The 50334-nt window shown below is 63.3% G+C and carries 47 protein-coding genes and 3 pseudogenes; 21 read left to right on the top strand and 29 right to left on the bottom strand.

The window, feature by feature from the left end; translation table 11 throughout:
* The 5 genes and pseudogenes from ABZW16_RS09285 to ABZW16_RS09265 all read left to right on the top strand — a co-directional run.
* Positions 1 to 84, top strand: a pseudogene (locus tag ABZW16_RS09285) (FAD-dependent oxidoreductase); the annotation flags it as partial.
* Positions 85 to 459: 375 nt separating this feature from the next.
* Positions 460 to 1593 carry a ThiF family adenylyltransferase gene (locus ABZW16_RS09280; RefSeq protein WP_354953911.1) on the top strand — a complete coding sequence of 378 codons (1134 nt, stop codon included), beginning with the start codon at positions 460 to 462 and terminating at the stop codon, positions 1591 to 1593.
* Positions 1590 to 2864, top strand: coding sequence for a hypothetical protein (locus ABZW16_RS09275; protein WP_354953910.1), 1275 nt, complete (start codon positions 1590 to 1592; stop codon positions 2862 to 2864). The genes ABZW16_RS09280 and ABZW16_RS09275 overlap by 4 nt, the downstream gene beginning before the upstream one ends.
* A 226-nt stretch (positions 2865 to 3090) precedes the next feature.
* The gene (locus ABZW16_RS09270; RefSeq protein WP_354953908.1) at positions 3091 to 3219 is read left to right on the top strand and encodes a hypothetical protein; all 129 of its coding nucleotides are present in this window, start codon (positions 3091 to 3093) and stop codon (positions 3217 to 3219) included.
* Positions 3220 to 3709: 490 nt separating this feature from the next.
* Positions 3710 to 4150 (top strand): hypothetical protein, encoded by a 441-nt coding sequence (locus ABZW16_RS09265; RefSeq protein WP_354953907.1) that lies wholly within the window; start codon positions 3710 to 3712, stop codon positions 4148 to 4150.
* Positions 4151 to 4239: 89 nt separating this feature from the next.
* Here the strand turns inward: ABZW16_RS09265 and ABZW16_RS09260 are convergent.
* The 16 genes and pseudogenes from ABZW16_RS09260 to ABZW16_RS09185 all read right to left on the bottom strand — a co-directional run.
* A pseudogene (locus tag ABZW16_RS09260) lies at positions 4240 to 4437 on the bottom strand (hypothetical protein); the annotation flags it as partial.
* Positions 4438 to 4602: 165 nt separating this feature from the next.
* Complete coding sequence (locus ABZW16_RS09255) at positions 4603 to 5121, bottom strand: SUKH-4 family immunity protein (protein WP_354953905.1); 519 nt, start codon at positions 5119 to 5121, stop codon at positions 4603 to 4605.
* Between the two features lie 366 nt (positions 5122 to 5487).
* On the bottom strand, positions 5488 to 5802 hold the full coding sequence (locus tag ABZW16_RS09250; protein ID WP_354953903.1) for a WXG100 family type VII secretion target: 315 nt from the start codon (positions 5800 to 5802) through the stop codon (positions 5488 to 5490).
* A gap of 37 nt (positions 5803 to 5839) precedes the next feature.
* Positions 5840 to 6175, bottom strand: coding sequence for a WXG100 family type VII secretion target (locus ABZW16_RS09245; RefSeq protein ID WP_354953901.1), 336 nt, complete (start codon positions 6173 to 6175; stop codon positions 5840 to 5842).
* Positions 6176 to 6239: 64 nt separating this feature from the next.
* Positions 6240 to 7022: an ESX secretion-associated protein EspG gene (locus ABZW16_RS09240; protein WP_354953899.1), complete on the bottom strand. Its 783-nt coding sequence runs from the start codon at positions 7020 to 7022 to the stop codon at positions 6240 to 6242.
* The gene (locus ABZW16_RS09235) at positions 7019 to 8014 is read right to left on the bottom strand and encodes a PPE domain-containing protein (protein ID WP_354953897.1); all 996 of its coding nucleotides are present in this window, start codon (positions 8012 to 8014) and stop codon (positions 7019 to 7021) included. Before ABZW16_RS09235 ends, ABZW16_RS09240 begins: the two co-directional genes overlap by 4 nt.
* A gap of 18 nt (positions 8015 to 8032) precedes the next feature.
* Positions 8033 to 8341 (bottom strand): PE family protein, encoded by a 309-nt coding sequence (locus ABZW16_RS09230; protein ID WP_354953895.1) that lies wholly within the window; start codon positions 8339 to 8341, stop codon positions 8033 to 8035.
* A gap of 29 nt (positions 8342 to 8370) precedes the next feature.
* Positions 8371 to 9648 (bottom strand): hypothetical protein, encoded by a 1278-nt coding sequence (locus ABZW16_RS09225; RefSeq protein WP_354953893.1) that lies wholly within the window; start codon positions 9646 to 9648, stop codon positions 8371 to 8373.
* On the bottom strand, positions 9645 to 10211 hold the full coding sequence (locus ABZW16_RS09220) for a hypothetical protein (RefSeq protein WP_354953891.1): 567 nt from the start codon (positions 10209 to 10211) through the stop codon (positions 9645 to 9647). Before ABZW16_RS09220 ends, ABZW16_RS09225 begins: the two co-directional genes overlap by 4 nt.
* 40 nt (positions 10212 to 10251) lie before the next feature.
* The gene (locus tag ABZW16_RS09215) at positions 10252 to 10587 is read right to left on the bottom strand and encodes a YbaB/EbfC family nucleoid-associated protein (RefSeq protein WP_354953889.1); all 336 of its coding nucleotides are present in this window, start codon (positions 10585 to 10587) and stop codon (positions 10252 to 10254) included.
* Entirely contained in the window at positions 10580 to 10927 is a 348-nt protein-coding gene (locus ABZW16_RS09210; RefSeq protein WP_354953887.1) for a hypothetical protein, read from the bottom strand. The genes ABZW16_RS09215 and ABZW16_RS09210 overlap by 8 nt, the downstream gene beginning before the upstream one ends.
* 112 nt (positions 10928 to 11039) lie before the next feature.
* A complete protein-coding gene (locus tag ABZW16_RS09205) occupies positions 11040 to 11885 on the bottom strand; it encodes an ESX secretion-associated protein EspG (protein WP_354953885.1) in 846 nt (281 codons plus the stop codon).
* Entirely contained in the window at positions 11882 to 14035 is a 2154-nt protein-coding gene (locus ABZW16_RS09200) for a hypothetical protein (RefSeq protein WP_354953883.1), read from the bottom strand. The genes ABZW16_RS09205 and ABZW16_RS09200 overlap by 4 nt, the downstream gene beginning before the upstream one ends.
* Entirely contained in the window at positions 14028 to 14834 is an 807-nt protein-coding gene (locus tag ABZW16_RS09195; RefSeq protein ID WP_354953881.1) for an ESX secretion-associated protein EspG, read from the bottom strand. The genes ABZW16_RS09200 and ABZW16_RS09195 overlap by 8 nt, the downstream gene beginning before the upstream one ends.
* A complete protein-coding gene (locus tag ABZW16_RS09190) occupies positions 14831 to 16702 on the bottom strand; it encodes a hypothetical protein (RefSeq protein ID WP_354953879.1) in 1872 nt (623 codons plus the stop codon). The genes ABZW16_RS09195 and ABZW16_RS09190 overlap by 4 nt, the downstream gene beginning before the upstream one ends.
* Positions 16703 to 16717: 15 nt before the next feature.
* On the bottom strand, positions 16718 to 16849 hold the full coding sequence (locus ABZW16_RS09185) for a hypothetical protein (protein WP_354953877.1): 132 nt from the start codon (positions 16847 to 16849) through the stop codon (positions 16718 to 16720).
* Positions 16850 to 18201: 1352 nt separating this feature from the next.
* Here ABZW16_RS09185 and ABZW16_RS09180 point away from each other — a divergent pair.
* Together ABZW16_RS09180 and ABZW16_RS09175 are read left to right on the top strand one after the other, a co-directional pair.
* Entirely contained in the window at positions 18202 to 19788 is a 1587-nt protein-coding gene (locus ABZW16_RS09180; protein ID WP_354953875.1) for an SMI1/KNR4 family protein, read from the top strand.
* Between the two features lie 69 nt (positions 19789 to 19857).
* A complete protein-coding gene (locus ABZW16_RS09175; RefSeq protein ID WP_354953873.1) occupies positions 19858 to 21243 on the top strand; it encodes an MFS transporter in 1386 nt (461 codons plus the stop codon).
* Positions 21244 to 21414: 171 nt separating this feature from the next.
* Here the strand turns inward: ABZW16_RS09175 and ABZW16_RS09170 are convergent, their stop codons facing one another.
* Entirely contained in the window at positions 21415 to 24279 is a 2865-nt protein-coding gene (locus tag ABZW16_RS09170; protein ID WP_354953871.1) for an AAA family ATPase, read from the bottom strand.
* A gap of 490 nt (positions 24280 to 24769) precedes the next feature.
* Here ABZW16_RS09170 and ABZW16_RS09165 point away from each other — a divergent pair, with 490 nt between their 5' ends.
* The gene (locus tag ABZW16_RS09165) at positions 24770 to 25384 is read left to right on the top strand and encodes a TetR/AcrR family transcriptional regulator (RefSeq protein WP_354953869.1); all 615 of its coding nucleotides are present in this window, start codon (positions 24770 to 24772) and stop codon (positions 25382 to 25384) included.
* Between the two features lie 83 nt (positions 25385 to 25467).
* On the opposite strand, the gene ABZW16_RS09160 is transcribed toward ABZW16_RS09165, so the two are convergent.
* Both ABZW16_RS09160 and ABZW16_RS09155 read right to left on the bottom strand, forming a co-directional pair.
* The gene (locus ABZW16_RS09160) at positions 25468 to 25620 is read right to left on the bottom strand and encodes a hypothetical protein (RefSeq protein ID WP_354953867.1); all 153 of its coding nucleotides are present in this window, start codon (positions 25618 to 25620) and stop codon (positions 25468 to 25470) included.
* A gap of 500 nt (positions 25621 to 26120) precedes the next feature.
* Positions 26121 to 27113, bottom strand: a complete 993-nt coding sequence (locus ABZW16_RS09155) for a helix-turn-helix domain-containing protein (protein ID WP_354953865.1) — start codon at positions 27111 to 27113, stop codon at positions 26121 to 26123.
* A 142-nt stretch (positions 27114 to 27255) separates the two neighbouring features.
* Between ABZW16_RS09155 and ABZW16_RS09150 the strand changes: the two genes are divergently transcribed.
* Positions 27256 to 27849 (top strand): threonyl-tRNA synthetase editing domain-containing protein, encoded by a 594-nt coding sequence (locus tag ABZW16_RS09150; protein WP_354953863.1) that lies wholly within the window; start codon positions 27256 to 27258, stop codon positions 27847 to 27849.
* Positions 27850 to 28115: 266 nt separating this feature from the next.
* Here ABZW16_RS09150 and kynA read toward each other — a convergent pair whose 3' ends face one another.
* On the bottom strand, positions 28116 to 28958 hold the full coding sequence (kynA, locus tag ABZW16_RS09145) for a tryptophan 2,3-dioxygenase (RefSeq protein WP_354953861.1): 843 nt from the start codon (positions 28956 to 28958) through the stop codon (positions 28116 to 28118).
* Positions 28959 to 29633: 675 nt separating this feature from the next.
* Here kynA and ABZW16_RS09140 point away from each other — a divergent pair.
* A pseudogene (locus tag ABZW16_RS09140) lies at positions 29634 to 29828 on the top strand (hypothetical protein); the annotation flags it as partial.
* A 104-nt stretch (positions 29829 to 29932) separates the two neighbouring features.
* Complete coding sequence (locus tag ABZW16_RS09135) at positions 29933 to 30547, top strand: hypothetical protein (protein WP_354953859.1); 615 nt, start codon at positions 29933 to 29935, stop codon at positions 30545 to 30547.
* Between the two features lie 34 nt (positions 30548 to 30581).
* Here ABZW16_RS09135 and ABZW16_RS09130 read toward each other — a convergent pair whose 3' ends face one another.
* The 4 genes from ABZW16_RS09130 to ABZW16_RS09115 form a co-directional block, all read right to left on the bottom strand.
* Positions 30582 to 31232, bottom strand: a complete 651-nt coding sequence (locus ABZW16_RS09130) for an integrase core domain-containing protein (protein ID WP_354953917.1) — start codon at positions 31230 to 31232, stop codon at positions 30582 to 30584.
* A 105-nt stretch (positions 31233 to 31337) separates the two neighbouring features.
* Positions 31338 to 31538 (bottom strand): hypothetical protein, encoded by a 201-nt coding sequence (locus ABZW16_RS09125; RefSeq protein ID WP_354953857.1) that lies wholly within the window; start codon positions 31536 to 31538, stop codon positions 31338 to 31340.
* A 99-nt stretch (positions 31539 to 31637) separates the two neighbouring features.
* The gene (locus tag ABZW16_RS09120; protein ID WP_354953855.1) at positions 31638 to 32285 is read right to left on the bottom strand and encodes a response regulator transcription factor; all 648 of its coding nucleotides are present in this window, start codon (positions 32283 to 32285) and stop codon (positions 31638 to 31640) included.
* Positions 32285 to 34204 (bottom strand): histidine kinase, encoded by a 1920-nt coding sequence (locus ABZW16_RS09115; RefSeq protein ID WP_354953853.1) that lies wholly within the window; start codon positions 34202 to 34204, stop codon positions 32285 to 32287. Before ABZW16_RS09115 ends, ABZW16_RS09120 begins: the two co-directional genes overlap by 1 nt.
* A 252-nt stretch (positions 34205 to 34456) precedes the next feature.
* Here ABZW16_RS09115 and ABZW16_RS09110 point away from each other — a divergent pair, with 252 nt between their 5' ends.
* The 3 genes from ABZW16_RS09110 to ABZW16_RS09100 all read left to right on the top strand — a co-directional run bounded on the left by ABZW16_RS09110 (position 34457) and on the right by ABZW16_RS09100 (position 36231).
* On the top strand, positions 34457 to 35134 hold the full coding sequence (locus ABZW16_RS09110) for a VC0807 family protein (RefSeq protein ID WP_354953851.1): 678 nt from the start codon (positions 34457 to 34459) through the stop codon (positions 35132 to 35134).
* A 438-nt stretch (positions 35135 to 35572) separates the two neighbouring features.
* Positions 35573 to 36085 (top strand): hypothetical protein, encoded by a 513-nt coding sequence (locus ABZW16_RS09105; RefSeq protein ID WP_354953849.1) that lies wholly within the window; start codon positions 35573 to 35575, stop codon positions 36083 to 36085.
* Positions 36040 to 36231, top strand: coding sequence for a helix-turn-helix transcriptional regulator (locus ABZW16_RS09100; protein WP_354953847.1), 192 nt, complete (start codon positions 36040 to 36042; stop codon positions 36229 to 36231). Before ABZW16_RS09105 ends, ABZW16_RS09100 begins: the two co-directional genes overlap by 46 nt.
* Before the next feature lie 145 nt (positions 36232 to 36376).
* Here the strand turns inward: ABZW16_RS09100 and ABZW16_RS09095 are convergent, their stop codons facing one another.
* From ABZW16_RS09095 to ABZW16_RS09080, 4 genes are all read right to left on the bottom strand, one after another.
* On the bottom strand, positions 36377 to 37408 hold the full coding sequence (locus tag ABZW16_RS09095) for a hypothetical protein (protein WP_354953845.1): 1032 nt from the start codon (positions 37406 to 37408) through the stop codon (positions 36377 to 36379).
* 2 nt (positions 37409 to 37410) lie between these two features.
* Complete coding sequence (locus ABZW16_RS09090; RefSeq protein WP_354953843.1) at positions 37411 to 38070, bottom strand: hypothetical protein; 660 nt, start codon at positions 38068 to 38070, stop codon at positions 37411 to 37413.
* A gap of 636 nt (positions 38071 to 38706) precedes the next feature.
* Positions 38707 to 39132, bottom strand: coding sequence for a threonyl-tRNA synthetase editing domain-containing protein (locus ABZW16_RS09085; RefSeq protein ID WP_354953841.1), 426 nt, complete (start codon positions 39130 to 39132; stop codon positions 38707 to 38709).
* A 1487-nt stretch (positions 39133 to 40619) separates the two neighbouring features.
* A complete protein-coding gene (locus tag ABZW16_RS09080; RefSeq protein ID WP_354953839.1) occupies positions 40620 to 41924 on the bottom strand; it encodes an IS256 family transposase in 1305 nt (434 codons plus the stop codon).
* A gap of 125 nt (positions 41925 to 42049) precedes the next feature.
* Here ABZW16_RS09080 and ABZW16_RS09075 point away from each other — a divergent pair, with 125 nt between their 5' ends.
* The gene (locus ABZW16_RS09075; protein WP_354953915.1) at positions 42050 to 42841 is read left to right on the top strand and encodes an alpha/beta fold hydrolase; all 792 of its coding nucleotides are present in this window, start codon (positions 42050 to 42052) and stop codon (positions 42839 to 42841) included.
* Positions 42842 to 42982: 141 nt separating this feature from the next.
* Here the strand turns inward: ABZW16_RS09075 and ABZW16_RS09070 are convergent, their stop codons facing one another.
* The gene (locus tag ABZW16_RS09070) at positions 42983 to 43216 is read right to left on the bottom strand and encodes a hypothetical protein (RefSeq protein WP_354953837.1); all 234 of its coding nucleotides are present in this window, start codon (positions 43214 to 43216) and stop codon (positions 42983 to 42985) included.
* Positions 43217 to 44274: 1058 nt separating this feature from the next.
* Here ABZW16_RS09070 and ABZW16_RS09065 point away from each other — a divergent pair.
* From ABZW16_RS09065 to ABZW16_RS09040, 6 genes are all read left to right on the top strand, one after another.
* Positions 44275 to 44604 (top strand): hypothetical protein, encoded by a 330-nt coding sequence (locus ABZW16_RS09065; protein WP_354953835.1) that lies wholly within the window; start codon positions 44275 to 44277, stop codon positions 44602 to 44604.
* Between the two features lie 403 nt (positions 44605 to 45007).
* Positions 45008 to 45652 (top strand): hypothetical protein, encoded by a 645-nt coding sequence (locus ABZW16_RS09060; protein ID WP_354953833.1) that lies wholly within the window; start codon positions 45008 to 45010, stop codon positions 45650 to 45652.
* A 23-nt stretch (positions 45653 to 45675) separates the two neighbouring features.
* A complete protein-coding gene (locus ABZW16_RS09055; protein WP_354953831.1) occupies positions 45676 to 47262 on the top strand; it encodes an amino acid adenylation domain-containing protein in 1587 nt (528 codons plus the stop codon).
* A complete protein-coding gene (locus tag ABZW16_RS09050; protein ID WP_354953829.1) occupies positions 47255 to 48064 on the top strand; it encodes a hypothetical protein in 810 nt (269 codons plus the stop codon). The genes ABZW16_RS09055 and ABZW16_RS09050 overlap by 8 nt, the downstream gene beginning before the upstream one ends.
* Before the next feature lie 25 nt (positions 48065 to 48089).
* Entirely contained in the window at positions 48090 to 49361 is a 1272-nt protein-coding gene (locus tag ABZW16_RS09045; RefSeq protein WP_354953827.1) for a pyridoxal phosphate-dependent aminotransferase family protein, read from the top strand.
* A 50-nt stretch (positions 49362 to 49411) separates the two neighbouring features.
* Positions 49412 to 50334 (top strand): MFS transporter (locus tag ABZW16_RS09040; RefSeq protein WP_354953825.1); only part of this gene is annotated, 923 nt, incomplete at its 3' end.

Here is a 50334-nt window from a genome sequence, read left to right as displayed (position 1 = left end):
TTTAACGACAAACCACGTCATCAACTTTTCTTAGAACCAGAAGGACGTAATACGAATGAAGTTTATGTGCAGGCAACGAGCACGGAGGAAGCCGAAGGCCGCCAACCCCGAGATAATAGGCACTATGGCGGATATTTGGGCCGTTACGACTCGGTAGTGTCGGCCGAGCGACCCGCTCGCCCGCCGAATTTGGTTGGTGGTTGCGAGTGCTCAGTTAAGGAGTGCAGTCATGAAGAAGATCGAAACCACAGTTCGCCCCTCCGATGAGCGCCCGAGTCCGATTTCAATCCGTCCACTGGACAAGAAAGAAACCGCTGGCATGCCCAGTAACGGGAACGGCGCCTAACGGATAGTAGTTTATAGCGTGTGGTTCGTCTCCGCCGAGAATGTTTTCGGTGGAGGCGAATCATTCGCCAGTAATGCCGCGCTTTGATCGCTTGGCTGATTTCTGGAGGCTTGATGAACGGCCGAATCCAGGTTGTGGACATGGCGAGGCCGCGGGTCAAGCCGGAACTGAGTCCCTACGTGACGGTCGATCGCGCCGTAAGAATCGGCGCCACGGTGTATGGGCTGGGGATTGAGATCGACGATCCAGACGGCAGAATCAAGGCCCTGGTCGGCGCGCTCGACGGAACAAGATCGCCCGCCGAGGTAATCTCGGCGGTTTCGGCTGATCATGCGGACGCATCACCGCGAGAAATAGCCGATGCGATGCAGCAGTTGCTCGATGCAGGTTTGCTGGAAGACTATGGCGCGCCGGTGCCGGTGGAATTGACCGACCGGGAGCGTGATCGCTACTCTCGTGGCGTCCCGTTTTTTCGCTGGATGGATAGGGTGCCGCGTGCCAATTCGTGGGATATCCAGATCGGGTTGCGGCGGTCCCGGGTTCTGTTGATCGGTCTCGGTGGTGTGGGAGGAGCTGTTGCGCAGGGGCTCGTCGCATCGGGTGTGGGTTTCCTGCACTGTGTCGACGCGGATTTCGTCGAGGTCTCGAATCTGAATAGGCAGATTCTGTATCGGGAGGCCGACATCGGCAGGTCGAAAATCGATGCCGCAATGGAGCATTTGCGTGATCTCAATTCCGATGTGGAGATCAGCGGCGAGCAACTACGTATTACGAGTGAGGCCGATCTCGGTGCTCTGCTCGAGCCAGGTTACGACGTCGTGGCGCTGTGCGCCGACAAGCCGCGCGTGATCCGCCGCTGGGCCAACCGGGCGTTCCACCAGGCCGGCGTGACGTGGGCGGTCGGCGGCTATCACGGCCCGATTGCTTCCGTCGGTGTGCATGGACCCGAAACCGGCGCGTGCTGGGAGTGCCTGCATGATCAGGCAGCCGACATACCGGACATGCGTATGCCGCCGGGAATGTCCATCGAGGACCTGGACCCGCGATTGCCCTGGAATCCCGTCAACATCGTGTCGGCCGCGATCACGGGCAGTTTCGTCACACATTTTGTGCTCGCAGTCCTCACTGGCGCACCACCGATCGAGGTGGGTTTCTGCTACGAGGTCAATCTCGCAGTTCCCGGCGAATCGAATCTGGTTCGGCTCGGGCGCCGGGCGGAATGCCCGATCTGCGGGGACCGATCGTGACCGAACCCGTGCCCGTCGTCGTGCTTCCGGAGAGCCGGGTGCGTCTGCACGACATGGCGATTCGGCAGGACGGCGATGAATGGATCACCGGCAGACTCGACACCCGCCGGTTCGTGGCGCTGCCCCGTGCGGGCGCGGTCGCGATCGAACTGTTCCGGGCCGGCCACAGCATCGACGAGGCCACGACGCGGATGGCTCACACGGAAGGTTGCGTGTTCGATGTGCTCTCTTTCGCCCAGGATTTGGCGGCGCTCGGTTTCGTCGCCGACATCGATGGCCGTCCGGTCAGCTCTGCGCCACCGCTTCCCGCGTCGTTTCCCCGCATTCGGCCCGAACACGCCCGATTCGCACTGAGTCCGGTCTTTCCTGTCCTGTTCATTGGTTTGATGCTGGTGGCAACCGTGGCACTCGCGCTCCGGCCCGACCTGCTGCCCAGTTTCCATGAGCTGCTGTGGAGTTCGCGGGGAAGTGCAGTATTGGCGCTGAGTGCGGGGGCCGGATGGTCGCTGGTGTATGTCCACGAGCTGGCTCACTTCATCACCGCCCGGGCGGCAGGCGTGCACGCTCGGATTCAGCTGAGTACGCGGCTGCAGTTCCTGATTGCCGAAACCGATATCAGCGGTATCGAATTCGCCCCGCGCAGGCATCGGCTTACCGCATATCTGGCAGGTATGGCGACGAATCTGTCGGTCGCGGCGGTCGCGGTCCTGATCCAGGCGACGGCGAGCCCGGCGACCACTGTGCACAGGATCCTGGCCGCGACAATGGTGATCGCGCTGATGTCGTTGCCGTTCGAGTTCATGGTCTTCATGCGCACCGACGTCTATTACGTGCTGCAGGACGTCCTGGCCTGCCGCAACCTGTTCGGTGACGGCACCGCGTATGCCCGCTACCTCGGAAACCGGGTGCGGCACATCATCTTCGGATCGACTACCGGGACGGTCGACCCCAGTCTCGGGTTGCCGCACCACGAACGCCGGGCGGTGCGGATCTATAGCGTCGTGCTGGTCGTCGGAACGGCACTCTGCCTCGGCGTGATGGCCATGTTCACCGTCCCCGCCGACCTGACGTTGATCTCGCGCGCGGTCACCCGCATCGGCCTGGGCCAATCGCTGATCACCAACCTCGACAGCGTCGTCGTCCTGCTCATTCTCGGCAGCGTGCACACAGCGTGGGTGCTGACGTGGTGGCGACGGCACCGGGGGTGGGTCGCATGCCGACGCGGTCGTCGGAGGCTGCGCGGCGCCGGACATACTGCTATAGGTCCATGATCCGGAGAGAAATGTACGACCGTCACCCGGTGCTACCCGCGTGATCTAAGCGCCGTTCAACGTCGGCAATCGGCTAGTTACACAGGGCAGTCGGACCGCCGCGCTTCGAGTCGATTGCGCCGAATGCCATTGTCTACGATGGTGTTCCGCCGACCGCGCACGCCTCCCAGGCCACCACGGTCCACGTGCACCCCACCGGCACCGCACCCGCTACCCCGACGCCGAGGTGACTCTCACCCAATCCGAGGCTGCCAACATCGTCACCATCCGAACCACCACCGGTTCCACCACCGTCCGCATGATCTCCATCGCCGACGAAATGCGCTACCTCACCTCGGCCTTCACCCACGACTGACCGAGAATATTCCCATGATTGGGAATATCAAGGATTCATCATGCTGAGCGCACCTGCATTCAGGATGCCAACCCAATCCTTACCTCAGAAGGCCGAGGCCGTCGGCATCGGCTGTAGGCGCGACGCGAGAAGGATGGCTGTCGCCGGGGCGCGCATAGCTCAGCAGTTGGGTCGAGCCGGGGCGGTCGAGGATGGCCCCGATCTTGTTGTCCGCTCAGATCTTCTCGGCAGGGATACTGTCCTCGCCCAGGCCACGAGCGCGAGGAAGCCCAATGCCGCCAACCCCGAGATATAGGCACTATGGCGGATATTCGGGTCGTAACGACTCGGCTAGTGTCGGCGGAGTATCTAGATCCTTTACTAGTGGTCCTAGGCGATCAGCGACCGTTTCACCGGTGAGTTGATGGTCCAATTATGCCAGTTTGAACGGCCACAGGACTCAGTCAACCCCACGGTGCTTGCCATCCAGATCCAAAGACAGGCAATATCAATGCGTTTCCTGAAATGCGTGACACGGCTCACCGTCGTAGCAACCGCCATCATCGCCGCATCGCTGACGACGAGCGTGACCGCGGAAGCGGCCTCTACACCCGAAGCGACCTGCGGCGCAGGGTATTACGTGATCGACCACTACGACCTGAAAATAGCCACCGGCTGGCTGATGTACAACGGCTCTACTGACTGCGTCGTCACTTGGAAGACACAGCAGATCGGAACGAAAACGCCCCTAGTGGCGTCGGTAGGTTCCTCGAGCCCGACCAACGTACCGTTCCCGACGCACGGCAGGTACGGCAATGCCGACATCGACTTCGACTCTTATGCCTACTACGCCGGCCCTGTCTACTGGTACGCCCCGCACACGTGCATCGAGTGGTACGTTTCCGACCCATATTATTCCGCGGGCAGCAGCGGCCCGGAGCACTGCAACTGACTTGTCCCATCCGGAAACCCGAGCGGTACGGCCGCGGCGAATCGAACCTTCGACGCGGCTACCGGTCGAGCCGATCGGCCACACGCGGATCAATGGGAATTACGGCGCCGGCCGCCGTGAGTTCGGCCTTCACGGCCGAACACAATTCGGCGGGTTGCCTTCGACTGCGATCCGGAATCGAAAGGTGGTTGCGGGTCGTACTCGATGCTGAGTCGACCTGCTTGGGCCACGGTATCGCCGAACAACTTTGCGGCCAGTTCTAGCGCCATGTCGATTCCCGCGGAGACTCTGCGCCTGTCACGCCGCCCCTCGGTGCACATGCGGTTCTCCTTCGGTTCGGCTCAATACCGCCGAAGTTCTTCACGGACAACCCCAATGCGTTGCCGCCCGCAGTCCTTGCAGCAGACCGCCGGGAGAACATCTGTGATTGGGAACATTGAGGATTCAGCGTGCTAGAACTCCAGCAGTTCGCACAGCAGGTTGAACCAGAAGTTGTCGCGGCCGGCCATCGCCTCCGCATCGCGCAGGCGCAGCTGAGCGATCACGCCGTAGATGGCCTCCTCGATACGGTCATCCGCCAAGTCCGGCTGTTCGTCCAGCGCCGACAGCGTTTTCTCGACCACACCGAGGAACAACACAAATAGCGCGACATCGGAATTGACCACGTATGTGTCGGCCCGCCCGTCGGACACCATCATCACTCGGTCGGTGTCCACTTCGATGCCGTAGTAGTACCCCGCCCCTTCCGCTACGGCAACATACTCGTGCCCCTGACGCCGATGCCGAGCGACACGGAACTCTTCATCGGAGACCGGCTCGGAATACACCGTCTCGACGGCCGGAAGGCCTACCGTTCTGACGAACCAGTGGGTTTGGGCCGACAGCAGCGGGCTGAGAAATTCCGGCGGAATCGGACGCAGTCGATCTCCCCAGACCTCGCGGACCGCATCCACTATCTCCGAATTGATCACTGCACCTCGCTCAACACCTGTGCGGCCCCTCGTCGATCGCCGGCCGAAGACCTCACCCCTGGGACCGACAGCGCCGAACCCCTCGACCGACGCACAGCCGTCACCTACAAGGTCGTGGTCGATTCGGCCGACCGGCCGCAGTGCACGTTGTCCGCGCCCCATGTGCTGGACAATCCTCCCCAGCTGATGCACTGGTGAGGAGCCTTGACGTAAACCGGACCAGCGTAGGTTGTGGAGTTTCCGAAATCGGCATGGGAGTTCGGGCCGGCAACGCCGCACGCGCTCGCACCCGTCTATCGTTCGCGGATACTGCAACGTGTGCCGCGAAGTGGAGGGGGGTGCGAGCGCTTCCGGCTCGACTGGCTATCAACCGCCGTTGAACATGGACATGACCTTCTTGTCCGTGGTCTGGGCGTTGCTGTGCGCCTGTTCCACCCCATTGATGCCCTGTTGAAGCACGTTGATCACGTCGTCGAGGTTGTGGGAGACAGCGCCGAAGGCGGTGTGATAAGCCTGCGCCGAGGCTCCCTTCCAGACATTGGTAATCGCGGTGTCCGCAGAGTTCGCATCGCTATGCGAGCTCTGAAGCGCGGTCTTGAAGTCCTGCAGTTCACCGAGCAGCGCCTCGATGTGCCCTGGGCTGTACTGCATGATGCCGCTGTTGTCTGTCGCGTAGCTCATGACGAAGTCCCTTTCTTACAGTGTTCGGTGAAGCAGATCAGACAAGGTTGGTGAAGGGCTGCGAGGACAGCTCGGTGTCGATCTTGCCGAAGAGCTGCGTGTTCTCCGAGTCGGTTCCGCCCAGGTGCTTGTTGCCCTGCTCCAGCGCGGTGGTGAGGTCGATCAGCGACTTGTGCAGATTCGTAATCGATCCATGCAAACGAGTGGCGAAGTGGTCGAATGCGGTCTTCGCCTCGCCCTTCCATCCTGCCTCGGCCGCCTGAACGCTGGCGTCCAGCTTCTTCGCGGTCTGGTCCAGCGTCGGGATCACATCCCGCATTTGGCCCGTCGCCTTGAGGAACGCGCCATGATCAACGGAGACATCTTGGGCCATCGGTGGCCACCTCTTTTCTAATAGTGTCGATATTCGCTTTCTTCGTTTATGTCGATGCGCGGGACTAAGGCATCCACCTTCCTCCCGGCAGGGCTTCGATCAGGGTCGCGATCGCTCGGCCGAGGCGGTGATCGGAGCCGGGCGCGAAGGTAATCCAGGCCTGGGGTTCCGCCTGCGACCGATCGGGGGCCGCGAGGATCCGGCCGCGGTCGGTGTCGTACACCGCGACCGCGCCGACTATGGTCGTGGAATCCTCTCCGTAGCAGACGATTTCGGTATGTGTGCGGCACGTCGACATCGCGATGCCGAACTCGACAGCCTCCCGACCGGCCACACCGAAGTGGTACGCCACGTCCGTGAAGTCGGCCGAATCGGCTGCGGCGTTCAGTCTTTCGCCGATCTCGGCGGCCGGTGCTCGGAAGGGTGGGATGTCGGCGGCAGGAGGCCTGCCCAATGCCGAGCCCAACGTCCGGGCCAGCGTGGCGGGGTTGTCGTCGGCCCACACCTCCCGGATATCGACATCATCGCCGTTGCGGACGGCCAGGGCGTGATTACCGCCACGCCGCGCCAAGCACACGCGCCGTATTCCCGATTGCCCGAATGACCGGGCGACCAACTGCCGGTCCGGTTGCGCGAGGGTGAACAAAGCCGATGCCACCTCGGTTGCCACATCACCGTATTCGTCCACCAGACCACGCTCCCGCAATGTGCTGAGCGCCGCCTCGTGGGCGGCCCGCGCCGCCGCGATCGTCTCGTGGCGCGGCTCGAGCGCCAATACCACGGGCAGAGCAGGAATCTGGAGCAGGTCGACCGCGGCCGTGAGCGCGTCTTCGGTCATCGTTGTCATATCTGCGCCTCCCCCGCGCCGATCGTCCGTACCTGGGGTGCGGAGGTTCCACCGAGCACGGGCGGCGTGGCGGCCCACCCAGCATCCGGAGCAAGCGCGTCGAACTCCGCGCCCCCGCCCGGCCCTGCGGCGGGGCGGGCGGGGGTGTATTCGTCCGCATCCGCGGTGGCCGCGGGTGCCATAGTTCCCGGTACCATCGGCGCCTGCGTGACCTGCGTTGCCGGAGCTGTTGTTTCGATAACCTGCTGATCGGTGACGATCTGCTCGTCGACGAGGACAGTCTCGCCCAGCGCGGCGGCGGGGGTGGGCGCAATCGTCCGCAGCGCGGGCGATATGGACGGAACGCGGTATCCAGCAGACGCGGGCAGCGGTGCCGGACCTGGACGGGTCATCGGCGAGCGCGGTACGTCGTGCTGTTGCTCGGCCACCAGTGCGGCATCGCTGGTGAGCACGGGCGCCGGAGGCGGTGTCCAGGGCTGCGCGACCGGCGCGGTCGCTGCCTCGTAGTCTTGCATGACTTGCGCGGCACGCGCTTTCACCGCATGCGCCTGGTCCTCGAGAGTCGCGGCCGCGCCCACCAACGGTCCGCCCAGCGGAATACCCAGTGCCGTCATATCTTTCAACGCCTGCCACACAGCCTGCTCGGCCTCTCCGGGCATCGCGGCAGCCGCCATGGTGTACGCGATGGCCTGCGCCTCCGCGCGCGCAGCATTGGTCGCGGCGGCCTCGGCGGCCTCGACCATCCAGTTCCGCAACGCCGCGAGCCGCTGCACCCCCGCATCGCTGTCTGCCGACCGCCACGCGCTGCCGAGCTCGCCCAGGATCGCGTGATACTCCACCGCGGCCTCGGCGAGTACCGTCGACAATTGACCGAAGGCCACGCCCGCATCAGCCATAGGCAGCGCCCCGGGGCCAGTGACCAAATCGCGCACAAGCTGGTCAGCGGGCGTCGCCTCCCAGACCCGCCCGGTGAAGCAGTTCGGCTCGACCATCGCCAATCTCCTACCCGCTCAGCACAATCCGTCGAACAACGCCACGTTGAGCGCGTCCACGCTACGGAAGGACTGCGCATGAGACCGCATCTGCGCGGCCAGTTTTCGCAGCTCGTACACGCCACCGGCATAGGACTGCTGGAAACCCTCGCCGACGTCCCCGAAGCTCTCTGCTGCGGTGGCCGACACCGCGTCCACCCCGGCCGGGGCAGGCGAGAGCGCGCAATGCGTTCCGCTCAACGTGCGGTCGAGCCGGTCGGCCAACGCGTCCAGTCGTGCGGCAACCCGGTCGGCCGCCACCGAATCGAATTCGACGTGTCCGTTCATGACTTCTTCCTGGTCGTGCTGGTACTGGGCTACAGCGTTAATGCCTTGTCCGGTGAATCCGCCGGGCGCGCCGCCGCGCCGCCGACCACCGGCGTCGCGACATCCCCGAGCTCGCCGACGACTTCGTCGCCGTGCTCGGCGCTCACCAGGTACTCCCGGGCGGCCACCGAAGTCTCGGCGGCGCGCGCGCCGAGCGCCGCGCCCATCGGCATCATCGGCGTGCCTGCCCGCGCCGCGATGGACTCCTCGGCCGACAGTTCCACGCCCGCAGCGGCATCCATCTCGCTTGCCCGCACCACCGCCGCTGCGGGCGGCCCGACTGGCGTCTCGGTCACGACCGGCTGCAGCGGCATCCGTGCGACCCCGACCGGACCACCGCCGGAGGCGGCGAACGCCATCGGTGCGACCGCACCTATCGCGCCGGTACCAGTCCGGTGTGCGGTGGCTTCGGCGACCTGCCCGTGATACTCCGGACGCAAGCGCACCTGCCGGTCGATGGCCTTCTCGCCTTGGCGCAGCAACTGTGTCACCGGTTGTGCGGCCTGTTCCAGCATCTGAGGTACCTGCCCGACGGCATTCTGCAGCTGCGCGGGAGCGGGATTCGGCGCGGCCGTGATCGGCACCGGCCGCCCTGCCACCGTCATCTGGCTCGTCAGCGCGCCCAGTTCGGCGCGCACCAGCGCCACGACCGCCGCCGCTTCGGTCGCCGCCTCGGCCGTAGCCGCTGCGATGAATGCCTGTCCGCCCGGTGTCGCCGCGCCGGCGGCGATCTCGACGGCCAATTTCGCAGCGATGGCCGCCAATTCGGCATTACCAACCTGGACCACGGTCGCGGCCGCCATCAGCAGCGAGTGGATTTGGCCCGCCTGCTGTGTGACGGCACCCGCATTGTCTTGTGCCTGTGACGCTTTCGCCAATGCCGCTTGGGTACCCGCGCCCTGCAACGCCGACAACGCGCTGATCGCCGTCGACCCCAGGGCCATCACCTGTGTAAGACCGTTGAGGACCTGTGAGAAGAACTGGACCGGGTTGATCGGTCCCATCCCGAGATTGCCGGTACCGAAGTTCCCGAGCATGTCTGTGATCGGCCGCATCAACGCGGCCGGGTCGAGCGGTGGCAGTGGCGGCAGGTCTGGCAACTGCGGCAGCGGCGGAAAGTCCGGCAGCGGCGGCAATCCGAGACCTGCCAGGATCTGATCCAACGACTGGTTTCCCGGTGGCCCGATTCCGGTGTGCCGCAACACGTCCAACACATCTGGGTGCAGTGGCGCGGGAGTGGGGGGCACGCCGAGGGATGACGGGTTCATATCGTCCCCGCGCCAGTCGTTGCCGATCTGACCGGAGCGGCGAGCGGCTGTGCGACGGTGTGCTCGGCCGCTGCGGCGACGGAAATCTGCCGGGGCGGCACCGCGTCCGGCAACACCCCACCCGACCGTGACGCAGCGTCCTGCGACATGTTCTCCCCAGGAGGCTGCGGCGCGGTATCAGAAATGGTGTCGTTCTCCGGTACGGAACCGGGCGTCGCGCCATCGTCGGTGCCAAACGCCGGCGTGCTGTCGGACGAGGCGAGGCCGTCGAAACCGGCGGCGGAGCCAGCGTCGGCCGATTCGTAGCTGGCGGCCGCCGCATGCGATGTCACATCGGTGGCTGCATGCACCTGCGCGAGTTCGGCCACCGCCTGCGCATGGTTGGCTTGCGCTACCGCGAAGGCGGCGAGGAAGTCCGCCGCGATCGGCCCGAATACCGCCGAGGCGGCCTGGATGGCGGCGACCTGGTCCACCGTGCCCGCAACCGTCACCATGCTCGCCTGGGTCGCATTGATGTCCCCGTGCGCGCGGAAAGCCTCGGGAATGACCGCTACTTGATTCATCTGGTTGTCCTTTGCGTCGACGCCACGTGGCATGAGGGTTCTAGGAGGAGTCGGAGGAATCCGCGTCGGTGTCGTTGAATGCGGCCACCAGAGCGGCCTGTGTTTCCACAGCGCGACGCGCTGCGGCACGCGAGGTATCCACGAGGCACTGCCCGAACTCGGTCGGTGTCAAACGGGAAATGCTGTGGGAGAGATGAATATCCACCAATCTGCCCTCACCGTCCACAATTACAGTCACCGCGCCGTCGGGTGATGTCTCCTCCACCCGGATGGCACATATCCGCTTGTTCAGCTCCAGCATTCGCTCGGCATGCGACCGTAACGCGTCCACCGCGGCCGAAACATCCGTCAAATAACCGAAATTCGCTTCAGTCACCGCCACTCCTCAACCAACTCAGCGGGGCGTACTCGTATTCGGTCTCCTCGGCCAGCTCGGCCTGCGCGACCTCGTCTGCGGTGGGCAGCCCCATCCGATCCAGCACGTCGTGCGCCACACCGGCCTCCGCCAGTTCCGCCCGCCGCGCCAGCCGGGCCCGATTCGCTGATTGACGGCACAATCGCACGATCTCGGCCGCCAAACCGGCCGGATCGTGTCGTAACTCGGCTCGGTCCACAACTACCGACAGTGGCAATCCCAATTCCGTTGTCTCCACCGAGATCCGGCCCGCGGCGGATTCGGCGGTGCCGACGAGGAGTCCCAGTTCCGAGGCTGACATCTCGCACCTACCCTTCAAAAGGGAAGGTACGACAGGCTTTTACCGATATCGCCTGATGTTCCCAATCCTGAGAATTGGCTCGGCGAGGCGCGTCACGGCCGACGTGGGCTGGTTACCACGATTCTTCGGTGACCGAGAATCGTCGCGTGTCGTTGGGCAGGTGCAGGCTCCCGCTGACTCCGGTCTCGTCTTCGATCGCGCCGATGACCGTGCCGATGTCGGTGTCGACCATGGCGCGCAGCCGGTCCCGGTCGACCGGAACAGCGACGGTGCCATTGTCATCCATCACATACCGGCCGTCATCGACCAGGTCCCGCCACTCCAGTGTGCGGTGCGATACCCCACGCGGCCCGAAACGCGAACTGCCCTGGAGGATTTCGATCTGGCCGATCGTGGTGGCCGGGGTACTGCGAAATGCCTCGCAGCGGTCCGCGACGGTGTCGTACTCATCGGCGTCCGACGACTCGGCGGCGACCGACCGACCGAACGAATAGTCCGCGGCACCCGCTAGCTCTACCCGACCACGCTTGCCCGCATCGACGTCGGGGAGCTGCTCGACGAGCAGCCGTGCCAGTTCCGTGGACTCACATTCGCTCACGGCATAGCCGCCACTGTGATAGATCGTCTCGCCAGGTATTTGGGTGATGACCACGCACCGCTCCCATTTGCGCGCCGCGGCGACCCGGATGCGACCCGCCGCGTTGCGCGGCTCCCTACCGTCGAATCCGTGCACTCCCAACCGCACGTCCGGGTCGATCATGATGCTCAGCGCGGAGTCGAAGGACAGGTCCAGCCTGCCCTTCAGCTGATCGCTCACGATCGCGATCTCCCGCTGGTAATCGTCTTCCATCATGATCCGCGACGTAAAGTACAACGGCTTGGGAAGATGCCGCTCCGCGGAGAGCTCACGCCACCGGACATTGAGCTCGAAATCGGTCAGGTTCCAGGTACGGATCATGCGTCGACCGACGGCTCCGCCGTAGCGTCGACCTGCATGGTGGCGTCATCCTCGACACCAGTGCCGCCGGTCGCTGTGTCTATTGCCTGCTCGGCCGCCGCGATCGGCGTGTCGTCGAGAAGTCCGTCGCGCGGGAACATCCGGGCTTGCGCCCGCGGAGGCTCGTCCGGCCCAGCATGGTCGTGTCCGCCCGGTCCCTTCGCGTCGTGGTCCATCACGTCGTGGTGAGCCGCTGCGTCCAGCGCCTGCTCGATCGACGGCGTCAGCTGCTGAACCTCCTGCGCCAGGAGATTCGTGAACTGCTGGAACGCACCGGCCACCTGCTGCCCGATATTCGCCAGCGCACTCAGCTCGGCCTGGTTTTGCTGCGCCGCATAGGGGTTGTAGCTCGCCGGATACATCGGATCCCCGGCGTTGCCAGTCACGCCTGGGGCTGTGCCAGTGCCAGTGCCAGATTGAGTCTGCCCGTCCACTGGCGAGGTCGGCCTTCCCTGAATTGGCTGAGCAATCTGCTCCAGTGGGCCGGGTGGATTCGCAGTGGGCACTTTGTAATTGGAGTTCGGCTGTTGCGCCGCCTGGGCTTCGAGCTTGTCCAATCTGGTGAGAATCTGCTGCTCCAGCGAGGTTGGTTGACCCGCCGCAGCCGACTTGGCCGCGGCGCCCCCGATGTTTGCACCGGTCGAGCCGCCGGTCGCCGCACCCGACGAACCATAATGCCCGCCCGCGGCCGCAGCGGCGGTGTCGGCATATTTTTTGTAGTCGGCCAACAACTGGCCGAGCCCGCTGTTCGGATCCTTCAACTGCCCGTCGAGATATGCTGCGACATCGTTCTTGACCTCATCGCTGAGCGCCTTTGAGTCGCCGGTCAACGCCGAATCCCCGGCCGGGTTCACCGGTGGGATTGTCGCGGTGGAACCCGTGGTCGCGGCGATCGGCGCCGCGATCAGGGGTAGGTTGGACGCACTCGCGTTCATGCCGGGCTTGTAGATGTCGTCGAAATTGTCGCGCAAATTGTCCTCGTGGTCGCCACCCATATCCCAATAGCCGGGCATATCGGGCAGCGTGATCGCGAATTGGTTGAGCCACTCACCGGTAAAGATCAGCTTCGCCGCGGTCTTTGTCATGCTGTCGAGCACGGCACGTGCGCTGTCGAGGTAGTTTGCGCACGCCTGTTTGGCCTGGGCGGCGCCCGCACCATGCCATGATTTGTCCGTATCCGACGAGTCACTGCCGCCGACGACAGCTTTCAACGCTGACTCCATCTGGGTAAATCCCGCGTCGAGCTGGTCGCGCAGCATCAGCCACTCGCGCGCGGTGCCGATAACCTTCAGGTAGTTGATCGACTTCCCGAGTTCATAGAATTTGTCGTCATCCAGGCTGCTCGAATCCTCAAGGCTCATCGTCACGGAGTACGTGTTGTGCTCATGCGAGCCAGGCGGGTCACCAATGCCCAGCGCATGCCGGGAATAGTCGTACATGGTTTGCAGAACATCCGTGCCATCTTTTTTCAAATTGGCCACACCTGCATCGTCAACGATCACCCCGGGCAGCTGCGCAAAGTTGGCATATCGCTCCCTCTTGATCTTGTCGCCGTTGTGGTTTGTCAACGGCCCGGCATGCGATGCGTCGTCATACACACCCACTGGCAACGGATTCGACGCACTGATCTTGTCGTCGAGATTCCCGGTCAGGTTGAAACCCGCGGCATTCTTCTCATCCATCCCTCTGTATTGCTTGTCGGCGGCATGGAAGGTGTCGATCATCCCCTCCAGAACTTGCTCATGACGTTCGAGAGACGACTGCAGCGCGCCCGCTTGGGTGTCGAATACCCCCGACAACTGCCGCCCCGACGGCAAGTTCCCGGTCGGGGGATTGCCGATCGCAGGCGTCATGTAAAGATTTCCGATCGCACCTTTGACCCCGCGGAGCCGGTCCAATGCCGTATCGACCGCGGATACACACGCGGTGGCCGAATCGTGCCCCAGAATGAGATTGTTACCCCTCGCCTGCGTTGTCAACCCTGTCCACGGATTCGAGGGGCTCGGGGTCGACGACGTCGACGAGTCGACAACATAGGTGCGGTCGGTGTCGTCCGGCGTGGCAGGGGTACTCGGGGTGGCTCCGTGGGTACTGCCGTCGCCGCTAGCCATGGTTCTCGTCCTTTATCGTCTCGATCACCGTGATGATCCGGCTGTTGATGAGGGCGGTCAGGCGGGACACGTCGACGGCGACTGCGAGTGGCGGGGTGTCGTCGAGCAACGCGTAGCGGCCGTCGCCGACGAGGTCACGCCAGCCGAGTCGCAGCCGAATCCGTCCGCGTGGGCCGAATTTCGAGATGCCCTGCTCTATTTCGATCAGCCCGCGGGAGTCCACCGGCGCTGCGACGAACGCGCGGGCGCGCTCGGTGTCACTGCTGTAGTCGTCAACGGAGTCGGTCGCCACTGGACGACGGTAGGAGTGGTCGATGTCGTCCGGGCTCACCACCGGTGAAAGGTCGATCTCCGCATGGCGGCCCCGCTCGACCTTCGGCAGATGCCCGACCACCACGTCGGCCAAGGTTGTCGCCGGGAACTCGGTGATCGTGTATCCCGTGGTGTGCCAGATGCTTTCGCCCAAACACTGGGTGACGATGTAGCCATAGCCGCCGCGCCGGGTCGCGAGGATACGCAGGCACCGCGATGTGTCCAGCGGATCCGCGCCGAGGGCGTGCGCGGTGACGCGGATGTCGGGGAGGGCGATGCTGTCGATCACTTCGTCCAACACCGGGTCCGGGAACTTCCGTGCGCGCTCGCGCGCCTGCGCGCGTTGCCGGTTCAACTCGTCCGGGCTCACGATCGAGGTCCGGAAGGTCAACGGCGGCGGCGGAAACCGCTCACCTGTGCGTGCGCGCCACCGCTCCAGGAACTCCAGATCGCCGCATTGCCACTTCCGTGCGGTCTCGAGTGTCATTGCTCGACAACCGGTTTCGCGACCGCTGGCGGCTTGCCGAATGCTTCCCCCAGATACCGCTTCGACGACAGGTATTCGGCGCGCTTCTTCTCCTTGTCCTCTCCCGCCGGCTTGGCGCCACCCATGCCGCCCGGATAGCCCCCGTACCCGCCTTGCGGTGCCATGCCTGCCCGCGCGGCCAGCGCGTCCTTCTCGGCCTCGGCCGCGGCGCGTGGAAACAACTTGGCTTCCTGCGCAGCCTCTTTCGCCAACTCGGCGGCCTTGATGCCCGCGCCGCCTCCCCCGCCCCCGCCACCGAGCGCGCCGGTTTTCGGCTTGCCCACCGGCGCCTTATGGGCGTTCGCCAGATTCGCCAAACCACTCGTGCTCGGTGAATTCGGCTGCGTCCCCCGCTGTGCCGCCGAATTCGCCTGCCCCAGCGCGTTTTCCGCCTGGCTCAACGGACTTGCCGCCGGTTTCGTGGAATAGGGCGATTCGCTCGGGCTACTTGGATCGCTGGGGTTCGTGGTCGGAGGCTGACTCGGGTCCGCGGGCGGAGGCTGACTCGGGTCCGCGCCCCGAAGCCTGTCGTGGAGATACTGATCCGCATCCAACAGCCCTGTGTCCGGCCGCTCGGTCATGCTGGGCCCGGTGTTCGGCAGCACGCCGATGGTGGGGCCCCTGGTGTCCAAGCCGCCGACCGGTTGCCCGGGCGGACCCGAGGGGCCCGGATCCTTCGCGGCGGCAGAGGTCACCGGCGCGGCAGGCGGGATATGTGGCACATATGACGACGGGTCGGTGACGACATTCTTCACGTATCCGTTCTCGTACACATCGAGGTAGGGACGAGTGTCCCCAGTGCCCAGCGCCTGCACCTCGACGGTGGAGACGCTCTGCTGCTCTGGCGGAACCGGATCCTGCGGCAACTGTGGCTTCACGACGTTCATCCAGCTCGCCACGTGCATCAGCATGTCGTGCGCGCCGTACATGCCGCCGGTCAGCGTATTGAGCTGCTCGCCGTAGGTGGACATCGACTTGACGGCTGCCGAATAGCCCGCACCATCCCACGCTTGCGTGACACTCTGGTCGCCCAGCACCGACTTCAATTCCGCGAAGCGGGAATACAGCTGGCCCGCCATCTGCCACCAGAACCCCGCTGTCGAGCCCGTGGCTTGCGGGTCCATTGTCAGGCCGAGGTAATACAGATCGTGATAACTCAGCTGGGTGGCGTCCAGCGGCGTGACGGCCTTGTTGTCGCTCTTATCGCCGTAGTACGTGGGCCGGGTCGCCGCCACCATCTGGGCGTGGTCCATGCGGTCCGCGTAGTCATGTGAATTGGCCTTCGGCCCCGCAGGGGTGTCTTGTGTCAGGCTCTCGGTGGGGGCATTCTTGTCCAACGTTATCGCGTCGGCGTGGGCGGTCGCGGCCGACGGATTCAGCAGGGCCGCCTGCCGTTTCGCGGCATCGTCGAAGATAGCCGCCGAGGCGCCGTCGGTGGACGGGTACATCTTGCCGATATTGAGATAGGTGTCCAACATCTCGTTGAGCACCTTCGCATGGCTGAGCAGGCCGTCCTTCAGGGTGCCCGAAGCAAGGGTGGTGTAGATCTGCCGCGTTTGCTCGCCGGGACTCGGTCCCCCGCCCTGATAGTCACCGGGATGCCGAACGCCCGCCTCGTACGGCAGCGTTCCGAAGGAGCCGGCTCGCAGGGCGAATCCGCCTGCGGCGGTTTGACTCTCGACGTGTGCTACCTGTTCGAGAGCAGCGATGATCTTCGCCGCCACGGTGGCGGCGACCTTGGGGTCGAATCGGATCTCCCCATTACCCGCCTTCTCGGCGAGCTGCGCCCACTGGTTCCCCATCTGGTCGACAGGATTGTTCTTGGCCATAGCATCACCGCCGTTTCAGCACGCGCGGCCGAAGGCGATCTCGGCCGGGTCGAGGCATACCTGGTGTTCCGGACTGACGATCTCGCCCGCGGCCGTGACCACGAACAACGCCGTGCTATCCGCCGCTGGAAGATTCGGCTCGCTCACGTCCGAAACGGTACATCCGCCAAGACCGCGACTCCCCTGTCCCCAAACTTGGGAAGCGCCGTGACCTGGGTCCGACCGGACCCAGCCGGTGAATCTACGTATGTTCGCCGATGTTTCGGCCTCCGCCTCGTTCATAGCATTTGCAAAACCGTCCATGAACCGAGAATTGCGATGCCAGGTTTCCTAATCACGCCAGCAGACTCCGCGCTACCAGCGCCCCGGCCGCCCTGCGCGGCGCGGCCGGACAACTGGGATCTCGACGTCGGTTCGAAGAAGGCCTGGCATATGGCCATCAGCACCTGCCTCAGCTGCCCGATGCTGGATTCGTGCCGGACGTCCGCGAAAAAACTGACCGCACAAGGAATGGGTCCTCGCTCCATGATTTGGGCCGGGGTCGCATATAACGCGGTCGGTCGGATTGTCGACGACATCGACCACTATCACCCACCGTCGAGGACGAAGCCCGGCATCCTCCGGATCGTGCGCACCACCGCCGCGAACGCGAACCTTTCGACATCAAGTCCCGAGCAGGCCATCCGCAGGCATTTCGTGATCGGCCACCGCAACCCGGAGTCGACCTCACAGAGGTCCGCACCGGTCGACCAACTCCAACCAAACTGATTGTGAGCTGCTGTCAGAAACTCTCACCGAGGATGCTGCAGGAGATCTGGGGCGGGGCCGTCGTCGTCAGGCGCTGACGAGGCAGGGCAATCACTCCGGCCCAGTGTGACAGTCGCATCACTCACTCCCCTGTATCGCACGAATGCGCGATCCCTGGCTAGAAACAACATCCGCCACCCCACCGAGATGAGCGTCCGATACCCGCCGAGCGAATCCTCCTCCGCAACAAGGGATCTCCACACACCGGCGGATATTGACGCGACATTCGGTGTCGCCGCTACCTCCGCCTTCACCGCGACTGGTGGCTACGGCACCGTCACGCCGTCGCCTCCGGCTACCGCGCGGCCATGGCCGTCGCCGTCGTGGCGGCCGTAATCGTGACTTCGTCGGAGAGCACTCTGTTGTACGCACCCCAATTCTCTTGGCTGCCATCGGCTGTGGGACACCTCGCGCAACAGCAGGCGCAGCCGTTCAGCCTCGACCCACACGGGCTGCAATGTTTGCAGTCGATGAGACCGGTGACTTGCCGAAGCGAAAACCCCACTGTCAGCGTATTTCTCCGGATACGACATACGAACATAGGCACGATGGCGGATATTCGGTCTGTCCCGGCACGGTTACGCTCTGCGAAGTTCCCAGGCGTCCATCTGCACCGCCAACGACCGCGGGTATCTCGCGGCTTGTGGTCACCGCGATTCCGATCGCCCCGTCAACTGTAGGAGAACACCATCTTGATCGAGTCCGCCGTGCACCGAGCCGTCGAGAACATGATCGCGAATGCGCCTGCGGGATGGACGGAAGCCGTATCGGAATGCAACGCAGCGAACGACTCCATGAGCTCGGCCTTGGTGTCCTACATGGTGGGCGGTCGATCGGTGCCATACATGAGTAGAGACTCATTGGACTCGTTGAGAATTATGCAGAAAGATATGCGGGCAATTGCGGCGGAGTTGCAGGAATCTGCCGACTGGGACAAAGCAACGATCACTCTCACTTGCGACGCGACCGGCGAATACCGATTGGTCGCGGTGCGGCATGGTGTCAAGCGAACCCTCGGCTCATCATCTGGATATTTGGCGATAATTGACCCCACGTATGAATTGCCGTGGCCCGGCGACGGGCAGGACGCTGGGGCATCCGATGCACAAGGCGATCCCGAGCTCGCAGTAGAACGGTTCCACGAGTATCTGCGGCGCCGTGAGACGATCTTGGGGCGGCCCGATCAACTACGACCGCCGGCATCGGCAGCGGCGCTCGCGGCCGCCGAGCGCCGCATCGGTCAACCGCTACCCGCTGACCTGCGGGCGTTGTACTTGATCGCCGACGGCGAAAACCCCAACACAGGGAGTTTGTTCGGCGGCAACGCGTGGATGCCGCTCAAAAGTGTTGTCGCGACTCTCGAGGAGGAGAGAGACCTATACGCGACCATGACAAAGCACTTCGGCTGGCATCTGGCCTGGAAGTGGGTCGTTCTCGATGCCCAACCGCCAGAAACTGTTCGACGCTGTGGAGGCCATCCTGGGTGGATTCCGATCGGTACCAACCTGACCGGCAACTACATGGCGGTGGACATGGCTCCGGCCCGTCATGGACACCCTGGCCAGATCATCCTCACTGGTCGCGATTATTCCGACGGCCCAGCCTATGTCGCCGAATCGGTAACCTCGCTGCTGGGCCACTATCTGACTGCGCTCGAGCTGGAACAGTTCGAGGTATCCAGTGACGCGATCTCCATCTCGGCCCCTGACTACGAGATCGGCCCCAAGCGACTCATAGGCGGAACCGAGACCCTCGACGATGTCACACCGACCCTTCAGTTGGTCACCCTCAGCGGCTCGAGCCCGATCGATCTGGCCCCACTGGCTGCGGTACCGAACCTGCGGAGCCTATATGTGTGGTTCCCCGTTCGAGACCTCACTCCGATTCGGCATCTGCCTATTGAATCGCTGCACATCAAGTTGGCCAATGCAGATCTCGGCGATCTCGACGGACATCACGCCCTCACATCCTTGACCGTAGAGACCACGGCCCCTGTCGATATCACCCCGCTGCGCACCGTCTCGACCCTTCGCAGCTTGGATCTCTCGAAGGCCGAGGTCCGGGACTTGAAAGTGCTGGCTGACCTGCCGGAACTACGCTATTTGGCGCTCCGGCCAGATCAGTGGGAAATCCTGCTGGACCAAGGAAAACTCCCCGCCACTCTCGCCGCAGCTCGGCTGATCGACGACTCCCCGTCTCTGGATGAAGCCGTGGTGTGGTCACAGCGCCTGGGCATCCCGACGAGTGAGGTGTTCCGCCTTTCCGGCCGGCTCAGGTGACCGAACTTGTACCAGTCCAACAACGCCCCGGTCGAAGTCGATAGCCAGGCCGATCCGTGCACGAATCACATGCGGTTGGTTCTGGCGCTGGTTTCGGTCAGCCAGTTCATGGTCATCCTCGACGCGTCCATCGTGAACATCGCGTTGGCGACGATCCAACGCGATCTCGGCTTCACCGCCACCGGTTTGGCCTGGGTGGTGGACGGCTACCTGATCACCGTCGCCGGATTCATGTTGCTGGCCGGCCGAGCCACCGATCTGTTCGGCCATCGTCGGATGCTGGTCGGCGGGTTGGCTTTGTTCACTGTGTCGAGTCTGACGGGTGGTCTGGCGGGTGCGCCGCAGATGCTGGTGGCAGCCCGCGTGGTACAGGGCGTCGGTGCGGCGATGATGGCACCAGCGACATTGGCGGTGGTCAACACCAGGTTCACCGAAAAGCATTCGCGGGCGAGGGCTTTCGGTGTCTGGTCTGCTGCGGGTGGCGTGGGCGGGACGATGGGCGCGCTCGCGGGCGGAGTCATCACCACTGGCCTGTCGTGGCGGTGGGTCTTCCTGATCAACGTGCCGATCGGCGCGGTTCTGATCGTACTGGCGTCAATTACATTGTCCGACAAGCAAATCCGCCGGAGTGAATCGCTCGACCTCAGCGGTGCGATCACGGCAACGGCAGGGTTGGCCGCCTTGATATACGGAGCGATACAAACCGCTGATCACGTCTGGACTTCGCCCCGGATACTTGGTCCGCTCGGAGCGGGGCTCCTACTGCTCGCGGTCTTTGTCGTGGTGGAGGCGCGCTTTGCAGCTCAGCCGCTGATGCCCTTGCGGCTCCTCCGAATCCGGCGAGTAGCCGTCGGGGTCGGCATGCTGGCGCTGCTCGGCGGAATTTCCATCGCGATGTGGTGTTTCACGCCGCTGTTCTTGCAGAACGTGCTGGGATACGACGCACTTCGCGCCGGACTCGGGCAAACACCGGCCGCGATGACATTCCTGATTGTCGCGCGAGCGGCTGCGACGCTCCTACCGCGAACAGGGCCGCGCCCGCTGGTTCTGACCGGATGCGCTTGTCTTCTAACCGGTTTCGTCTGGCTCGCACAAGCCGACACTGCCAGCGGCTACCTCTTCGGCGTGCTCGGTCAGACGTTGCTCGTCGCGGTCGGCATCGGGCTGACCTTTCCAACGCTCATGGCTACGGCGACGGTCGATGCCCTCGACAGCGACACCGGGATTGTCAGCAGCCTCGCAACCACCGGCAATCAAGTGGGCGGCTCGATCGGCCTGGCTGCACTCTCCACTGCCGCCGGGGCCAAAGTGGCGCGGGAAGCCGGGAACTCCCTTTCCGCCGTCGCTGCCGGTTATAATTTGGTCTTCTTGCTGGCGGCAGGGCTCGCCTGCGCCATTGCCGTTGCGAGCGTGTTACTGCCGCCCAACCAACGGAATCTACCGCCTACTCGCTGAGAGCTGTTGCCTGTACTACAGAGCGGGCCGAGCATCTGCGTGGGCGGTCTTGCGCCGCAGGCGATCTCGATTCATACAATGAATCGTCTGGTGGCTCGAACACGACCGGCCCCTATCCCCCGACCAGATCGCCGAGCAATCCGCCCACATATTCGCGATTAGTCGGGCGTATTACGAGCTCTGCCCGGCCAAGCCGATCGCCACTTGGACCCGCGACTGCAGATTCAGCTTCGCCAGAATGCTGGAGACGTGTGACTGAATAGTGCGCGGGGACAGGAACATCCTGGTCGCGATATCGGAATTCGACCGTCCCTGCGCCACCAGCGCGACGACCTTCCGCTCGGTTGGCGTCAGCGCATCCCAGCCCGTCTTGGGCCGGTTGCGGGGCCCGCGGCGACCGCGCCGTATCCCGAAATCGCGTAGACGTGCCTCGGCCCGCGCAATGTCCCATTCGGCCCCGAAGCGGGTGTATAGCTCGATCGCCCTTTCCAGTGCCGACCGAGCCTCATCCAGTCGGCCATTGCTCGCGAGCAAGACGGCGAGATTTTCGTTCGCCTGTCCTTCATACCAAGGCCGACCGGCACACCGAAATGACTCTACGGCCTCGGCTACAAGTTCGATGCTGCTCTCGGCCAGCCCACGGCACAACACCGCAGTCGCGTGGCGACTGTGTGTGAAGTAACGCGCCTCCAGCGCTTCCGCAGCGGCTGCGACCTTACTGGCAATATCAAGCCTGTTGGCCACAACTGCCAGCCGCGCCAGATCCGGATACAGCGGATACACCGCGACGGAGGCCGCCGGTTCGGCGAGTTGATCGCAGATGTCCGACGTCGCTTCCAGCGCCTGATCCGGACGGCCTTGGGCTTCGCACACCAGCGCATGGACCCAGGGACGCAGATGGCGAGAATTGCGACTGCCCAGCCGGTCGTCTGGTGTCGGCAGCGACTCGGGAGCACCGGTGAAGGTGCCACGGCGCACTGCAACGAGAGCGACAAAGCACTCGGCGGTCGCGGCATATCCGAAGATGTCCGTTCCGTCCTGGCAGACTCGCACATCGGCGAGGGCCTCGTCCCAGCGGCCTTCCAAGTAGTGCATGCGCGCCAAATCCAGCCGAATGGACCCGAGAAACATCCCGGAGGTACTTTCGCTCAATCGAATTGCCAGTGTGAACGTCTTCTCTGCCGCCGCGTACTGGTCGAGCTCGGTCAGGCAACGACCGCTCAGCGAGTACGGGTCGATGTGGGAAAGTCGCCGACGGCCACTGTGTTCGTAGCTTCGAACCAGCCGATCGCCGAGTTCCTGCGCTTCACCGAGAAATCCTTGGTGATATCGCAGTAGGCCCAGTGCGAAGGCACCCAGTCCCCACGCGATGGGATCCGCGCAGGCTTCACCAGTCGAAATCGCCCATGCCGAAGCCTCTTCGACGACCTCGCAGCGCCTGAGAAGCAGGTAGGACAAGGCGCGGAACCCGTGATACTGGCCCTGTTGTATCGGCGTGAGGCCAGGCCGGGCAAGGACGGATTCGGCGACAGCGACGGCAGCGGCCACGTTTCCTTGGGCGAAGCACGCGTGAGCCAACAGCCAGTGGAGCTGATTGCTGGGCGCTGGTTCCTGACCTGCCGAGGCGGCATCGTCCGACAATGTCCGCCGCGCTACTGCCTCTGCCTTGCCAGGATTTCCGCTCCACAACAGCGCCCTGACATGCCACAGTCGCAGCACATCGCAGCGTGCGGTGTCCAGTGTTGGAGACCCGATGGCCCGATCGAGCAGACCTACTGCCAGCTCGGGAGCGCGAACCGTCAGTCTCTCCACAACTTCGACCAGCCAGTCCAAACTGGCACTATCCAGCGGCGCATCGCCTGCCAGCAGATAGGTCGCGACGCGCTCGACCGGCGCCTCCATCGACATCAAGACACGCGCCGCCCGCAACTGCAGCGTCGTGCGTGTCGAGGGCGGGAGTTGATCGGCCAGAACTTGGCGGATCAGATCGTGCCGGAATACCAAGTCCGAACCGGCACGAACCAGGATTCCCGCCTCGACCGCCACACTGATGACGTTCCACACGTCGATGAGTGCCGCTCCGAGCACCGACGACAGCTCGATCGCCTCGACACCTGGCCCCAAGGCCGCCGCCATAGGCAGAACCTGCCGTGACTGCGCAGGTAGATAATCCAGCCTGCGCACAATCACATCGGTCAGCGATTCGGGCAGCCGGATTTCACCAGGCCCTTTTGCCTTGAATGTCGCTGGGTCGGGTCTGATCTCGCCGAGTTCGATCAAGCCGGCCTGCATCAATCCAGCCACCAGTTCGATGACGTACAGCGGATTTCCGGCAGCACCCGAGACGGCGGCGGACAACCGCGGTCCGGCGGGCAAGCCGAGGGAGTCTTCCACTAACGCGGCCACTTCCGCATCGTTCATCGGACCGAGCCGCAGCTGCTCTGCACCCCACGACTCGAATTGACCGAGCACGCATGACAGATTCTTATCGCGTGGTAACGGCGGAAGCGCGAGAATTATCGAAAGCGAAAGCTCACCAACGGATTCGCCTAGGCGCTGCAATGTCAGCAGACTCGACGGATCGGCCCATTGCACATCGTCCAAGATCAACACAGTGGGCCCCGACATGCAAATGTCCTTGAAGGCCGTGACCAAGGACTCGACCATCGCCATCTCTTGACCGATCGCCACGCTGTCGGGGTTCATGTCCGGTCGTACAGCTACCAGGGGACGCTCTCCCGAAGCCGCTGCGATGGCGCTCAGAGCGGCGAACGGTACACGCTGCTCGAGCTCTTTGGCTTCGCCGCGAAGAACTCTCACACCGCGCGCGGTCGCCACCCGCGTGGCCGCAGCCAGCAGCGCAGTCTTGCCGATGCCTGGTTCACCTTCGAGAATGACAATCCCGCCACGCCCCGTCGTCGTTTCTTGTAGACACCGGTCGATCCGGTCGAGTTCATCCTTGCGACCGATCAGCTGGCCGATCAGTCCGTGCTTGCGAGTGGATTCGGGAGACATACCGACGTCGGACTGTCCCATTGGTTCGACCTGCGACGCGGTCTCGAAGTGCATTTTCATCATGTCTACTGCCTGGGAATAGAGAGGCCGATCAGCTTCTTGTGGGCAAAATGGACCTGCCCGTGGGCAACCCCTGACCTGTCCGCGGCCGCGACCTGTCGAGAACAGCACGGTCAGGTGAATGCGATTGGTGGAGAGGACAATTCGATCAGGTCCCCTACTTCACCGACATCGACTGCCTCCCCCTCTTCCCGCTCGGTTCATGCTGGTTCGCGACCACAACCTCCGAGCGGCACTTACAACGCCGAGCTTCGCGCTCGAACCGAATCGCAGCGGGCCGGGCAAGCGTCCAAGTGTCTCGCACTGGCATCGATGGCGGTGCGGCACCATTGCGACTTCTATGCCGATCGGAAAGGACCTGTGTCATTTCTGATCCTGCCGGAGGTAGGCTGATCTACCAGTAGGTCAGATTCTCATCAGTACCCGCCCGATAGTCAAGGGGTAACCGACGATGACGCCACGCCCCGTGAGCGGCGACAGCAGCACCAGGTCGCATATCCTCGACGCAGCCGAACGGCTCGTGCAGAGTCGCGGGTTCAACGGATTCAGCTACGCGGACATCGCCGCCGAACTGTCGATCTCCAAACCCGCTCTGCACTATCACTTTCCAGGCAAGGCGGAACTCGGCCTGGCACTCATCCGACGGTACGAGCACCGCTTCTTCGAGGCACTGTCGACCGTCGACGAGCAGAGGGCTCCTCAGCGGCTCGAATACTATGCGAGCCTGTATCTCGGCGTCCTGCGCGAACAACGAATGTGCTTGTGCGGCATGCTCGCTGCCGAATACACGACGTTGTCCGATCCGATGCAGAGGTCGGTGATCCACTTCTTCGACCGGAACGAAGCATGGCTCTCCGAAGTTCTGACCCAGGGCAGGAGAGAAGGCACGCTCACCTTCGCCGGATCGCCGCACGAGAGGGCGCACGTCATCATCGGCTCTCTTGAAGGCGCGATGCTCGTCTCCCGACTATACGGCAATCTCGACATTCTGCAGACGACAGCGACCCATCTGATGATGGGACTCGCACCCGGCACTACGGATGAAATCACCGGCTCCACAATGTGATTCGTGACCCTCGAGTTGCTTGGCGACGACACGACAGCACCGCGTGTCTTCATCCGGGTCCCAATGTTCGGGGCGCCCGGTCGTCACTCGGTCGGAGCCTCCCGCAGGGCCGAAACCGATACGTTGACGGCCAAGGTGAGATCGCGTTCGCCGATCCAGTGTAGATGGATCGGCGCACCGCACGCGTTGTCGTACAGCCGGATTCCCGCACCGAGCAGGACCGGTGCTATGTACAAATTGATTTCATCGACCAGACCCAGTTCGAGTTGAACCCGCGACTCTGCACGAGCCGTTCGGCTGCGTCGAGGATGCGTCGTTGTCTCTGTTCGAGGGGCGTGGCGTCATGGTCGATCAACTCCCTGACCATCGAGCGAGCACTGACCAGAATCTGACCTACTAGAAAGTTAGTGTTCTCCGGGCGATCGAGACGAAATGTAGCTTTCCAGTCACGCGGACCAACCCGCGGCCCGCCGACCCGCATTGATGTTTCTGTAAGGCGTGCGAATCTGCCGGCTGGCGAGAGTGATCCCGGCAGTGCATGAGGCGCCGTTGGTCCGGGTGCTGTCAGGTGTTCGTGACCTGACCCCATGATTTCGGTCCGGATCGGCCCATTCCCACCCGATCACGAATGGGCCGATCAGCGTCAGCATCCAACAGCAACACTCGACCAGCAGCGTCACGATTTCCGCGCCAGAACCCTTCACGCTGGCGAGCGACACCGCTTCGAGACGGCTCGTTACTGCAGGGAGGCCGGCTGCCAATACGTCTCAGAAGCACGTACTTCGGCGATGGTCCGGCCACGACGTCGCCGAAAGAGTGCGCGCAGCGTGCCGGCGTTGAGATAGCCAACCTTAGTTGCAATCGCGTCCACTGTCAGAGATGTCGTCCGCAAGAGTCGCGTTGCTCGCTCCAACCGAATCTCGTCGACAAAATCTCTTGGGGACATTCCCAACTCGGCCTGGGCCGCGCGTTGCAGACTGCGAGGGGTAACGCCAAGAGCCTTGGCAGCATCAGCGATCGAGAACTGATCGGCAATGCGATCGCGCACCCAGCGCTCGAACGATGCCACCAGCGAGTGGCCTCGGGCGATTACCTCCGGTATTGCGAACTCGATTTGTGTCCTTCGGCTGCCGACCGTCATGTATCTCGCGACCAGCTCCGCCACGGCCGGACTGACAGGAACGATCAGCGACAGCGCAAGATCCAGATGCGACAATACCGCTCCCGCGGTGGTCACCCCGCTCGCGCGACACAGCGTGCGGCCCTCCTGCACATCAACTCCGGGATATCTACGCCGGAAGGTGGGGCCGAGCCACCAACTCGTGGTCGCCGGTTGGCCGTCCAGTACACCAGCCTCGGCCAGGAAGAATGTTCCGGTACACGCGGCGGCAACGTGTGCTCCGCTCTGCCGGGTGGCCGAAATTCGTTCCAGTATAGGGCGATTCGCGCGGGCCGAGACCAGACCGATCAGGGCCTCGGCATCGAGGACTTCGACCGCGGGCACGATCATCACATCGATTTCGGTGCTCAGATCGTTCAGTGATGTGGTCGGTATCAGGTGTCCGTGACCTGACCGAACGCCGTGACCAAGTGACACCGTATGGACGTGCCAAGGTGCCGGCGGACATTCCAGGTCGTTCAGTACGGCATTTGCCATATTGAATGTCTCGAGCACAGCGGCAAACCCAAAATCGGCCACTCCATCGACGACGAAGACCGCGACTTCCATGTCGCAAACAGTACCAATTCTGTCCGCTGCGACACCAGCAATTACGCTGCTGTCGCTCTAGAGTTCGGATACGACTCCTCGAGATCCGGTACGTGCCGATCCGACACGGCTATATGACGGCGTCGTATTCGAGACCAACGGGATGCTCTTCGAGCTACATCCCGTTGCCGCTGCGACTAATTGGTTCGACGCAGAACGAGACGGGGCCAAGAAGATGCGTATCTACTGCAGCCGCTGTCACACAGCCGAATACACGGCTACCATCACAGCCACGGACCCAGGCGCGGTAGAGTTCGAGCCAGGATCCCTGTCTTCGACCACAGGATTCTCCGACTGTCTTCTTGTCAGAGCCGGCGTGGAACGCGGAGACATCGTGCTGGCCGATACCGCCGCTGAGATTGTTTACCGGATTGCCCTCGAAGCCGACGCGGCGATCACCGTCATCGACGGATTCGCCCATCGCTCAGCTGCATGGACGGCCATCCGAGAGTATCCGCCCTCCCCGGCCATCGAGACGACGGATGTGCTGTCGCACCTGGCGAAACGCCTGAGGGAACATGGCGTACACGTCCATCTCGTGCCGTTCGGCTGGAGCAAGAGCTGGGAGGCCGATCCTCTCGACGATCCGAGATCTCAACACGTCATCGATCTCGCGATCGGCAACGAGCCGGTCGTTTGGAGCGCTGCCGACATCGGCGGCTGGAACTCGCGTTGTGGCTTGCTGTTTCGGCCTTAGACAGTGTCGCAAGTCGCTGATTTCGCCAGCTTTCTTGTAACAGGCCATGGCTGCAGCGGGGGTGGGGAAGCCGAAAAACCGGACTTAGGTGACATTTTGGCGTGAGCCGAGCCCATGCTGGGATGTCCAATCGAATCCCCAGCAGTGGAACCGAAGTGTATAAAGCACTCCGGGCACGGTGCGCCCCAATGGGAGCCGGGTAGCCAGCCAATTGTCCTGCCGCTGTCGAACATCCATGAGCCTAGCTCCCGCTCACGGCACGCACCTCAAAGAATCGTCCTCACGTGCCAGAGCTCTGGAAAAAACGTGACGTCCAGAACCTTCCGCAGATACGGCACCCCGCTCGTTCCGCCGGTCCCCTGTTTGAAACCGATGATGCGTTCGACTGTCGTAACGTGACGGAAGCGCCATTGCCGGAACATGTCCTCGAGGTCGACGAGTTGCTCGGCCATCGCATACAGCTCCCAGTGTTTCTGCGGCTTGCGATACACCTCGATCCACGCATCTTCAACCGTCTGATCGTGCTGCGTCGGCTGCGCCCAATCTCGCTCGAGCCGTGCGGGAGTAATCGGAAAACCGCGTCGAGCGAGCAGACGGATCACTTCGTCGTACAACGACGGCGCGTCGAGCATCGCGCGCACCTGTGCGAGGACCTCCGGCCTGTGCGCATGCGGACGGAGCAGGTGCGAGTTCTTGTTGCCGAGCAGAAATTCGAGCTGCCGGTACTGATAGGACTGGAATCCAGATGATTGCGCGAGATACGGCCGTATCGCCGAGTACTCCGACGGTGTCAGCGTGGCGAGCACGTTCCACGCCTGTACGAGCTGCTCGAAGATCCGTGACACCCGAGCGAGTACCTTCAACGCGGGTGGCAGCTCGTCGCGATGGATCGCCTCGAGTGCCACACGAAGCTCGTGAAGTACCAGCTTCATCCACAGCTCGGTCGTCTGATGCTGGATGATGAACAGCAGCTCGTTGGGATCCGGCGACAGCGGTTGCTGTGCGCTCAGGATCGCCCCGAGAGACAGATAGTCGCCGTAGCTCATCGCATTCGGATAATCGAGTGTCGCGTTGTCGTCGCCGACGGACTCGCTGGCGCCGCTCGGCATGCGCGGCGCTCCGTATCCGGTGTGCTCGCCCGAGAACAGGCAACTCACCGATGCGCCGTCGCCGGACGGTCGCATCCGGGCAGAATTCACGATCGTGTCCTCCATGAATCAAACTGCGAATGATCGAAATTCGAGTGCACCGCCCACCGGTGAAGCGCACACACTCAGCCGTAGGCCAAGGTGCTCGTGGGACGCGAAATGCCCTGTACCAGAAGGTGATTCGCCACAGTTGCGGGAACAAAGTTTCGGCGGTCGACCGACTCGTCGGCGTCGATACGCTTCACTGTTCGAGGACCGATGCGAGCTCGGCCGACATTTTCGCCTCGATCGAATTCTGTTGTAGCGCAAGCAAAAACTAGGAGCATATGCCTGGAAGCTCAACCCCTACGTGGTCGCCGAATTTGCCTGGGCACCGCTCGGGTGCGAGATCTCGCAAGCACTCAGACCTCCTTTCTCACCTACCGGCGTCATCGAGACTAGGAAGACCGGAGTGGTGAGACATCCGCCATACTGCGGAGCGCGGAACGTAGCCAGGCACCCAGCAGCTACACAGTCCGCAAGAGTTGCGCCAACCGTACCGACGTACAGCTGGCACTTCCGAGCGCAGCCGTCGCACCGTCCAGATCCTCCACCGGCACTGTGCTGATGATCAGACATGACATCACCGGCCCGTTGCAGCCCGAACTGATCAAGCCACGCGGCCCCTGGCGCACGGCCGACCACGTCGAATTGGCCACCGCCGAATGGGTGGATTGGTTTAATCACCGGCGGCTCTACCAGCACTGCGGTGACATGCCACCCGCCGAGATGGAGACCGCCTACTACTGTCAACAACCAGCCCAGCAAACCGCTGAGCTGTCACACCCGTAAGTCTCCGGACTCACCGGGGGGATTCAGGGAACGATTCCGAGGTGATCCGTTCCGTATCCGTCGACGCCGCTTGAATAGTCGAACACGATAAGGAGACAGTTGGCATGTTCGATGATGACCTCGCACAAAGTCTGGTGGACCGGGCTACCACGTTCCAGCGGGCGCTCGTCGCCACTTTGTGCTTGAACCGCGCGGTCGCCCTCACACACGACGAGTGGACGGACCGTGAGGTACCCGGATTCCGGCAACTCATCGATGACTCAGCGGAATTCTGTCGGGCCCGAGCGGTCGGCGGTCCGCCCCGGACTGATCCGGACCTCCTGGCCGCACGATTCCGCGAGATTCTCCGCCCGGACGATTGGCCGGGCGACGAACCCGACGGTCTCGCGGCCTGGCTCATGGACGTGGTCTCGATCGCGGATTATGTGATACGGACGTGGACCGAGCCCGACCTGAGCGATTCGCGGTGCTTCAATGTCCTTGTCGCCTCCTATTCCCTAGCGGGAATGTTGAACGACGATGCTGTTCAAACCGGCGCCAGGGACCTCGGCGAGCTCGAGGTCACGAGGCAGATCGCCGACCTACGAGCAGTGATCAGCCTGCACAATCCGATCGGTGTCGACCAATTGGACTGGCTGTTGGCGGAGTCAGATGCGCTCGCCGAAGCGTATCGGCGAAGATTCCAGGATATTGTCGCTAAGTATGGATCGGAGCGATGACGGAGTGACCGCACAGCTACAATGATTCCGAGCGTCACTGAAATCGCCTACCCGGCAGCGTGATAGCCGGGCTGTGTGGTGGCGTTCGTGCTCCTCCAGCTCCGTTCCGCCGTCGAACAACTTCCGTGCACAATGCCCGCTCGCGGTTGGTGGAGCGTGCACCGATGAGGGTCGCTGACAGGAGCAGCCCGGGCGAACCGGAACGAGGAGATGCGGTGCGATAACCGGGCACGATCGTCGGCCACTCTCTCGGGTGGATCACCAGGCCAGACAGTAGTTCGAAGCGACACGGGAGCGGCGTTGATCCCGCTGAGATGGCACGTATCCTGCATGGTACGGCACGATCGGTCACAGATACCCGTAAAGTAGCTGCCTGACCGAGGTCATTGTGCAGAATGCCGAGCAGGCTACCGTTGGCCCGCAGCGCGCGCCGGCACAGGGGTGACCGGTCCCCGATAACGGGACCACATGGTGTTCGAGTCCAGGTTGTTTCGTTCAGATTCAGTTGATATCGCAGGCCACCATGGTGGGTGTGGCTGCTGCGGGCAGCGTACTCGGCCAGTGTGAGATAGCCCAGCGCCGAATGCCGATGCCTCCGATTGTGTTCTTCCTTGAAGTCACCGATCACCACGCAGGCCTCGAGCAGGCTGGTCCAGCGGTTGCGGTTGAGACACTCGCTGCGCAGCCGCTGGTTGAACGACTCGATGAACCCCGTTGTTGCACGGTGTGCGCGGCGGAATGTAAACGATCCCGACCCGATCGGCGCAAAATTGTTGCAACGCAGCCGAAATCATCTCCGCCCACTGTCCATCCGCAGCGCTCTCGGCAGCCCGCCATTGGTGGTAAACACCTTTTCGAGCTCGGCGACGAGCTTGTCGGCGGTGATCGAACTCTCCACCAGGTGCAGCAGCGATTCCCGGGCGTGCTCGTCGATCATCGACGCGATCTTCACCGCCCGCCCGTCGGTCGTGGAGTCGAACTGAAAGTTCAACGCCCACATCACCTTCGGTGCGCTGTGACAGCGACGACGGCCGAAGTGCCGAGTGGGAGGATGGTTGGGGCCGTTGGATGCACGCGCGATACTCCCGTCTCAGTTGTTGAGGTAGGTGAGGACGGCGAGGACTCGGCGGTTGGTGTCATCGGATTGGGTGAGGCCGAGTTTGGTGAAGATATTGGCGGTGTGTTTACCGATCGCACCCTCGCTGATGAAGAGGCGGGCGGAGATCGCGGTGTTGGAGCAGCCTTCGGCCATGAGGGCGAGGACTTCTCGCTCTCGGGGCGAGAGGGTGGCCAGGGGGTGATCGCGGGTGGCGGTAGTGGCCACCAGTTTGGCGATCACCTCGGGGTCCATGGCGGTGCCGCCGGACGCGACGCGGCGGATCGCGTCGATGAACTGGTCTGCGTTGAAGACTCGATCCTTGAGTAGGTAGCCGACCGCGCCGGTGCCGTCCGCGAGAAGCTCACGGGCATAGAGCTGTTCGACATGTTGGGACAGGACCAGAATCGGGAGGCCGGGGCGTTCTCGGCGGGCCTGCAGGGCAGCCTGTAACCCCTCATCGGTGCAGGTCGGGGGAAGACGAACGTCCACGATCGCCACCTCGAACGTGATATCCCGCAGGGCTTTCTGCAATTCCGGACCCGTTGCCACGGCGGCGACCACCTCGAATCCGTGCGCCTCGAGCAGGTGGGTCATGCCGTCTCTGAGCAGGAAGAGATCCTCGGCGAGGACGATTCGCACTAGCGCTCCGCGGTCCGGTGTCTATGTGGCACTTCGAATATTACGACGGTCGGGCCGCCGGGCGGACTGGTGAGAATCACGCGACCGTCGAAACTGGCGAGGCGACGCTCGATGCCACGCAGTCCGCTGCCACGCGTCGGGTCGGCGCTCCCTGCTCCATTGTCATGGACGGTGACTCGGAGCAGGTCAGAGGCTTCGTGCAGGCCGATCAGAATCTGGTCGGCACAGGAGTAACGAACAGCATTGGTCAGCGCTTCGGCGATGGCGAAGTAGAGGGCGGATTCCACCGGGGCGTCCACCGGCGTGTCGAGGGTGGCGTCGACCTGAACCGGTATCGGGCTGTCGAGGGCGAGCGCGCGGATCGCATCGACAAGACCTCGCTCGGCCAGCACCGGTGGGTGGATACCGCGGACCAATCCCCGCAGCTCGGCCAGCGCCGCCGCGGAGGTGTCGCGAGCCTGTGCCACCAGGGCTTTCGCGGCGACGGGGTCGCGGTCGATCAGGACTTCCACCGTGCTCAGGGTCATGCCGACCGCGACCATGCGAGCCTGCGCACCGTCGTGCAGATCCCGTTCGATGCGACGCAGTTCCGCGGTGAGTGTGTCCGTTGCGGCCGTACGAGTTTCGGTGAGCTGCTCGACCCGGACCGCCAGCTGTTCCCGCTCCGACCGTAGGCGGGCGTGAGCTGTGGGCACCAGGAGCAGTCCCAACCAACGGCCGTGCAGCTGCAGCAGCGGCGGAGCCAGCACGAAACCGGCTGCAATCAGGATCGGGCCGACAATAATTGCCGCCCACACCGACCCGAAGAGCTCTCCGTACCAGGGCGACAGCGTCGTGCCCAGAGGAGCCTGCAGCACCGGCAGTGTCAGACCCCACAGGCCGTAACCGATCGATGCCACTGGCAAAAGCATCGGCAGCCCGGCCAGCGGCTGGCAAGCCAGCCATAGCAGATCCCGCCAGGTCGCGGGATCGAACCACATGTTGCGCGCACGCGCGACGAGCCCAGCCCATCCAGTTGCGGGCGGAACCGCCCCGTCGCCTGCGATCCTCGGTCGCCGCGGATCGCAGGCGTAAGGCCGCGGTAGGTCGCGACCGAACCAGCTGAATCCCCACTGCCGGAACATATTGGGCAGCCATCGCCCCCATGCCACCACCCACATGGCGACCACCGGTCCGGTGAGCACCACCGCCAGCAGACAGACCAGCAACAGCAGCGGCGCCAGCAGCGACAGCGCACCGAGGACCAGACAGCGGATGCTGGACAACAGCCCGACTCCGAACCAGCGACGCCACACGACTGCCCGCGTGATCGCCGCCGGCGAGGCCGGTCCAAGCAGCAGCCGAGTCCATTTTCCATGCAGCATGAGCATTCTCGGTGCGAGAAGCACACCCGCGACCACGCACAGCAAGCCCGCCACCAACGCGACGATCGGTGTACCCGCCACGACCGCCGGCTGCAGCACGAGCATGGCAACCCCTGATCCGATCAGCGCGGACGGAGCGATCGCCAGCGCACCGCCAACGATCGGATCCGTCAGCGTCCACACGAGGTCCCGCCAGGTCGCCGGATCCGTCCAAATCCAACGGGAACGCAGCGCGAACGCGGCTGTTCGCGCCGTCGGGTATACCGTGCCGTCGGAGGCGTGGAAACGGGCGTCCGCACCGCGCACCGCCGTTCGCGGTGCCGCGCGGTAAGGATCGGCGACGGGCACCCGCGACCAGGTGCCCGACAACCGTCGCGCCAGACTGGTCACCACGCGAGTGCGCTCGACAACGGGCGGAAAGAAAAAGATCAAACCGATGCAAGCCAGGGCGATCGCCAGGAGCTGGGTCGCGGCGGCGAGTACTTCGAGGGGACCGAGCGCGAACCGAGCCAGACCGCAGCAGAGGGCCCGAATACCCGCACGCGCCTGTCGCATTCCGACCTCCTCGTTTGTGCCAGCCGAGTTCGTCGGCCGCTGTCGACGACGCTTTCGTCTGGCCTGATCGGGGCGCACCGCCCGCGGTCTCCTCGAGTGTGACCCACATCAGTGCCCGGCGCAGGGGCCATCGGTCCCGGAGCAAGGTGGGGCTATCCCTACCCTGATGGAGTGCCAGCCGGATATCCGGCATGCGATGCCGTCCGTAGCTTCGGTCAGGAAACGAATTCCGCTGAGTGTGTAGGACATCCGATGAATTCATCCGTACCGACTGTGCCGGACCGTGACGTCACATCACCCGATCCTCGGCGCACCGCAATCATCAATATCGGAATCAATGTCGCTGCGCCCATTGCCCTGTACTACGGGCTGCGCGCGGCGGGGGTTGATCAATGGCTCGCGGTCACCCTCGGTGTGATCCCACCGACCGTCCATGCCTCATGGACGGTCGCTACTCAGCGTCGTGTCGATACGCTGGCGCTGTTCACGATGAGCATCATTGGGCTCAGCGTCGCAGCCTCGTTCATTACCGGCAGCCCCAGATTCGTTCTCGCCAAGGACGGCTGGCTCACCGCGATCGTCGGCCTGTGGATGTGCGCGACGCTGCTGCGGACCCCGTTCTATTTCCAGATGGTGCGCACACTGACCACAGGGGCGATGCGCGAACGCGTCGAAATCTGCTGGGAGCGTTCGAGAACCTTCCGGCGGGCTATGGCGTGGGCCTCCACGATCTGGGGTGTCGGTCTGATCCTGGACGCGGTAGTGCGGGTCGTGCTCGCCTACACCCTGCCCGTCGACCAGGTACCGCTTGTCAGCGGTCTGCAGTACATCGTGGTCTTCGTCGCCTTGGAGGTGGGTAGCCTTCGGGTCGTGCGCAACTCGCGCACACGCGCCAAGGTCGCCGCCGAGGCCGGCTTGCCGTCGGATTGATGACGACCGAGAAGCTCGTGACGCTCTCGGCAAGCGAGTGATGCCGTATTGGCCGAATCTGTTGAGCCTATGCACCTGTCGCCGCTCGCACAGCCTGACGCCACCGTTGACGGCCAACTTGGCTATCGCGCGAACAATGGTCTGCACCTGCCCTCCACTCTGCTGGAGCTGGCGCGCCTGCACTTCCTGCAGGGCCGGTGGGACGATGCCATGACCGATCTGCGGTCCTGCCGAGACGCACCGGACGTGTTCGGCCATCTTGCCCGCAGTGGAATATTTCGTCGCCCTGATCGCCGTTCACCGCGGCACCTTGACAATTACTGCGTTGCTGCCTGCTCCGAACCGTCGTGTAGGCGGTGGCAGCCATCGCCATGTGCACTCCTGGGTCGACGCCCTGGCCACGACGCGCACGGCCGACCGGACCTGGCGCTGGAGACGATGGTCGACGCCTGCGCTGAAGCCGCAGAGGGGCCGAACGCGGCCACGATCCATCACCTGTACCCCGATATGGCACGGCTGGTAGCGATCACCGGGCGCAGTGATATCGCCGATAAGGTCGCCCCGGCGGCGGAGGAGCTGGAATCGCGCTACTCGACACACAGCCGCCACGGCACTGCGGCACTGTGCCGCGGGATGGCAGAGAACCGGCCCGCCCTGCTGCGCGAGGCCGCGCGATCGTTCCGAGAAGCGGGTCGACCGTGGTACGAGGGGCAGGCACACGAAAACTTGGCCGCGCTGCTTGCGATGTCCGGCCACCTCGACGAAGCGAGGGCCGCCCTCGGCAACGCCATCGAGAGGTATACCGGGTTGGGTGCGGAGTGGGATACGCACGAGTCGAAGCGCGCCTACGGGAGTACGGGATTCGCCGAGGACGGCGAGGACCTCGCAATCGCCCCAAGTCCGGCTTGGCGGCGCTCACACCGGCCGAACGCAAAGTCGCCGACCTGGTAGCACAGGGATGCTCCAACTCCGATATCGCGACCACCATGTTCCTGTCACCACGCACTGTGCAGTCGCATGTGTCCAGCATTCTTGCAAAATTAGACCTTCGGTCACGAGTTCAGGTGGCGGTGGCCATGACTCGTCAAAATTCATGAGACGCGTAAAATCCTCCTCCGCAACATGTTTCGGCTCGTCTCGCTGCGTCCACGCGTGCCCACCAGTTCGCGGGTACCACTGGTGGCCTCTGTTGACGCTCTTCGAAATCTCGATCTGGCACAAAACAGGCGCAGTCTGGTTCTGCTACCAGGCGCTCCATAGCGGTGTGCCGTAGATATTGACTTTGTCGATGTCGCGCTCGGGGGAGGAGCCCAGGCCGATCACAGAGTATTGCCATGTCCCTCCAGAGGATTCCGCGGCTCTGGTGAGGGCGTCGACGGCGGCCGTTGTGCCATGGTGGCGGATGCTGAGATCGTGCACGATCGCGGCTATGTCGATGCCTTGTCTCGGACTCAGGTGGAGCGAGAACGCGGGCTCGCCCCTACGTTCCGCGTCATGTGCGAGGCAGACGTGGAAGTCGACGCGGCGGAGGGTGGGGGCGTCGATGCCGCATCGGTCGAGTTCGGACAGGACGGTCCAAGCCGGGTCGCCGAAGTGGCGGACCAGTTTCATGGGGACGGCGACGTCGCGGCGGACTCTCAGGTAGATCTTGTGGCTCAACGCGTCGTTGGCGTCCACTTCTATTGCGGCGAAGACGGGCTCGAAAGACGTCTCATCGTCGGGAAGCGACGCCAGTGCGGCGAAGCCGGGGAAAGCGGCACGCAATCGCTGGAGGGTTCCGGACACGAGCGTCGTGTTGCCGTACACCTTGAGACGCGTCGGATAGTGCGGTGCGGCGGCGTGGTGGACGATGCCCGTCCAGGTGGCGAAGCGATGGTGTGCAGCGACTTTCGCCGGATCGGGGTACAGCGTCGAGATGAACGACCGCAGTAGTTTCGTGGTCTTTCCATCGTTGTTCGGCAACCAGGCGGCGAGGTCCCCGATCGCGGCGCATTGAGCGGCGAGGCGAATGCCGAATTCGCGGTGCTGCGAACCGGTTTCGGTGACGTAGCGGATGGCCGGGGTGAGCTGCCCGCGGCCGCCGGTGACGCTCACCTCGAAAGGAATGCCGGAGTTGGTCAGCGCGCTGGCCCGGGATCCGCTGGGCCCGTGCGCTTTCAGATATCCGCCGGAGGCGCGTTCCAGCACAGCACGCAGGGGAACCGGGTCGCTGCCGAGCGCCAGTAGCTTGGCGACATCGATCAGGAATTCACCTGCGGCCGCCGCCATCGTCATCGTCAGGCTTGCTCGGAGGGAGCCGTGCTGGTCACCGCGGGTATCCCCGAGCCTGGCGTCGACGGTGGAGTCACCGCCGGCGGATTCGGCGGCGGCGTGGGCGGTGCCGATTGCGCCTGCTGGGTATTGGTGGTCAGATCGGTTCCGGTGGGATGGAAGTAGCGGAAATCACCATAGGCGCCAGTGCCGCCGTTCGCCGGATTGTTCGGGTCGAACGGCGCGAGGTGGCCGTTGACAATGATCTGCAAACCGCTGTCGGTCACCACCACGATCGCGCTGCGATTCGCCCACTCCACCACGTCACCGGTGTGGAGGAGGTGCGGATCGCTGACCTGGGTCCACGGGGTGTCGGGAGCGGACTGACCCGGGGTGCCCGCGTACGCGGCCCGCGCATCGCAGCCATTGGGGTTGTTCAGTTCCTTGTTCACGGCATCGGCCACCACGGACGACACCTGCTGGGATCTGCTCACGCCCGGAATCTTCATGTCCACCATGGACTTTGTACCGGTGACCGTCGGCGGTGTCGTCGGCGTGTGTTGGACCGCCACGGGTTGTCCCTCGTTCCGACGGCGCCGTGAATCGGTGTCGTTCTTGTCGGAGCGATCCCCGCTGCCGTCGCGGTTCTGATTCAGCAGACTCGAGATCGCCTGCATCTCCATCATCTGCGCCATCGGATTCACGGACTGCGAGTTCGTCGCGCCCGCCGTCGCCGGTGCGTTGTTCGAGCTGCTCTCGGTGCGAGCGATTGGCGAGTCGATCGTGGCCGCAGGATCTTGGCCGGTGCCGTCGCCGGTGTTGTCGTTCGAGGTGTTGCCCGTGGTGTCTGCCGCGCCATCGTCGGCTGCAGTTGTGTCCGTAGTCGTTGTGTTCGCGACCGGAGCGATTGCGCTGTCACCCAGCGGGCTGTCGTCCAGCGTGCTGGGGTCGAAGTCCGTGTTGTCGCCGCCTGTGCTGTCGCCGCCTGCGTTGTCGCCTGCGTTTGGGTCGATTTGATCGGCTTGTTTTGGAACTTCGTGGTCGCTTTCTTGTACTTCTTGTCCCAGTCGGTGACCGCGTTCTCGATGGACGTGATGTAGTAGCGCTGTTCCGCTTCGGCTGTCAGGAAGAATTTGCCGTATCCAGAACTATTGGCGTCGGTATTCATTTCATAAACGGGGACGTCCGGGCCGGAATTTGGCCGTCCCTCCTGCGTTGCGAACTCGCTTCTGGTCCGAGCGATCGTTCAGGTCGGGTGAAGGTGGTGGCCCTGCTGGGCTGATCGGGAGCGGCCCGCCTTGGATGCCGTTCACGGGGAGACGTTACAAATGCAGATGCAGGCACCTTTGTGACCATGGCCCGGCGACGGCATCCATCGTCCAGTCCTTCCGCCATCCGAATGGCATCACATGGACCTCAACGTCCGGATCCAACGTGTGGACTCTCACCCGCAAACTCTGCAGTAGCGCGGCGGATACCTCCGGATCGGCCGGGTCGGCGGACAAGCCCGCGAAGCCATTGATAACAACGCTTTTCACGCCCGTTTGCCGAATTGTCCTGCGGATCGCCTTTACCGCCGGCCTGAGTCGTGCGGCTGAATCCCCCAACTCCACGCCCACCAACAGGAATAAGCAGTTGTCGTAGTCCTGCACCGCATCAATCTCTGCAGAGCTTAGGTCGATTGCATGTGGCGTGGGCGAAACAGTCCGGTAGCTGAACGTCCGACACTGCAGCGAGAAGATTACCAACCGTCATCTCCGATACGGGGCGGGCCAACCGAATCTCGGCCTGCGCGACCGCGCGGTATGGCTCTACTGAATGTCCACCCTGACGATGGCCAACGCTCCCGCAACGAGCGGGCATCGAGCAGTCGATCCGTACTCTAGCGGTCACAGGAGGCAGTCTCACTGATCGCCTAATCCAAGACATCCGCCAACACATCCAATCGCAACGATCTTGTCAGTCGATCTGTGGCAAATTATCTCGGGGATCTCAGGTTGGCACGGACGCCATGGCCAGGCAGTTTGTGGCCACCCACTTGGTCGAGTCGATCACGACCGGCCATTGCGTGAGGCCCCTAAGGCCCATAGTGCACGTCCATCTCGCGACAGCACGCAACTGGGCCGGTGCCCGTAGCTATTGGTGGAAGTTGCTCAGACTCTGACCGCCAGACCTCAACTCCGTTGGCTCCCAGGCAGACGACAAACCTCCAGGGCCGGTACCGATCCCGATCACGCCGAAGCAATCGCCCGCAACCTACCCCGAACGCGGCAAGCGCGCGAACAAATCGCTGTACGGCCGCCGCGGCCTCCAACCTGGTCATTCCACTCCTCCACCGAGATAGACACGCCAAGCGTGTGGAACCCGGGCGCACGATCGGCGTTGGACCCCTGCGGATTCGCGGGGAGTGATGTAGGTCGGGCCGACGGACCCGCCCTACACCTGCTCCAGGGGTATCAGCCGATAGCAGTTGCGCAGATCATCACCCGGCGGCGCCGGTGACCAACGCCGCGTTACGCCGATCGGGAATCGTCACCCTGATGTCGGCGTCTGCGGTGCTGCATAGCTCCGGCGATCGGGGACGTATCAGCCGCAGTGTCCTCCGTCGATAAACCAGTTCCCTCCCGTAAGCGGGGGAGGAAGCAGCTGGCCTTCCCATTGGACGCAGGTATGGGGCGCATACACATAGACCGGCCCTGCGTAGGTCGTGTAGTTTCCGCGGTCCTCCTTCAATTGGCTGGTCCCCACACCCGCCACCATCGGAATCGCTTGCCCGGGCTGATCCCTCACTGTCACAACACAATTCCAGCCATCCTTGTATGTGAGGAATGTGGTTCCGCCGGTGAGGTCGCGGTGGTCGATGACCGTATAGCCTGACCCGCAGACTCCGTTGTACGAGGCGGCCGAGGCAGTGCCACCACCGACAATGACGCCACCACCGATCAGTGTTGCGACGCTTGCCATAGACACTGCAATGGCTCTCGTTGTTCTCATCCCAAACCTCATCATTTCTCTTGAATAAGAACGGTTCTCGTGCGCTGGGAGTTTAAGCATCGGCCGGCTTGGAAAGATCCGCATTAGTACGGAGTCGATAAGCAGTGGGATAGCAGGCGCGGTGGAGGCACGGGCGGCCGCGGCGGGATGGAATATGCAGCAGAGGCATGTCGGCCGGGAGCGCCGAACGCCACGTTCGATCGGGTCTGTCCAGATAACGGTGTAGCTCGGGTTGATTGAGTTAATTCCGTCCGGCGGTGAGTCGGCCTTCGAAGGTGATGTCGAAGGCGTTCAGCGCGGCTTTCCATCGGGTGATCCACCGTTTCTGGCCGTCTCCGGTGGGGTCTAGGGCCATGACCGCCAGGTAGACGCATTTCAGGGCCGCTTGTTCGTTGGGAAAGTGGCCGCGGGCGCGCACCGCGCGGCGAATACGGGCGTTGACAGATTCGATGGCGTTGGTCGAACACACCACCCGCCGGATCTCGGTGTCGAACGCCAGGAACGGAGTGAACTCGGCCCACGAGTTCTCCCAAAGCCGCACGATAGCAGGATATTTCACGCCCCATGCCTCGGCGAACTCGTAGAATCGTTCCAGCGCTGCGGCTTCTGTCGGGGCGGTGTAGACCGGCTTCAACGCTTTGGCGATCGCGGCCCAGTCCTGGCGTCCGACATAGGAGAACGACGCGCGCAACAGGTACACGATGCAGGTTTGCACCACCGCCGCCGGCCAGGTCTGCCCGATCGCTTCGGGCAGACCTTTGAGACCGTCGCAGACAAGCATGCACACGTCCTCGACGCCACGGTTGCGCAGCTCGGTGAGGATCTGCAACCAGAATTTCGCGCCCTCACCGCCGTCACCGGCCCACAACCCGAGGATCTCGCGACCACCCTCGACCATGACCGCCAACGCGACGTAGATGGGCCGATTGGCGACCTTGCCGTCACGGATCTTGACGTGGATGGCATCGAGGAAGATCACCGGATAAACGCTGTCCAGGGGCCGGTTCTGCCACTCGGCCATCCCGTCCATCACCTTGTCGGTGATCACCGAGATGGTCTGTTTGGAGACCTCGGCGCCGTAGACCTCGCGCAGATGCGCCGAAATCTCGCCATGGGTCAGGCCCTTGGCCGACAGCGACAGCACCATGTTCTCCACACCGTTCAGTCGGCGCTGGCGTTTGCGCACGATCTGCGGTTCGAAGCTGGCGTCCCGGTCGCGCGGGACGTCGATCTCGACCGGACCGACATCGGTCACGATCGTTTTCGAGCGGGTTCCGTTGCGGGGGTTAGGTGTTCCACGACCGGCCGGGTCACCGTGGTCGTAACCGAGGTGATCGGTGATCTCGCCGTCAACGGCCGACTCGACGACCAGCTTGGTCAACTGCCCCAGCAGCCCGCCCTCGCCGGTCAACTGCAGCCCACTCGCGCGGGCCTGGGCCACGAGCTGGCCCACCAACTCGGCATCCACCGCCGTCGTCTTCGGTTTCCTGGGTCTGGCCACCGCGTCAGTATCGGCCAACTCGGCCGCCATCACATCAGAAGTCATGTGCCACTCCTTGTTTCGGAGTTACACCGTTGTTTGTACAGTCCCCGTCGATCCCCGCGCGAGAAAACCTTCGTGGGGTGAAGCCTGTCGGCCTCAGAACAAGCCCGGAACTAGGGATTTGGCTGATGTTTCGTACCCCAGGTCTCTGCGATCGTCGTCGTGGGCAACAGGCGATGAGAGAGCGAGGTCGGATGAGTACGTTCGTGCTGGTGCATGGTGGGTGTCACGGAGCATGGTGCTGGCACAAGACGGTCCCTTTGCTGGAAGCCGCCGGACACCGAGTCGTCGCACCGGATCTGCCGGGTCATGGGGTGGATCGGACGCCGATCAAGGGACTGACTCAACATGACTATGCGGCCGCGGTCGAGTCGATCCTCCGCTCACTCGATGAGCCGGTCGTGCTTGTCGGCCACTCCCTGGCAGGGATGACGGTGGCGTTGGTCGCCGAGCGCTGCCCTGACCGAGTCGATACGGTGGTCTATGTGGCGGCCACGGTGCTCGGCGGCGGCCGCTCCATGATGACCGATCCGCTTCAGTCCCGGCTCTTCGCCGATCTGAGCCCGCTGTTTCATACCGACGAACCCAATCAGGCGATCATTGTTCCGCCCCAGGTAGCGACACGACTGTTCTACCACGACTGCAGCTCAGCCGATATTGCTCTCGGGCTGTCGTTGCTCACCCCGGAACCGTTGGGGGCGTTCGCAACTGCGATCGAGCTAACGGCCGAGCGCTACGGTCGCGTGCGGCGTGTCGGAATAATGACGCGCGACGATCAGCTCAATCCGCTGCCGGTCCAGGCTGATATGTATGCCGAGGACGACATGTCCGACGTGCTCACCCTGCCTACCGGACATTCCCCGATGCTTGCCGCCCCCGAACTTTTCGCCGATCGCCTCCTCGAAATCGCAGTCAGCTAGCTCCTGTCTCTGCGGCAGTCCACAGCGATCCTCGAGCAGGTGCGCCGACGAGGTCGATCGAGAGGCCGAGCTTGGGGAGCTTGCGTAGCAACGCAAAGCAATTGCGGGCCGGCACGCTGATGCGTGCCGGCGCTCGACGTTCTACAGGGGGCCGATGTGGCAGATCGAACTGGCGGTGGCGAGGGCGCAGAGCAATGCGTAGAGCGGGTTGATGACCGCCGCGGAACCGGATTGAAGTCCGGCGGAGCCGGTCTGGATGAGCGAGGATCCGGTACCGGGTGTCGGCGTGTCGGCAATCGCGGGAGTCGCAGCGATTCCGCTGAGGGCGGCGGTAAGTGTCACTGTGGCAAGGGTTTTGGCGAGCAAGCGGCTCATGGTGCAGTCCTTTTCATGCTATCGATCAGAGTTTGCCGCTGCCACTGCCAAGGTTTGCCAGCCTGTGCAAACAAGGCAGGGCGTCGGGTGGATCCGCCGTAGATGCCGCAGAGGGCGAGGTACATGCTCGCGAACACGTAATAATCCGGCTGGGCGGATATGTCGCTCCAGGCTGGCGGACATGATTTCTCCGGATCGGCGGACCTCTGGATCTGCGGGACACCTGTGAACAACTGCGAACCGGGATCTTGTCGGGCGCCTTCGCTGGCGGTGCGTGTTCGCTCGTCAACTGCGTCGACGAGATCCCGGTGGCCAGGTCCAGCAGCAAGATCAGGGAGCTACCGAAACCCGATGCGGCCGAGGCCTGCAGGGCTTCGCCGTGCAGGGAGTCCCCGGTATCTGCCATCCACATCGCGGCGTTGTGCAGGGCAGTCTCGAGCTGGCCTGGGACAGGCACTGACATATGGACAAAGTTCTGCACAATGCGTGCAGTTTCCACCCTGCCCATCGTCCCCCTCGCTCGAAGATCATCCGGCGACCAGCATCGTTGACCGTGCGCACTCAGATATCCGCCAAAGCACCGAAGAAGGCGCTCCGGAAGGGCATCACTTCACCCGAACCCGCCGAGAGCATCGCACGCGGCGAGCTTCTACCATTCGTCCGCGCTTGGTCCAGCGACGACCGGAACGCCCGCAGTAGCTTCGATCGCATCCTCCGCGTCAATCCAGAACAACCGTTCCAGAACGACACCCAGTCACCGGGTCCGCCCTCGTCCAGGTACCAGTCGTTGGCCGAGCCGAGCACGGCAGCCGCGGTCTTGTCCTGGGTACTTCCTCAACGTCGCTCATCACGGTTCTCCTGCGGGCTCGGGTCTCGATTCGAGCCTGCCGCGATTGCCGCTGGCAAACTTCGGACTACCTACGCAGATTTTCGTCCTCTGCACGATCCAGACGCTGTTCACCCGCCGATGGAGCGGGTTCTTCCGTGTTATTGCCGATCTCTTATCGCGGACGACGGGACCGTGCTGGGTTCCGGATGGTCTTGGCGGAGGTGGGGTGGTGAGTGCGTTGAAGGTTGCGCAGGACGTGCGGCACTTCGTCCATGAGGCGTGGATGCCGATACAGCTGCAGTACGCGCTGCGGCAGGCGATGAAGCTGCCCGCGCCGGGCGGCGACCCCCAGCTTGGCAGGATCGTGTCGCGCAGCACCGGTGCTGCTCCACGTCGAGCATGGCCGCACCACCTGCCCACCACGGCACGCCGCTATCTGGAATGGCTCAATGACCCCGAATACGGAAGGCCGGAAATTAGGTGTAGTGACGGATGTTGTTTCCGATCCGATGTAGCACGGTGGACAAATGGTGCTCGCTCCGGAAAACGACAGCGGTAATGGGGGGATGGTCGGCATACGGGTTCGAGGTGGCCCCCGCAGAGCTGTCCGTGGTGGCCGGTCGGATGGGCAGGACCTTCGACGACTTCAATTACGCCGTGTTGCCTTGTTTTCGTGGCGAGGATGCAGGATGCGGAACGTTGATAAAGGTCTTGCCGTGTGCCGCTATCCATCGGTACAGTACCCAGCGTTATCGCCGCAATTCGGCGGCCCTACCCAACCCAGGGCTCAATGCCCATTACCGGGCAAAGAAGCATTGCGACAACCCATTTGATACTCCACGGTACAGCGTGGATGGCTCGCGCTGTCACTGGACTTCATCTCTTGGGCTGCTTTATGTCTGCACAGCGATAGGGGCAAAACCATAGAAACGATAGAATCGAGAAGGTATCGATACGGGCTGGTGCCGGTCGCTGTAGAAGCTGAGGTACTCGATTCGGACTTCTTTCAGGATATGATGGAGCAGCCCGCAGTGGATGTAGCGGCTCCGCTGCTGTCGGAAGAATCCCGGTTGATCACCGAACTCGCCAATGCGATCGGTTTCCGCGGCACGGTCGCCGGCATCGGGGATGCCACTCAGACATACCGGAAGTTGGCCATGCGTTTGGGAGGTGATTACGTTTGTATCGACCCGCGACTGCGGCCGGTACGCGTGGCATCCGCGCAGGCTGAACTATCCAATGCCGCTTTGTTGCTGTCGAGGAAATTCGGCCAGCTCGATCGGTCGAACCTTCCAGCCGGTGCAATATTGTGGATCTTCCCTTTCAATCTCTATTCCTATCTGCCCACGGCGCCGGATGATTTGAAATCGGTCTGCCGAGTCGGAGACGTCGTGGTGATATCAGCTTGGAGCGATACGCCGCACGCAATCGCTCTGCGGAAACGCTATGATAGCGTGCTCGCTGAAATGCGAGGCTCGCTGGCGCCGACTGCCGCACGCAGAATCGTCGCCGCGCCACTGCCCAGATTCGCTCATTATGGCGTGGTGCGGGGGAATTTCGTGAATCTATACATATATCTCGTCCGAGACAGGGCTGAAATAGCTTGATCGACAATACGAATCGAGAGCCTGTGTACAGGCTGCTGCATGATGTCCTCCGAGGTAAGGCCGATTCCATCCCGAACGTTGTGGCGATACGGCATGAATCCGGCATTGGATTGACCTACGCTCAACTGGACGCGCTGTCTGTGCGCTGGGCCAACTATCTGACCGAGCTCGTGGGCGACGGCCGCCGAAAGCGTCCGTACATCGCGGTCCTGGCCCCGGTCGGGCCAGACTCGGTGGCGGCGATTCTCGGGCTGCTGCGGGCCGGATTCGCCTATGTTCCGCTGGATGACCGGTCGCCGTCGAGCCGGTTGCGCAGCGTCCTGGAACAGGCTTCGATCGAGGTACTGATCGCGCATCCAGCCATGCTGCGGGATCGTCCCGAATTGCTCGGGTATCCGGCATTGCGGGAAGTGGTTCTGTGTGCGCAGGGTGAGGTATCAGGTGCCACCGCGCAGGAGAAGGTGCTCGCCGCCTCGACCGAACCGCCCGGCAATCGCAATATCCTCAGCGAGGATCCGGTATACGTGCTCTACACGTCGGGGTCCACGGGTGTCCCAAAAGGAATCATGCACACCCACAGGTCCGCCTGCGCATTCGTCGAATGGATGCAGCGCGAGTTCCAGCTGACTTCGTCGGATGTCGTGATGTCGCGCGCGCCATGGCATTTCGACCTATCGGTCTTCGACGTATTCAACACCCTCGCCGCGGGCGGGACTCTCGTCACCTACGACTGGACGCGACCGCGCCACGGCGACGAACGTCACCGCGCCTACGTAGACCTGCTCACCGAACAGCAGGCGACGGTGCTCTACACGACACCGTCGACATTCATCGCTCTACTGCAGCGCGGCGGTCTCGGTAGACGCCCGACACACCTGCGTCAGTTGATGTATGCCGGCGAGCCCTTCCCGATCGCGGCGCTGCAAGAATTGCGGCGAGGCTGCCCACAGGCGCGTATCGCCAACATCTACGGGCCGACCGAAACGAACATCATCACCTGCTACAGGGTGGATGAACAGGATGTCGCGGCGTACGACGCAATTCCGCTGGGGCGAGAGGTGGACGATGTCGAGATCGTCCTGGTCGACGACGCGGGGGAACTGTGCGCCCCAGGAGAAATCGGCGAGCTCTGGTGCCGCGGCACCCCAGTGACCGTCGGCTATTTGGGCATGCCGGAGCAAACCGCGAAACATCTCGTTCGCAGCCCTTTCCACACCGCACCGGCGTGGTTCTGGCGGACCGGCGATCTGGCAGTTCGCGACGCGGACGGAATTCTGCATTATCGCGGACGACGTGATCACATGGTCAAGGTCAATGGTTTCCGAGTCGAATTGGGCGAGGTAGAAGCGACCGCCGCGTCATGCACCGGGGTGGAGATGTTCACCGTCGTCGCCGTCGCGTCCGACGATTCGCAACCATCCGTCCAATTGCACGCATTCTACACTTCACCGTGGAATCCGGTCCCAGCCGCGGCGCTCCGAGAACACCTCGCGGATAAATTGCCGCAGCATATGGTGCCACTCACCCTGCGCCGGCTGGACGTTATGCCGATGACCTCCTCAGGAAAAGCTGACCGCACCACCCTGACCGAGATTGTGCGACATGGTTGACAAGCGGGATATCCACACGGCCATCCGGCTCAACAATCGTGTCTGGTGGTGTCTGTACTACGACGAGTTATACGAAGCCGATCACTTCCAGTGCACCTTTATGCGCAACGCCGATGACGGCTTCTACAACTGTGCACAGGCGGTCACCCGCGTCGACGATGAGATCCTGGATTTCGTCGCGAAGTTTTACGAGCCGGATTTCGCGCCCGCGGTGTACGTCGACCCGGCGTCGCCGGAATCTCTCGTTTCCATGCTCCATGCCCGCGGATATGTTCCGGTGCCCGACGAGCGCGAGTTCTGGTATCGCTACGATTTGCGCGACGGCCTCGGGCACGAAACGGTGCTGAAAGTCGACTCGAAGCGCGTCGAGGTCCTTCGAGTCGACTCGGAACGCCCCGAACTGGACGATTTCGTGCAGGTCGACCAGGAGGCCAACACGCTACCGGACTCGATCGCGACCGATATTCATCGCAACCTGCGACGGCGGCGCTTGGGCGACGTCGAATGGGTGCTGCTGCTGGCGCTTCTGGACGGGAAGCCGGCCGCGACCGCGGCGGTCGGGCTCTGCCAGAACATGGCCTTCCTCGCCGAAAGCGGGACCGTATCCGGCGCTCGGCGCCTGGGCCTGAACTCGCTGTTGAACCGGACACGATTGCAAGTTGCTCGCGATGCCGGTGCGACAGTTGCGTTTGCGACCACAAGCTCGAACACCGCGGCCCGGCAGACGAAGGTCGGGTTGGGATTCGACCTCGCCTGGACGCGCACCTATTTCCGATATTCCGGACAACGTCCGGCTCGGTGAATATCGAATCTGATTGGTGGATTACATGAGTGAGATAATCGATCGCATCATCGAAGAGAACAGCCGCGAGAATCGGCGAACGCTGATCGGTGGGATGTTCTCCAGAGTGCGGCAATACGATGTCACCGCCCTAGAGGTACGCGGACGCCAAATTCGCGTCACCCCCGACCATTGGGTGACTGATTTCGCCTCTTGCAACTATCTCGGCCTGGACCTGGATCCGGAGATGACAGCGACCGTGGCGGAGTCGATCGATCGGTGGGGAGTGCATCCGAGCTGGTGCCGTCTCGTCGCCAGCCCCGAGCTGTATGTCGAACTGGAGGAGCGGCTCGCGAAACTGGTGGGCACGGAAGCCGCGCTGATTCTGCCAACGGTGACACTCATTTCGATCGGCGTCATTCCCGCGCTCGTCGGCAAGACCGGCGTGCTGCTGTTGGACAAGTCCGGGCACGAGACTATGTACGAGGCGGCGAAGATAGCCAGGGACAACGGCGCGACACTGGCCAGCTTCGTGCAGGGCGATCTCGACCGACTCGCGACCCTGCTCGATCAGCACCGAGCCAACCCTCGCAAGGTGATCCTGGTCGACGGCGTGTACAGCATGACCGGCGATCATGCGGATCTGCACGAGCTGCTGCGGCTGGCCGCAGAGTATCACGCGGTCGTGTACGTCGACGATGCGCACGGATTCGGCGTGGTAGGCGAAAACCCCAGCACGGCAACACCATTCGGACAACGCGGCAACGGCATTGTGCGCCACCTCGGTCTCGACTACGACAACGTCCTTTACGTCGGTGGGTGCTCAAAGGCGTATTCCTCACTAGCCGCGTTCGTCGCCTGCTCGAAGAAGATGCAGACGTTCATCAAAACCTTTGCCACACCCTACGATCTGTCCGGCCCATCGCCGACGGCGTCTCTTGCGACTCTGTGGTCCGGGTTGGATATCAACGACTCCCGCGGAGACGTCCTGCGCGAGCGGCTCTGGAAGCTGACCGATCGCGCCGCGCGCGACATTCGCGAACTCGGCTACCGGATCGATAACCGCACCGGATTCCCTATCCTGTCGGTCGAGATCGGTGATCCCGATATGTTGGCCACGGCGGCGAACCACTTGTTCGACGCGGGGATCCTCGTGACCACCTGCCCATATCCCATGGTCACCCGAGGACAAGACGTCTTGCGCCTGACGGTGACCGCCGCCAATACCGATGCGGAGGTCGACCACCTGATCGCCGCGTTCAGCGGATTGCGGGAGCTGCTGGGCGGTAACATCACCGCCGACGCCTTGCCTGCATGACACAGGTCGAACGCGCGTCCCAGGGCGAGAATCGAGTTCCCTCGTACGCGATGCTACTGCGACACAAGGGTTTTCTCGCTCTGAGCGCGACGACGGTGTGCAGTCGGCTCGGTGAATTCAGCACACAGACAGCGTTGTTGCTGTTCGTGCTGGAGCGATTTCACGCACCCGGCCTCGCCGCATCGGTCATGGTGTGCCGCCTGGTCCCGGCCGTGGTGGTGAGCCCGCTCGTCGGCGCCCTGTTGGACCGCATGGCGCCCCGGCGGCTGATCCGGGCGGATCTGGCAACCGCCACTGCGGTGCTGGCGTTGCTGGTGCTCCTCGATGCGATCGGCCAGCTGTCGCCCTGGGTTCTGCTGACGGCCGTCGCCGCCGGTTCCTGCACGAGTCCACTCTCGGTTGCCGGCGGGCGGTCGCTCGTTGTCAAGGTCCTGCCGGAAGACCTGTGGATGCGCGCAAATGCCGTGGACAGTGCGACCTACGTCGCCGCGACCCTGACCGGACCACTCCTGAGCGGTGCCGTCGTGGCCGCGGCGGGCGGGCGTTCCGCACTGGTCGTCGCCGCAGTCGTCTACGGCCTCGGAGTAGTGATCGTTCGGGGCGTGCCCGTTCTGGAGGCACCGCCGGTGACACGGTCGCTGCTGGCGGACACCCGGCTCGGCCTCGCAACGTTGATCAGCAATCGGGCGCTGCGCAACCTCACCGTCGTCGTCGCCCTGTTCAACATCACCAATGGCGTCTATGAACTTGTCGTGCCGATCGCGGCGGTACGCGACTACGACAACGGCGCGCTCTGGGTCGGATTCTTTTTCGCGACCGCAGGAGTGGGCGGCATCGTGACCGGCCTCATCACCGGGCATCGCGACCTCGAGGGAAGAGAGTATCGGGCGATCGGCGCGAGTGTAGCGGCCACTGGTGTGGGACTCGCGCTGTTCGCACTCGCGGGTAACCCGACGATGGCATGTCTAGGCAT

The organism is Nocardia sp. NPDC004604 (genome assembly GCF_040609795.1).
Lineage (GTDB): Bacteria > Actinomycetota > Actinomycetes > Mycobacteriales > Mycobacteriaceae > Nocardia.
This window is presented reverse-complemented; position numbering and strand designations above follow the sequence as displayed.

What these genes read in the sequence shown, in the direction of transcription:
- ABZW16_RS09095 (WP_354953845.1), bottom strand. Translation starts at nt 37,408, where the DNA reads ATGACGATGGCGGCGGCCGCAGGTGAATTCCTGATCGATGTCGCCAAG.
- ABZW16_RS09105 (WP_354953849.1), top strand. Translation starts at nt 35,573, where the DNA reads ATGGTCGACGCCTGCGCTGAAGCCGCAGAGGGGCCGAACGCGGCCACG.
- ABZW16_RS09165 (WP_354953869.1), top strand. Translation starts at nt 24,770, where the DNA reads ATGACGCCACGCCCCGTGAGCGGCGACAGCAGCACCAGGTCGCATATC.
- ABZW16_RS09250 (WP_354953903.1), bottom strand. Translation starts at nt 5,802, where the DNA reads ATGAGCTACGCGACAGACAACAGCGGCATCATGCAGTACAGCCCAGGG.
- ABZW16_RS09050 (WP_354953829.1), top strand. Translation starts at nt 47,255, where the DNA reads ATGGTTGACAAGCGGGATATCCACACGGCCATCCGGCTCAACAATCGT.
- ABZW16_RS09170 (WP_354953871.1), bottom strand. Translation starts at nt 24,279, where the DNA reads ATGGGACAGTCCGACGTCGGTATGTCTCCCGAATCCACTCGCAAGCAC.
- ABZW16_RS09135 (WP_354953859.1), top strand. Translation starts at nt 29,933, where the DNA reads ATGTTCGATGATGACCTCGCACAAAGTCTGGTGGACCGGGCTACCACG.
- ABZW16_RS09200 (WP_354953883.1), bottom strand. Translation starts at nt 14,035, where the DNA reads ATGGCTAGCGGCGACGGCAGTACCCACGGAGCCACCCCGAGTACCCCT.
- ABZW16_RS09235 (WP_354953897.1), bottom strand. Translation starts at nt 8,014, where the DNA reads ATGGTCGAGCCGAACTGCTTCACCGGGCGGGTCTGGGAGGCGACGCCC.
- ABZW16_RS09070 (WP_354953837.1), bottom strand. Translation starts at nt 43,216, where the DNA reads ATGAGCCGCTTGCTCGCCAAAACCCTTGCCACAGTGACACTTACCGCC.
- kynA (WP_354953861.1), bottom strand. Translation starts at nt 28,958, where the DNA reads ATGCCGAGCGGCGCCAGCGAGTCCGTCGGCGACGACAACGCGACACTC.
- ABZW16_RS09265 (WP_354953907.1), top strand. Translation starts at nt 3,710, where the DNA reads ATGCGTTTCCTGAAATGCGTGACACGGCTCACCGTCGTAGCAACCGCC.
- ABZW16_RS09080 (WP_354953839.1), bottom strand. Translation starts at nt 41,924, where the DNA reads ATGACTTCTGATGTGATGGCGGCCGAGTTGGCCGATACTGACGCGGTG.
- ABZW16_RS09240 (WP_354953899.1), bottom strand. Translation starts at nt 7,022, where the DNA reads ATGACAACGATGACCGAAGACGCGCTCACGGCCGCGGTCGACCTGCTC.
- ABZW16_RS09045 (WP_354953827.1), top strand. Translation starts at nt 48,090, where the DNA reads ATGAGTGAGATAATCGATCGCATCATCGAAGAGAACAGCCGCGAGAAT.
- ABZW16_RS09115 (WP_354953853.1), bottom strand. Translation starts at nt 34,204, where the DNA reads ATGCGACAGGCGCGTGCGGGTATTCGGGCCCTCTGCTGCGGTCTGGCT.
- ABZW16_RS09110 (WP_354953851.1), top strand. Translation starts at nt 34,457, where the DNA reads ATGAATTCATCCGTACCGACTGTGCCGGACCGTGACGTCACATCACCC.
- ABZW16_RS09175 (WP_354953873.1), top strand. Translation starts at nt 19,858, where the DNA reads ATGCGGTTGGTTCTGGCGCTGGTTTCGGTCAGCCAGTTCATGGTCATC.
- ABZW16_RS09220 (WP_354953891.1), bottom strand. Translation starts at nt 10,211, where the DNA reads ATGAATCAAGTAGCGGTCATTCCCGAGGCTTTCCGCGCGCACGGGGAC.
- ABZW16_RS09190 (WP_354953879.1), bottom strand. Translation starts at nt 16,702, where the DNA reads ATGGCCAAGAACAATCCTGTCGACCAGATGGGGAACCAGTGGGCGCAG.
- ABZW16_RS09155 (WP_354953865.1), bottom strand. Translation starts at nt 27,113, where the DNA reads ATGGAAGTCGCGGTCTTCGTCGTCGATGGAGTGGCCGATTTTGGGTTT.
- ABZW16_RS09150 (WP_354953863.1), top strand. Translation starts at nt 27,256, where the DNA reads ATGCTCTTCGAGCTACATCCCGTTGCCGCTGCGACTAATTGGTTCGAC.
- ABZW16_RS09090 (WP_354953843.1), bottom strand. Translation starts at nt 38,070, where the DNA reads ATGATGGAGATGCAGGCGATCTCGAGTCTGCTGAATCAGAACCGCGAC.
- ABZW16_RS09280 (WP_354953911.1), top strand. Translation starts at nt 460, where the DNA reads ATGAACGGCCGAATCCAGGTTGTGGACATGGCGAGGCCGCGGGTCAAG.
- ABZW16_RS09075 (WP_354953915.1), top strand. Translation starts at nt 42,050, where the DNA reads ATGTTTCGTACCCCAGGTCTCTGCGATCGTCGTCGTGGGCAACAGGCG.
- ABZW16_RS09195 (WP_354953881.1), bottom strand. Translation starts at nt 14,834, where the DNA reads ATGACACTCGAGACCGCACGGAAGTGGCAATGCGGCGATCTGGAGTTC.
- ABZW16_RS09245 (WP_354953901.1), bottom strand. Translation starts at nt 6,175, where the DNA reads ATGGCCCAAGATGTCTCCGTTGATCATGGCGCGTTCCTCAAGGCGACG.
- ABZW16_RS09230 (WP_354953895.1), bottom strand. Translation starts at nt 8,341, where the DNA reads ATGAACGGACACGTCGAATTCGATTCGGTGGCGGCCGACCGGGTTGCC.
- ABZW16_RS09210 (WP_354953887.1), bottom strand. Translation starts at nt 10,927, where the DNA reads ATGTCAGCCTCGGAACTGGGACTCCTCGTCGGCACCGCCGAATCCGCC.
- ABZW16_RS09205 (WP_354953885.1), bottom strand. Translation starts at nt 11,885, where the DNA reads ATGATCCGTACCTGGAACCTGACCGATTTCGAGCTCAATGTCCGGTGG.
- ABZW16_RS09225 (WP_354953893.1), bottom strand. Translation starts at nt 9,648, where the DNA reads ATGAACCCGTCATCCCTCGGCGTGCCCCCCACTCCCGCGCCACTGCAC.